The sequence below is a fragment of the Streptomyces sp. NPDC107454 genome (assembly GCF_055582885.1).
Genome location: NZ_JBVJPA010000010.1, coordinates 225,304 through 280,601 on the forward strand (window position 1 = coordinate 225,304; position 55,298 = coordinate 280,601).

At 70.7% G+C, this 55,298-nt stretch carries 55 protein-coding genes and 2 pseudogenes (1 of these 57 running past the window's edge); 27 read left to right on the top strand and 30 right to left on the bottom strand.

Translation table 11 applies throughout. The features are described 5' to 3' along the window. Window positions 1-140: 140 nt before the first annotated feature. Window positions 141-992, bottom strand: coding sequence for an alpha/beta fold hydrolase (locus tag ACZ69M_RS26550; RefSeq protein WP_470053548.1), 852 nt, complete (start codon window positions 990-992; stop codon window positions 141-143). Window positions 993-1,541: 549 nt separating this feature from the next. On the opposite strand from ACZ69M_RS26550, the gene ACZ69M_RS26555 reads away from it, so the two are divergent. From ACZ69M_RS26555 to ACZ69M_RS26585, 7 genes and pseudogenes are all read left to right on the top strand, one after another. Then, window positions 1,542-2,144 carry a TetR/AcrR family transcriptional regulator gene (locus ACZ69M_RS26555; RefSeq protein WP_470053549.1) on the top strand — a complete coding sequence of 201 codons (603 nt, stop codon included), beginning with the start codon at window positions 1,542-1,544 and terminating at the stop codon, window positions 2,142-2,144. A gap of 317 nt (window positions 2,145-2,461) precedes the next feature. Further along, window positions 2,462-2,851 (top strand): alcohol dehydrogenase catalytic domain-containing protein, encoded by a 390-nt coding sequence (locus ACZ69M_RS26560; RefSeq protein WP_470053885.1) that lies wholly within the window; start codon window positions 2,462-2,464, stop codon window positions 2,849-2,851. An 8-nt stretch (window positions 2,852-2,859) separates the two neighbouring features. Next, the gene (locus ACZ69M_RS26565; protein WP_470053551.1) at window positions 2,860-3,006 is read left to right on the top strand and encodes a hypothetical protein; all 147 of its coding nucleotides are present in this window, start codon (window positions 2,860-2,862) and stop codon (window positions 3,004-3,006) included. Between the two features lie 115 nt (window positions 3,007-3,121). Next, window positions 3,122-3,991, top strand: a complete 870-nt coding sequence (locus tag ACZ69M_RS26570) for an alpha/beta fold hydrolase (protein ID WP_470053553.1) — start codon at window positions 3,122-3,124, stop codon at window positions 3,989-3,991. Window positions 3,992-4,336: 345 nt separating this feature from the next. After that, window positions 4,337-5,173 (top strand): ATP-grasp domain-containing protein, encoded by an 837-nt coding sequence (locus ACZ69M_RS26575; protein WP_470053555.1) that lies wholly within the window; start codon window positions 4,337-4,339, stop codon window positions 5,171-5,173. Between the two features lie 299 nt (window positions 5,174-5,472). Further along, window positions 5,473-5,754, top strand: a pseudogene (locus tag ACZ69M_RS26580) (transposase); the annotation flags it as partial. Between the two features lie 281 nt (window positions 5,755-6,035). Next, window positions 6,036-6,482: a transposase gene (locus ACZ69M_RS26585; RefSeq protein WP_470053887.1), complete on the top strand. Its 447-nt coding sequence runs from the start codon at window positions 6,036-6,038 to the stop codon at window positions 6,480-6,482. A 57-nt stretch (window positions 6,483-6,539) separates the two neighbouring features. On the opposite strand, the gene ACZ69M_RS26590 is transcribed toward ACZ69M_RS26585, so the two are convergent. After that, a complete protein-coding gene (locus ACZ69M_RS26590) occupies window positions 6,540-6,701 on the bottom strand; it encodes a hypothetical protein (protein ID WP_470053557.1) in 162 nt (53 codons plus the stop codon). Window positions 6,702-7,275: 574 nt separating this feature from the next. Between ACZ69M_RS26590 and ACZ69M_RS26595 the strand changes: the two genes are divergently transcribed. Continuing rightward, entirely contained in the window at window positions 7,276-9,573 is a 2,298-nt protein-coding gene (locus ACZ69M_RS26595; protein WP_470053559.1) for an FUSC family protein, read from the top strand. A gap of 19 nt (window positions 9,574-9,592) precedes the next feature. On the opposite strand, the gene ACZ69M_RS26600 is transcribed toward ACZ69M_RS26595, so the two are convergent. Together ACZ69M_RS26600 and ACZ69M_RS26605 are read right to left on the bottom strand one after the other, a co-directional pair. Next, window positions 9,593-10,132 carry a thioredoxin domain-containing protein gene (locus tag ACZ69M_RS26600; RefSeq protein WP_470053561.1) on the bottom strand — a complete coding sequence of 180 codons (540 nt, stop codon included), beginning with the start codon at window positions 10,130-10,132 and terminating at the stop codon, window positions 9,593-9,595. A 214-nt stretch (window positions 10,133-10,346) separates the two neighbouring features. Further along, on the bottom strand, window positions 10,347-10,907 hold the full coding sequence (locus tag ACZ69M_RS26605) for a MauE/DoxX family redox-associated membrane protein (protein ID WP_470053563.1): 561 nt from the start codon (window positions 10,905-10,907) through the stop codon (window positions 10,347-10,349). Window positions 10,908-11,124: 217 nt separating this feature from the next. On the opposite strand from ACZ69M_RS26605, the gene ACZ69M_RS26610 reads away from it, so the two are divergent. The 6 genes and pseudogenes from ACZ69M_RS26610 to ACZ69M_RS26635 all read left to right on the top strand — a co-directional run bounded on the left by ACZ69M_RS26610 (window position 11,125) and on the right by ACZ69M_RS26635 (window position 14,375). Next, complete coding sequence (locus tag ACZ69M_RS26610) at window positions 11,125-11,292, top strand: hypothetical protein (protein ID WP_470053565.1); 168 nt, start codon at window positions 11,125-11,127, stop codon at window positions 11,290-11,292. A gap of 52 nt (window positions 11,293-11,344) precedes the next feature. Beyond that, a complete protein-coding gene (locus tag ACZ69M_RS26615) occupies window positions 11,345-11,515 on the top strand; it encodes a hypothetical protein (RefSeq protein ID WP_167552148.1) in 171 nt (56 codons plus the stop codon). Further along, entirely contained in the window at window positions 11,515-13,401 is a 1,887-nt protein-coding gene (locus ACZ69M_RS26620) for an ABC transporter ATP-binding protein (RefSeq protein ID WP_470053567.1), read from the top strand. Before ACZ69M_RS26615 ends, ACZ69M_RS26620 begins: the two co-directional genes overlap by 1 nt. Before the next feature lie 25 nt (window positions 13,402-13,426). Continuing rightward, entirely contained in the window at window positions 13,427-13,882 is a 456-nt protein-coding gene (locus ACZ69M_RS26625) for a S26 family signal peptidase (RefSeq protein WP_470053569.1), read from the top strand. Window positions 13,883-13,918: 36 nt separating this feature from the next. Continuing rightward, window positions 13,919-14,023, top strand: a pseudogene (locus tag ACZ69M_RS26630) (FAD-dependent monooxygenase); the annotation flags it as partial. A 55-nt stretch (window positions 14,024-14,078) separates the two neighbouring features. Then, window positions 14,079-14,375, top strand: a complete 297-nt coding sequence (locus tag ACZ69M_RS26635) for a hypothetical protein (protein WP_470053571.1) — start codon at window positions 14,079-14,081, stop codon at window positions 14,373-14,375. Window positions 14,376-14,399: 24 nt separating this feature from the next. Here ACZ69M_RS26635 and ACZ69M_RS26640 read toward each other — a convergent pair whose 3' ends face one another. Then, on the bottom strand, window positions 14,400-14,744 hold the full coding sequence (locus ACZ69M_RS26640; RefSeq protein WP_054235794.1) for a MerR family transcriptional regulator: 345 nt from the start codon (window positions 14,742-14,744) through the stop codon (window positions 14,400-14,402). Window positions 14,745-15,287: 543 nt separating this feature from the next. Here ACZ69M_RS26640 and ACZ69M_RS26645 point away from each other — a divergent pair. Beyond that, a complete protein-coding gene (locus tag ACZ69M_RS26645) occupies window positions 15,288-15,662 on the top strand; it encodes a hypothetical protein (RefSeq protein WP_054235795.1) in 375 nt (124 codons plus the stop codon). Between the two features lie 125 nt (window positions 15,663-15,787). Here the strand turns inward: ACZ69M_RS26645 and ACZ69M_RS26650 are convergent, their stop codons facing one another. The 5 genes from ACZ69M_RS26650 to ACZ69M_RS26670 all read right to left on the bottom strand — a co-directional run bounded on the left by ACZ69M_RS26650 (window position 15,788) and on the right by ACZ69M_RS26670 (window position 20,497). Beyond that, window positions 15,788-16,117, bottom strand: coding sequence for an SCO5918 family protein (locus tag ACZ69M_RS26650; protein ID WP_470053573.1), 330 nt, complete (start codon window positions 16,115-16,117; stop codon window positions 15,788-15,790). A gap of 65 nt (window positions 16,118-16,182) precedes the next feature. Continuing rightward, complete coding sequence (locus ACZ69M_RS26655) at window positions 16,183-16,407, bottom strand: CBS domain-containing protein (RefSeq protein WP_470053575.1); 225 nt, start codon at window positions 16,405-16,407, stop codon at window positions 16,183-16,185. 143 nt (window positions 16,408-16,550) lie between these two features. Continuing rightward, window positions 16,551-18,077, bottom strand: coding sequence for a DEAD/DEAH box helicase (locus ACZ69M_RS26660; RefSeq protein WP_470053577.1), 1,527 nt, complete (start codon window positions 18,075-18,077; stop codon window positions 16,551-16,553). Window positions 18,078-18,536: 459 nt separating this feature from the next. Next, window positions 18,537-18,740 (bottom strand): cold-shock protein, encoded by a 204-nt coding sequence (locus tag ACZ69M_RS26665; RefSeq protein WP_470053579.1) that lies wholly within the window; start codon window positions 18,738-18,740, stop codon window positions 18,537-18,539. Between the two features lie 320 nt (window positions 18,741-19,060). Then, a complete protein-coding gene (locus ACZ69M_RS26670) occupies window positions 19,061-20,497 on the bottom strand; it encodes an MFS transporter (protein ID WP_470053581.1) in 1,437 nt (478 codons plus the stop codon). Window positions 20,498-20,594: 97 nt separating this feature from the next. On the opposite strand from ACZ69M_RS26670, the gene ACZ69M_RS26675 reads away from it, so the two are divergent. Then, window positions 20,595-21,215 carry a helix-turn-helix domain-containing protein gene (locus ACZ69M_RS26675; RefSeq protein WP_470053583.1) on the top strand — a complete coding sequence of 207 codons (621 nt, stop codon included), beginning with the start codon at window positions 20,595-20,597 and terminating at the stop codon, window positions 21,213-21,215. Window positions 21,216-21,261: 46 nt separating this feature from the next. Here the strand turns inward: ACZ69M_RS26675 and ACZ69M_RS26680 are convergent, their stop codons facing one another. Then, window positions 21,262-22,101 (bottom strand): oxidoreductase, encoded by an 840-nt coding sequence (locus ACZ69M_RS26680; RefSeq protein ID WP_470053585.1) that lies wholly within the window; start codon window positions 22,099-22,101, stop codon window positions 21,262-21,264. A gap of 165 nt (window positions 22,102-22,266) precedes the next feature. On the opposite strand from ACZ69M_RS26680, the gene ACZ69M_RS26685 reads away from it, so the two are divergent. Continuing rightward, window positions 22,267-22,878, top strand: coding sequence for a TetR/AcrR family transcriptional regulator (locus ACZ69M_RS26685; RefSeq protein WP_470053586.1), 612 nt, complete (start codon window positions 22,267-22,269; stop codon window positions 22,876-22,878). A gap of 175 nt (window positions 22,879-23,053) precedes the next feature. Beyond that, window positions 23,054-23,347, top strand: a complete 294-nt coding sequence (locus ACZ69M_RS26690; RefSeq protein ID WP_470053588.1) for an Ada metal-binding domain-containing protein — start codon at window positions 23,054-23,056, stop codon at window positions 23,345-23,347. 567 nt (window positions 23,348-23,914) lie between these two features. Here the strand turns inward: ACZ69M_RS26690 and ACZ69M_RS26695 are convergent. From ACZ69M_RS26695 to ACZ69M_RS26715, 5 genes are all read right to left on the bottom strand, one after another. Next, a complete protein-coding gene (locus ACZ69M_RS26695) occupies window positions 23,915-24,841 on the bottom strand; it encodes a GlxA family transcriptional regulator (protein WP_470053590.1) in 927 nt (308 codons plus the stop codon). Next, window positions 24,838-25,389, bottom strand: coding sequence for a cysteine hydrolase family protein (locus tag ACZ69M_RS26700; protein ID WP_470053592.1), 552 nt, complete (start codon window positions 25,387-25,389; stop codon window positions 24,838-24,840). Before ACZ69M_RS26700 ends, ACZ69M_RS26695 begins: the two co-directional genes overlap by 4 nt. A gap of 144 nt (window positions 25,390-25,533) precedes the next feature. Then, a complete protein-coding gene (locus ACZ69M_RS26705; protein WP_470053594.1) occupies window positions 25,534-25,956 on the bottom strand; it encodes a pyridoxamine 5'-phosphate oxidase family protein in 423 nt (140 codons plus the stop codon). Window positions 25,957-26,077: 121 nt separating this feature from the next. Further along, on the bottom strand, window positions 26,078-26,773 hold the full coding sequence (locus tag ACZ69M_RS26710) for a helix-turn-helix domain-containing protein (RefSeq protein ID WP_470053596.1): 696 nt from the start codon (window positions 26,771-26,773) through the stop codon (window positions 26,078-26,080). A gap of 14 nt (window positions 26,774-26,787) precedes the next feature. Continuing rightward, the gene (locus ACZ69M_RS26715) at window positions 26,788-27,858 is read right to left on the bottom strand and encodes a zinc-dependent alcohol dehydrogenase family protein (protein ID WP_470053597.1); all 1,071 of its coding nucleotides are present in this window, start codon (window positions 27,856-27,858) and stop codon (window positions 26,788-26,790) included. A gap of 310 nt (window positions 27,859-28,168) precedes the next feature. On the opposite strand from ACZ69M_RS26715, the gene ACZ69M_RS26720 reads away from it, so the two are divergent. Beyond that, window positions 28,169-28,753: an Rv1733c family protein gene (locus ACZ69M_RS26720; protein WP_470053599.1), complete on the top strand. Its 585-nt coding sequence runs from the start codon at window positions 28,169-28,171 to the stop codon at window positions 28,751-28,753. A gap of 44 nt (window positions 28,754-28,797) precedes the next feature. Here the strand turns inward: ACZ69M_RS26720 and ACZ69M_RS26725 are convergent, their stop codons facing one another. Then, entirely contained in the window at window positions 28,798-29,706 is a 909-nt protein-coding gene (locus ACZ69M_RS26725; RefSeq protein ID WP_470053601.1) for a universal stress protein, read from the bottom strand. A gap of 199 nt (window positions 29,707-29,905) precedes the next feature. On the opposite strand from ACZ69M_RS26725, the gene ACZ69M_RS26730 reads away from it, so the two are divergent. The 3 genes from ACZ69M_RS26730 to ACZ69M_RS26740 all read left to right on the top strand — a co-directional run bounded on the left by ACZ69M_RS26730 (window position 29,906) and on the right by ACZ69M_RS26740 (window position 31,897). Beyond that, entirely contained in the window at window positions 29,906-30,370 is a 465-nt protein-coding gene (locus ACZ69M_RS26730) for a Crp/Fnr family transcriptional regulator (protein WP_470053603.1), read from the top strand. A 28-nt stretch (window positions 30,371-30,398) separates the two neighbouring features. Then, window positions 30,399-31,061, top strand: a complete 663-nt coding sequence (locus tag ACZ69M_RS26735) for a CBS domain-containing protein (RefSeq protein ID WP_470053605.1) — start codon at window positions 30,399-30,401, stop codon at window positions 31,059-31,061. A 134-nt stretch (window positions 31,062-31,195) separates the two neighbouring features. Then, window positions 31,196-31,897 carry a response regulator gene (locus ACZ69M_RS26740; protein ID WP_470053607.1) on the top strand — a complete coding sequence of 234 codons (702 nt, stop codon included), beginning with the start codon at window positions 31,196-31,198 and terminating at the stop codon, window positions 31,895-31,897. 105 nt (window positions 31,898-32,002) lie between these two features. Here the strand turns inward: ACZ69M_RS26740 and ACZ69M_RS26745 are convergent, their stop codons facing one another. The 4 genes from ACZ69M_RS26745 to ACZ69M_RS26760 form a co-directional block, all read right to left on the bottom strand. Then, window positions 32,003-33,763, bottom strand: coding sequence for a sensor histidine kinase (locus tag ACZ69M_RS26745; RefSeq protein WP_470053609.1), 1,761 nt, complete (start codon window positions 33,761-33,763; stop codon window positions 32,003-32,005). Between the two features lie 90 nt (window positions 33,764-33,853). Then, window positions 33,854-36,232, bottom strand: a complete 2,379-nt coding sequence (locus tag ACZ69M_RS26750; RefSeq protein WP_470053611.1) for a glycoside hydrolase family 65 protein — start codon at window positions 36,230-36,232, stop codon at window positions 33,854-33,856. Window positions 36,233-36,234: 2 nt separating this feature from the next. Then, a complete protein-coding gene (locus tag ACZ69M_RS26755) occupies window positions 36,235-36,978 on the bottom strand; it encodes an HAD family hydrolase (RefSeq protein ID WP_470053613.1) in 744 nt (247 codons plus the stop codon). 97 nt (window positions 36,979-37,075) lie between these two features. After that, window positions 37,076-39,475, bottom strand: coding sequence for a phosphoketolase family protein (locus ACZ69M_RS26760; protein ID WP_470053615.1), 2,400 nt, complete (start codon window positions 39,473-39,475; stop codon window positions 37,076-37,078). 97 nt (window positions 39,476-39,572) lie between these two features. Here ACZ69M_RS26760 and ppk2 point away from each other — a divergent pair, with 97 nt between their 5' ends. Further along, window positions 39,573-40,376, top strand: coding sequence for a polyphosphate kinase 2 (ppk2, locus tag ACZ69M_RS26765; RefSeq protein ID WP_470053617.1), 804 nt, complete (start codon window positions 39,573-39,575; stop codon window positions 40,374-40,376). A 5-nt stretch (window positions 40,377-40,381) separates the two neighbouring features. Here the strand turns inward: ppk2 and ACZ69M_RS26770 are convergent, their stop codons facing one another. From ACZ69M_RS26770 to ACZ69M_RS26780, 3 genes are all read right to left on the bottom strand, one after another. Continuing rightward, window positions 40,382-41,263 (bottom strand): universal stress protein, encoded by an 882-nt coding sequence (locus ACZ69M_RS26770; protein WP_470053619.1) that lies wholly within the window; start codon window positions 41,261-41,263, stop codon window positions 40,382-40,384. Window positions 41,264-41,476: 213 nt separating this feature from the next. Beyond that, entirely contained in the window at window positions 41,477-42,358 is an 882-nt protein-coding gene (locus ACZ69M_RS26775; protein WP_470053621.1) for a universal stress protein, read from the bottom strand. Window positions 42,359-42,508: 150 nt separating this feature from the next. Beyond that, window positions 42,509-44,248: a SulP family inorganic anion transporter gene (locus ACZ69M_RS26780; protein ID WP_470053623.1), complete on the bottom strand. Its 1,740-nt coding sequence runs from the start codon at window positions 44,246-44,248 to the stop codon at window positions 42,509-42,511. Between the two features lie 430 nt (window positions 44,249-44,678). On the opposite strand from ACZ69M_RS26780, the gene ACZ69M_RS26785 reads away from it, so the two are divergent. Beyond that, window positions 44,679-46,850: a SpoIIE family protein phosphatase gene (locus tag ACZ69M_RS26785; RefSeq protein ID WP_470053625.1), complete on the top strand. Its 2,172-nt coding sequence runs from the start codon at window positions 44,679-44,681 to the stop codon at window positions 46,848-46,850. A 68-nt stretch (window positions 46,851-46,918) separates the two neighbouring features. Here the strand turns inward: ACZ69M_RS26785 and ACZ69M_RS26790 are convergent, their stop codons facing one another. The 5 genes from ACZ69M_RS26790 to ACZ69M_RS26810 form a co-directional block, all read right to left on the bottom strand. Then, the gene (locus ACZ69M_RS26790) at window positions 46,919-47,374 is read right to left on the bottom strand and encodes an SHOCT domain-containing protein (protein ID WP_470053627.1); all 456 of its coding nucleotides are present in this window, start codon (window positions 47,372-47,374) and stop codon (window positions 46,919-46,921) included. A 111-nt stretch (window positions 47,375-47,485) separates the two neighbouring features. After that, a complete protein-coding gene (locus ACZ69M_RS26795) occupies window positions 47,486-48,148 on the bottom strand; it encodes an HdeD family acid-resistance protein (RefSeq protein ID WP_470053628.1) in 663 nt (220 codons plus the stop codon). A gap of 165 nt (window positions 48,149-48,313) precedes the next feature. After that, window positions 48,314-48,511, bottom strand: coding sequence for a hypothetical protein (locus ACZ69M_RS26800; protein WP_403697399.1), 198 nt, complete (start codon window positions 48,509-48,511; stop codon window positions 48,314-48,316). Between the two features lie 17 nt (window positions 48,512-48,528). Beyond that, window positions 48,529-49,047 carry a hypothetical protein gene (locus ACZ69M_RS26805; RefSeq protein WP_470053630.1) on the bottom strand — a complete coding sequence of 173 codons (519 nt, stop codon included), beginning with the start codon at window positions 49,045-49,047 and terminating at the stop codon, window positions 48,529-48,531. Between the two features lie 179 nt (window positions 49,048-49,226). Then, window positions 49,227-51,899: a winged helix-turn-helix domain-containing protein gene (locus ACZ69M_RS26810; protein WP_470053632.1), complete on the bottom strand. Its 2,673-nt coding sequence runs from the start codon at window positions 51,897-51,899 to the stop codon at window positions 49,227-49,229. Between the two features lie 296 nt (window positions 51,900-52,195). On the opposite strand from ACZ69M_RS26810, the gene ACZ69M_RS26815 reads away from it, so the two are divergent. Beyond that, entirely contained in the window at window positions 52,196-52,543 is a 348-nt protein-coding gene (locus ACZ69M_RS26815; protein ID WP_470053634.1) for a hypothetical protein, read from the top strand. Between the two features lie 96 nt (window positions 52,544-52,639). Continuing rightward, entirely contained in the window at window positions 52,640-53,038 is a 399-nt protein-coding gene (locus tag ACZ69M_RS26820; protein ID WP_470053636.1) for a TOBE domain-containing protein, read from the top strand. Here ACZ69M_RS26820 and ACZ69M_RS26825 read toward each other — a convergent pair. After that, on the bottom strand, window positions 52,992-54,551 hold the full coding sequence (locus tag ACZ69M_RS26825) for a PucR family transcriptional regulator (RefSeq protein WP_470053638.1): 1,560 nt from the start codon (window positions 54,549-54,551) through the stop codon (window positions 52,992-52,994). The genes ACZ69M_RS26820 and ACZ69M_RS26825 overlap by 47 nt on opposite strands. 213 nt (window positions 54,552-54,764) lie before the next feature. Between ACZ69M_RS26825 and ACZ69M_RS26830 the strand changes: the two genes are divergently transcribed. Then, on the top strand, window positions 54,765-55,298 hold the 5' portion of the coding sequence (locus ACZ69M_RS26830) for an FAD binding domain-containing protein (RefSeq protein ID WP_470053640.1). It continues 294 nt past the right edge of the window; the window shows 534 of its 828 coding nt (coding positions 1-534); the start codon lies at window positions 54,765-54,767; its stop codon lies off the right edge, out of view.

The following is a 55,298-nucleotide window of genomic DNA, read 5'->3' on the forward strand; positions in this document are numbered from 1 at the left end:
ATCGCCCCCGACCAGGCCTCCCGGTGGGGCCGTACGGGCAAACAAAGAGGTGCCGCCTCGCATCACTGCGAGACGGCATCAGCATGGGCAGCCGACCACCGCACCCGCGTCGTTCGCGGCAGACGGCGGAGCGGCGCGGGTCAGGCGGCGAGGAAGTCGGCCACCTGCTTGGCGAAAGCCTTGGCGTACTGGAAGAGGAAGGCGTGACCGGCACCGCTGTAGAGAATGAGGGTCGCGTTCTCGAGGTGCTGGACCGCGACATAGGAGTTGTGGGCGGGGATCATGACGTCCTCCAGGCCGTTGGCGTAGAGGACGGGGTGCCTGATGGCCTCCAGTTCCGCCTTGACCTGCTCGAAGGGCGCCGCCAGAAGAGCCCCCGCCGCAGCGAGCATGCCCTGCGCCGCCGCCTCGGAGGCCGGAGGGCCGCCGGCGGCGAGCCGGGTCGAGACGTGGTCGAAGTGCCGCAGGCCCGAGGCGCGGGCTGCTTCCGTCTCGGGGTAGAAGAGGAACAGCATGTCCTCCAGGTCGGCGTCAGGCTTGGCCATGATGCCCAGGACCTTCTCACTGAAGTCCGGCGCGCCCGGGACCCAGCCGGCCGGGCCGCTGCCGGCCACGATGAGCCTGCGCACCAACTCAGGACGACGCAGGGCCACACGCTGGGCGACGATGCCGCCCAGGGACCAGCCGAGCAGGTCCACGTACGCAAGGCCGAGCGCCTCGATGAACTCGACGGCCCCCTCGGCGAACCCTTCTAGGGAGTCGCGCGGTTCGCCGTCGGTGTAGCCGACGCCGACGTTGTCGAACAGGATCACGTCGTGGTCGGCGGCCAGGTAGTCCAGGAACTCCGGGTCCCACCAGTCGATGGTCCCGCGGAAGCGGTTCAGCAGGACCAGCGGGACGCCGCCCTGCGGACCCATCCGCCGGTAGGTGAAACGCGCGGAGGGGCCCTCGACGGTGAGGTCCTCGGACTTGTCTGCCAGATACGTACTCATACTGCCCTTCTCTTGCAGGCGGGCGCGTGACATTTCACAGGCCATCCCCGTGGACCGCACTCGCGGAACCACTCGCGCAACACGGCTCAGAGGGGCCGGGGGCACGGATCGGAGCCCTCCTCGCCGCGCCCGGCACATGGAGCCTCCGCAGCGCACCAGGTCATGGGTCCACCCGGCAGCACCCGGCCCCCGCTCGGCCGCAGCGTCACCCTTCGCGCCACCGCCTGCGTCGATCTCCGCGAAGACCAGTCGCCACAGAGGGGATGCCCTCAGGTCTTGCGACGCGTCCGGATCACCCGGGAAGCACCTCGCGGATCACGAGGCGGCAGCTTACGGAGTTCCGGGATAGAATTACGTACATAATATTATGCAGGAGGAGCCGGTGCCGCAAGGGGGTTGCCGGCAAGGGTCACGCGAGAGCGCCGGGGCGCGACCGCCACCCGTCGAGCCCCCCTGACACCCGGAGTCATTGAATTACGTTCACAATACAATGTGCTGCGCGACACCTACGGAGGGCGGCCAGCCCCTACGGCAAGCAGAGGAGGATGCGTGCGATACAGGAAAGAGCACAGCCAGGCCACCAAGCAGCGGATCATCGAGGCCGCCGGCCGCCGGTTCAAGCGAGACGGCATCGACAGCTCAGGGATCGCGACACTCATGAAGGACGCGGGACTGACCAACGGCGCGTTCTACACCCACTTCACATCCAAGGACGAGCTGGTGGCCGCCGCGGTCGCCGATCAACTCGAGGCGCAGAACGCCACCATCGTCGCGCACGCGGCACCCGGTCGCGCCGGACTCGAACAGATCGTGCGCTGGTACCTGTCCACCCAGCACCGCGACAGCCCCGAGTGGGGCTGCCCCTCCGCCGCACTGCTCGACGAGATCACGCGCTGCGCCGACCCGACCCGGCAGGCGTACACCGACGGCGTACTCGCCGTCGCGGACGGGATCGCCGCCCGCCTGGCACCCGACGATCCGGCCTCGGCCCGCACCAGGACGCTCAGCGCCTACGCCATGATGGCCGGGACGCTACAGCTCTCCCGAGCCCTCGGCGACACCCAGCTCGCCGACGAACTCCTCGAACAAGGCATCCGCAACGCCCTCACTCTGCTGGACAGCGAGCATGATCACGCCGGAACCGCAGAGTGACCAGCCCACTGGACCCACAGCGGCCGACACCATCGGCGCTCCCGAGACGGCTGGACGGACACCCCCGCTCCGCCCGCGGCACCTGGCGCGCATCAGGTTGCGGTACATCCGTCGAACATTTAGCATTACGAATGTAATTCAATGAGTCGCACCCCTGGGCCGGCGAAATGCATGTCCAGGCCAGGCCCCGGCTCCTCGACAGACCCCCACCTGAACAAAAAAGTCCATACCACCCCGATCGCATCCGTCAGCCGGAGAAGTCGGACGCCGGATGAACGGCACCGCCATCCGTTCGTGGACAAGACATGGAGACGACGATGAGGGCCTTCACGGTGGAGCGCTACTGCGGCAAGGCCGACAGCCGTGTCGGTGACGTCCCGGCCCCGGAGGTAGGTGCGCACGACGTGCTGGTCCTGATCCGGGCCGCGGGCGTCAACCCGCTCGACCACAGGATCCGGGACGGGGAGATGAAGGCGGTTCTGCCGTACCGCGTCCCGTTCGTCCTCGGCAACGACCTGGCCGGGATCGTGGTCGAAGTGGGTGCGGCCGTCACGCGGTTCAGGGAGGGGGCGACGAGGTCTTCGCCCGACAGACCGCGTCGGCACGTTCGCCGAACTCATCGCGGTGCACCGAGACGACCTGACGCGGATGCCGGTCACGCCAACGGGCCCGGCGCCGCGGCGTGTCGCACTCGTTCCTGTTCATGAAGGCCGGCGTGGACCGACTGCGTGAGCTCACCCCTCTCATCGAGGCCGGCAGGATCCCTCCCGTCGTTGACACCGTGTTCGCGTGCGAGCCGACGGGAGAAGAGCTGGAGTACCTCGCGGCACCGCGGGCGAAGGCCTGCAAGGCCGTCGGCTAGATCACGTGAGTCAAGTCCTGCCCGGCAGCCCCGGCCGACAAGAAGCGCCAGCACCGCGACCGCCGTGCGGCAACGAGAAGCGCCCCCGAAACCTCGCCACCAGAAGGGCCTGACCATGGCCACATCGCGGAATTCTCCTTCCCACTCGACGTCGTCGTACGCGAACGCGCCGACCCGTACCGTCTCCGTCCAAGGTGTGGACTTCGCCTACCGGGAACTCGGCCCCGCGGAAGGCGTGCCGCTCGTTCTCCTGGTGCACCTGGCCGGGGTTCTCGACAACTGGGACCCCCGCGTCGTCGACGGACTCGCCGCACACCGTCGGGTCATCGCCTTCGACAACCGTGGGGTGGGCGGGTCAAGCGGGTCGGCACCAGACACGATCGAGGCGATGGCCCACGACGCGGTTCTGTTCGTCCAAGCCCTCGGGTTCGACCAGGTCGATCTGCTCGGCCTGTCGATGGGCGGCTTCGTCGCGCAGGTCATCGCGGAGCGGGAACCGTACCTCGTCCGCAAGGTCATCCTCGCGGGCACGGGCCCCGCCGGAGGCCCCGGCATCGACAAGGTCCCGTCACTCACCCTCCGGGCCACACTCAAGGGCGCCCTGACCCGCCAGGATCCCAAGCTCTTCCTTTTCTTCACCGAGACCGCCGTCGGCCGGCGGGCTGGCCGTGCCTTCCTGCGACGGCTCAAGGAGCGCGCTCACGACCACGACAAGGCCATCTCGGTGCCGACGTTCCGCGCCCAGCTGAAAGCCATCAAACGGTGGGGACGCCAGCAGCCTTCGGACCTGTCGGTCATTCGCCAACCGGTTCTCGTGACGAACGGTGAAAACGACCGAATGGTGCCGAGCCAGAACACACTGGACCTGGCCACACGCCTGCCCAGGAGCGAACTCGTCCCCCTCTACCCGGATGCCGGACATGGCGGGATCTTCCAGTACCACGATGAGTTCGTGGCGATAGTCCTCGGGTTCCTCAGCTCGTGATCCTGAGCGGCTGCACTCAAGGCCTCCGAACAGAGCCGTACCCCTCTCCCATCACGCGCTGTGAGTCGAGACGCCCTAAGGAAGAGGATCACGCGGGACGAGAGCAGCAACCCGCTGTCGCCGCGAGGCATCGCTGCCATCCCGTCGTCGGCGGTCTCACCCTCGCCTGCGAGCAGGTCGGCCTGGTCCACGTCCCGGACCCACAATCCGCGTCACCACCCGGCTGACGACACCCGTGGCGCGTCGCTCAGGGGCGGCTGGGCACGGACGCCGCGCGTGCAGCGCCGAGCCCGGTCACACACCCACGCCCCTGAAGATTCGTTGCACCACCTGAGGAGATACACGATGCCCGACCGCCGCAGCGTTCTGTTCGTGACCGACCTCGCCTACCAAGCCAGGGGGCGGCGCTACTGCGACGAGGACATCTTCCTGACCTCCCGACTGCGCGGCGCCTTCGACATCGCCCTGTGCCACCCGCTGGAGGCCACCGCGCTGATGGACGCCTTCGACGGAGTCGTGGTCCGCAACAGCGGGCCCGTACTGCATTACCAGAAGAACTACGACGCTTTTCGGGAACAGGCGACGGCCCGCGGCACCCGGATCTACAACCCGCTGTCCGGCCGGGGCGACATGGCCGGCAAACAGTACCTGCTGGACCTGACCGCCTCCGGATACCCGGTCATCCCGACCATCGACCGGCCCGAAGACCTGCACCTGCTGCCCAAGGCCGACCAGTACGCGGTCAAGCCGAAGGCGGGCGCGGACTCGATCGGCCTGACCTTCGTGCCCCCGGAACATCTGGGCGGCCTCGCCTACGGCGACATCCTGGTCCAGCCGCGTATCAACTTCCGCTACGAGGTGTCCTTCTACTACGTCGACGACGCCTTCCAGTACGCCCTCCATGCCCCTGACCCCGAGCGGCGCTGGGTCCTCGAACCCTACGAACCCCTCGACGCCGACCTCGCCTTCGCCCGGCGCTTCATCGACTGGAACACCCTCGACCACGGCATCCAGCGCGTGGACGCCTGCCGCACCCCTGAAGGCGAACTACTCCTCGTCGAGTTGGAGGACCTCAATCCCTACCTGTCCCTGGACTTGCTCCCCGAACAGAGCCGTGACTCCTTCGTGGCGGGCATGACGGCATCCCTCCACCGGTTCCTCAACACCCGTTCCCGCCCCTGAGACGGCATCCGGACACCAGTCGGGTCACAGTCCGGCTGCGGGTTCGCCGGTACTTCTGCGACCGGAGAAGCTGTTCCCGCACGACGTTCGTCGAGTAGGTGTTGGGCTTGTCCGCACGGTACCGCCGTTCCAGCACCGGGCTGACGGGCTGGCTGCGGTCGATCGCAATCGAACTCGGCGGACGTCCGGCCGCGCGGTTGTGCCGCCGCCTGCGGCTGGTCGCGGACCGGACCCGGCTGCTCAGGCTGTTGACGGCGCCGACGGTGCCGGACCGCGCGCCGCGGGTGCTGAGGGTGGATGTGTTCGCCTTCCGCAGGGGCTGCACCTACGGCACCGTGCTGGTCGACGTCGAGGCCTGCCAGGTCGTGTACGTGCTGCCGGACCGCACCTCCGAGACGTTCGAGGCCTGGCTCAAGGACCACCCCGGTGCAGAGATCATCTGCAGGTACCGGGCCACCGCCCACACCAAGGCGGTCAAGGAAGCCGCCCCCAGCGCCCTCGAAGTGGCGGACCGCCGGCATTTGCTCCAGAGCCTGTCTGCCGCGATGGAGAAGACCTGCCACCAGCACCGCTACTGCCTGCGCAAACACACCGAGGAGGAGACGGTGGCCGACGTGCCTGAGGTGGCCCCGATGCTGTTACCGCCCGCGGAACTGCCCCGCACTCAGATCATCGAACGCACCCGCCACCGCTACGAGGACATCCACCGCCTGCTGGAGAAACGCTGGACAACCAGCGCCATCGGCCGTCGGCTGAACCTCGACCGCAAGACCGTGCGCCGCTTCCGCGGCACCGGCCCGGAGGAGTTGCTGGCCTCCGCCCGTGAGCGCCGGCCCAACGGCGTCCTGGAACCGTTCAAGGCATACCTCAATGCCCGCAGACCCTCACCGAGAGCCAGGGTGAGCGCCTCTTCCAAGTCCGGCTCGCCTGCCCGGACATCGCCCGGGCCTGCGATCTCGCCCGGACGTTCGCCGACCTGGTCCGCCACCGGCGCGGATTCCTTCTGCTGGAGTGGATCCGGCAGGCCGAACATGACGCACCGAAGCCGATGAAAGGCTTCGCCAGTTTCCTCCGCGAAGACCTCGACGCCGTCACCGCGGGACTCACCCTCCCCTGGAGTTCCGGAATCGTCGAAGGTCACGTGAACCGGGTGAAAACACTCAAGAGAGCGATGTATGGCCGAGGCGCGTTCGGACTCCTCCGCACTCGCATTCTCACTCAGTCGTCGACGCCCCTTCAGCGAGCCTCTAGTCGTGAGGAAGGGGGAGTCGTCCATGCAGGAGAGCTGCGGCCTGGAGGTCATTGGTAACCATCACCTGAGCCAACCTGCCCGCGACTGCGATCACGTTGCACCAGGCTGGAGCATCTAGATAGACCTCGTCCGGGGCGCCACGACCGCGGGATCGTCCGCGTTGCAGAAGTCGTCGAACAGAACGGTGACCACGTAGTCCAGGTCCTCGAACTCCTCCGGCCGCAGCCAGACATCGCGCTGCCACGAGGGACTCGCAAGAGCGAGGACCGCTGGCACAACATGAAGTCGGAAGACCGGGAACTCAATGCCGTGATCTGCCACATCGGGAGCCTACTGACAGGGTGAGGGACCCATCCCACATGCCATCGCCTGTTCACGCGGCTGCGGCCAGAGCCTTGAACTTCCCCAGCCCCTGCTCCGGGTTGACCCTGGACCTATTCAGTGGATCTCCCCACCCAGGGGCCAACCGACCTGCGGACGGGCGACGCAAGGGAGGGGCCGCCCGATAGCCAGCCAGGTCCAGGGGCGGGACGGACTGTCCAGGGTTGCCGAAGGCCAGCGCACAGCGCCGCCGCAGGCGCCCTCAAGTTGATGACTTCCTCGTATCGTCACGGATACGACGGTCTTCGGCGCCCGCGCGAACTGCCACCGCGCCTGACCATGGACTACGCCCACGAGGGTGCTACCTGGACCGCGCTCCGCTCCGTCGCCACGACCTGGTGATCCACCCGGTGCGGGCACGCCCCGCCCGGGTGGATCATGAGCAGGGATCGTGTTCGGGTGACATCGCTCCGGAAGTGACGTCACACTCGGTGGGGCGTAGACCTGTCGACAGGAGGTGGCCGGGCACGTGCGGACATCCAGTCGAATCCGTCCCGGGTCGGTCGTGTCGTGGCTGCGCGACCGTGATCCCGAGCTGGCGGCGACCCGGCGTGCCGGGCGGACGGCGCTCGTCATGCCCACGCTGTTCGCCCTGTGCAGCAAGGTCATCGGGTCACCGACGATGGCGACCTTCGCCGCGTTCGGTGCGTTCTCGATGCTGCTGCTCGTGGATTTCACCGGTCCGATGGTGCAGCGGCTACGCGCCCATCTCGGCCTCGCGGTGGCCTGGGCCGTCCTGATCTGTCTGGGTACGCTCGTGGCCGACACGACCTGGCTCGCGGTCACCGCCATGGTCGTCATCGGTTTCCTGGTGCTGTTCTCCGGGGTCGTCAGCTCCGTCCTCGCGGGCGCCTCGACGGCACTGTTGCTGGCCTTCATCCTCCCGGTGACCTCGCCCGTCCCGTTCGCGGAGCTTCCCGCCCGGCTCGCGGGAGCGGGCCTCGCGGCAGCCGCCGCCATGCTCGCGGTCACCCTGCTGTGGCCTCGTCCCAGCGGAGACCCCCTCAGCGCACCCGCCGCCCGGGTCTGCCGTGCGGCCGCCGGGCAACTGCGCACCGACGCGTCCCTCCTGGCGGGCGGCCCTGCCGCGCCGAGCACTGGTCAGTGCCGTACCAGAGCCGAGGAGGCCGCCGCCGCCGCTGCCGAACTGCGCACCGTCTTCGACGCCACCCCGTACCGCCCCACCGGCCTGTCCACCAGCTCGCGCGCCCTCGTCCGGCTGGTCGACGAACTGACCTGGCTCAGCAGCATCCTGGCCGACAGCGCGCCCCCGCTCGACGATCGACCGGCCTGCGACATCGACGCCCGGTCCGTACGCCGGGCCGCCGCGGCCGTACTCGACGAGGTGGCCGCGCTGCTCGACGCCCCGCGCCACTCACCGGACACGTTGCACGCAGCCTCGGAGACGCTGCGCAAGGCCATGGCCGACATGGAGCGCAACGCCACCACTCGGCTGCCCGTGCGCCGGGGCGGCGCGGGCACGCCCTCGCAGGTGCACCCCGTCATCGGAGCGCTGGACCTTTCGTTCCGCGCGCAGGAGCTGGGTTTCGCGACGCTGCAGATCGCGGACAACGTGGCCCTGGCGGCGGCCGCCGAACGCCGCAGCTGGTTCGAAAGCCTGCTGGGCCGCGAGCCCGACGCCGTGACCCGACCGCTGGCGGCGGCGCGCGAGCGAGCCGCCGCCCACCTTCAGCCGGGGTCCGTCTGGCTGCACAACAGCCTGCGGGGAGCACTCGGCCTCGGCATCGCGGTCGGCCTCGCCAACGTGACCAGCGTCCAGCACTCGTTCTGGGTACTCCTGGGAACCCTGTCCGTGCTGCGCTCGAACGCTCTCAACACGGGGCAGAACGCGGTCCGCGCCCTGGCCGGCACCCTCGCGGGTTCGATCATCGGCACCGGGCTGCTGCAACTGATCGGCCACCACGGCACGGCGCTCTGGTTCCTGCTGCCCCTCGCCGTGTTCCTCGCCGGCATCGCCCCCGCCGCCATCTCCTTTGCCGCCGGTCAGGCGTCCTTCACCATCACCCTCGTCATCCTGTTCAACATCGGTCAGAACCCCGACTGGCACATCGTGCTGCTGCGGATCCAGGACATCGCCCTCGGCTGCGCGGTGAGTGTGCTGGTGGGCCTGTTCTTCTGGCCGCGCGGCGCCGCGGCGGCCGTCGACCGGGCGCTCGCCGAGGCGTACACGGACAGCGCCCGGTATCTGGCGGGCGCCGTGCAGTACGCCATCGGCCACTGCGGCACCGCCCCCGCGCCCGCGTCTGCCGAGGTCGCGCTGCGGGAGGGCGTCGAAGCGGCCGCGGCCGCGCGCAGGCTCGACGACGCGTTCCGCAGCTATCTGGCCGAGCGCGGTGCCAAACCGGTACCCCTGGCCGACATGACCACCCTGGTGACCGGCATCGTGGGGCTGCGCCTCGCGGCGGACGCGGTCCTGGGCCTGTGGCGGCGCCACGGCGAACCGGGCAGCGAGCCGAACCGGGCGGAAGCGGGCCTCGTCCTGCTGAGTGCCGCCGGCCAGATCTCCGGCTGGTACCGGGATCTGGCCGCCGGTCTCGGGCACCACACCTCCGTCCGGGATCCGTTGCCGCGCAACCCCGCGGCCGAGGCACAGCTGGTCGAATCCCTCCGCCGCGACCTCAGCGACGAGCACGGGCAGGCGACGGACACGGCCGTCCGCATCATCTGGACCGCCGACCACCTCGACGCCGCCCGCCGGCTCCAGCCGAGCCTGGTCACCGCGGCGAGGCCCGTCGGTCCGTCCTGACCCGGGGCGGTCCCCGGGGTCAGACCGCGGCTTTAGAGGGCGCCGGCAGGCGACCGGGGTCGAAGGCGGTGGCGCTGAGGGTGCCGTCGACGGTGATCAGGCCGAAGACCGGGTACCCGGTGATGTCGAAGGCCTCTCCGAGCGGCCCGTCGCCCGGCTCGATCACGACGTGGGCGACCTCGGACAGCGCGGCCACCTGCTCGCGGGCCTCCTCGTCGGTGCCGTGCACGACGGCGAGGACGCTGCGACCGGTGGCGCGGGCCGTGGTGCGCGCCTGCTCCACGAAGAGCGGCAGCCGCTCCTTGCAGGCCCGGCAGTCGGGCGAGAAGAAGCCCAGCATGGTCTCGCCGAGGCCCTCGCGGGTGATCCGCTCACCGGCGGTGGTGACGGCGGAGAAGCCGGGCACGGCGGAACCGGCCGGGATGATCAGGCCGTCCGCCACCCGGTCGGCCTTCTCGTCGGCCTGGGCGCGGAGTTTGCGTATGACGCCGAAGGTGAGCAGCAGGTTCAGCAGACAGAGCACGGCGATGAGGACGACGGCGGTGACCAGAAAGGGCATGGGTGACTCCGGGGTCTCGTGTCATCGTGGGGCGGGGTGTCCGCCCATCGGATCGCGGGATGCGACGGCGCGACGCCGCACGAGTGTGCCGCGCGCCGTGGTGCTGCGGCGGCTGCGACGGGTGCGTCGCGGTGGCCGCCTCGGTGGTGCGTGAACATCAACCACCCGGGAGATCGGGAGGGTTGTCGCCTACTGGGTCGCCTGCCCGGATCGCCTACGGGGCTGATCCGCGGACGCGTCCCGAGGTGCGTGGGGCGCCGTCGTCGAACAGCGTGCCCAGCTCGTCCGTGAAGATCACGAGCAGGGCGCCCACCAGCGCGCCGAACGCCGCGATCAGCACGCCCGCCGCCTGGGTCGGCGCCGGCGTCCCCGCGAGGGCGGCGGCCAGGCCGAACACGGCCAGGGCGAGCAGCACGGTGTTCCGCACCACGTGGCGGCGGCCGATCGGCGCGGTGGAAGCGCCGAAGCAGGCGCAGGACGCCTTGGTTCCGCTGCGGAGCGTACGGACGATTCCGGTGGTGAACGCGGCGAGCAACAGCAGGGTCAGGACGAAGCCGGGCGCGCCGCCGGGCCCCGGGGTGAGCAGCACCACCGCGGCGCACTCCCCCACGACCACGGCCACCGCCACGAGGCGGCTCAGGCGGGCCGGAACGCCCATGGAGCGGGTGGATTCCTCAAAGCCGCGGAAGGCCGCGGCGCCTCGTAGTTTTCCGGTCGCGGATGCCGCGAACACGATGCCGACGAGGAGTCTGACGGCAAGCAGGGCATAGGCCACGAGCAGCTCTCACCTCCCGGGACGACTGGACCAGAGGCAATGTAGCCCCAAGTCGACATGAGCAACAGTGGCCACTTTCGCCCAGATCCCCCCAGACGAAACTGGAAGCATTCAGTCAACTTCCGCACTCTTGCGCTCAATTGGCATCGCAACATAACTTCTGCTCCGGCCGGACCTTACCCCTGGTCCGGTCTTCACCCTACGAGGGAGGTCCGTGATGACCCGTGTGATCGGCACGATGGGCGACAAGTTGCTGGGCATGCTGCTGAAGGAGGACCGGGCCGGCGCCTGTGTCCCGGAGCACGGCACTTTCTGCAAGTGCACGAACCACGTCCGGTACGTCTTCAGCTGCAACGGCCCCTGCGTGAAGGACGGCTCCTGCTGACCCAGCCCCCATCCCATCCCGTCACATCACGTCGCGCGACCAGGAGGTAGTCATGAGGCGAATGATCGGCACGATGGGCGACCGGCTGCTGCGGCTCGTACTCGACGAGCAGCGCGCGGGGGCTTGCGTCCCCGAGGTGGGTCAGCTCTGTTACTGCAAGAGCGGACACCAGTACCGCTTCGCCTGTAACGGCGTGTGCACCAAGCGCAGCAACACCTGCTGATGACGCACTCCGACCCACCCGCCGGTTCCCCGGAGGCCGCTTCGCCTCCGGGGAACCGGCTGCGGGCCCGCGCCGCGTGGGCGGCGGTCGCCCTCCAGTTCCGCGCCACACCCGTAGGCGCCTCCCTGCTGTTCGGGGTGACCGTGGGAGTCGGCGTGACGCCGGCCGCCGCCGCCTGGCTCGCCAAGCTGCTCTTCGACGAACTCGGCCGCGGTGCGCACGCCGACGCGCGGCACGCCGTCGCCCTCGGCATCGCCACGGCCGCGCTGGGCGCCCTCTCCGCCGTCCTTCTTCAACTGGCCGCATATCTCGATGAGTTGGTGCGCCGACGCCTCGTCGTCGAAGTCGAACGGACCTTGTTCGCCAAGGTCGACGAGTTCCGGGGACTGCGGCGGTTCGAGGATCCCGCGTTCCACGACCGGCTGCGGCTCGCCCAGCAGGCCTCGGAGGACGCGCCGCACAACGTCACCATGTTCACCCAGGAGGCCGTGCGTTCGGTGGCCGCGCTCAGCGGCTTCACGGGCGCCCTGCTCGCCGTCTGGCCCCCGATGGTGGGCCTTTTGTTCCTGGTCGGCGCCGCCGCACTGCTGGCCCGGCTGTCGCTGGCCCGCCGCCAGGTGGTGGTCTGGGAGCTGACCTCCGCCCGGCTGCGCCGCCATCTCTTCTACCGCTCGCTGCTGACCGACCCCCGCGCCGCCAAGGAGATCCGGCTGTTCGGCCTCGGCGGCTTCCTGCACGGCCGGCTGATCCGCGCGTTGAACGACGCCACCGAGGCCGAACTCGCGGTGGCCCGACGCGGCGCACTCGTGCAGTCGGCTTTCGCCGCGCTCAACGCCCTGGTCGCCGGGCTCGGTACGGTCGTGGTGGTCGCGGGCGCGGCCCACGGCAGATTCACGATCGGTGATGTGACGCTGTTCATCGCCGCCGCCGCGGGAGTGCAGGGGGCGTTCACCGGCATCGTGCTCCAGGCCGGATCGGCCGCGGAGGGCGTGCGGCTCTTCGGCCACTATCTCGACCTGCTCGACACCCCCGACGACCTCCCCCGGGGCGAGGCCCCCGCACCGGCCCTCACCGGACGCATCGAACTGCGCGACGTCTGGTTCCGCTACGACACCTCCGGCCCCTGGGTGCTGCGCGGGGTGAACCTGACCGTCCCGGCGGGCACCGCGATGGGCCTGGTGGGCCGCAACGGCGCCGGCAAGAGCACCCTCATCAAGCTGCTCTGCCGGTTCTACGACCCCGAACGCGGCGCGATCCTCTGGGACGGCACCGACATCCGGACCATGGACGTGGCCGAGCTGCGCCGCCGGATCGGCGTCACGTTCCAGGACTACATGACGTACGACCTCTCGGCGGCCGAGAACATCGGCATCGGCGATCTGCCGTACCGCGAGGACCTGGAGCGCATCCGCGACAGCGCGCGGCTCGCCGGCATCGACGCGACCCTGTGCGGCCTTCCCGACGGGTACGAGACCCAGCTCAGCCGGGTCCACCTCGACGAGGAGGACGGCACCCCCGGGGTCACCCTTTCCGGCGGCCAGTGGCAACGGGTGGCGCTGGCCCGCTCGTTGATGCGCGGCGACGCCGATCTGCTGATCCTGGACGAGCCCAGCTCGGGCCTGGACCCGGAGGCCGAGCACGAGGTGCACCGCACGCTCAGTGGCCACCGCCTGGGACGGACTGCGCTGTTGGTCTCACACCGCCTGGGAGCGCTGCGCGAGGCGGACGCGATCGCGGTGCTGGTGGACGGCCGGATCGCCGAACTCGGCTCCCACGACGAGCTGATGGCCCTGGGCGGCGGGCACTACGCCCGGCTGTTCGGCCTCCAAGCCGCCGGCTACGCCGAGCGCGGCGACCGTGACAGAACCACGGAGGCGGCCACATGAGCCGCCCGGAACGGAAGGCGGCCCCATGACGGGTGCGGGGCGGACGACGGTGGCGTTGGCGGCGGGCGCGGGCATGCTGCTCCTGTCCGTACGCGTACTGCGTTCACGCCTCGCCCTCATCAGGGTCACCGGGTCGAGCATGACCCCGGCCTTCGCGGACGGCGACCGGCTGCTGGTCCGCCGCACCACGCGCGTGCGGCGCGGCGACGCGGTGGTCTTCCGCAACCCCGTCCCGTTCGGCGACGGCGACGACGCACTGGCCTGGCTGGTCAAGCGGGTCTCCGCCCTGCCCGGCGATACCGTGCCGCCCGACGTGCGCGAGATCGTCGGGGCCCCGGACGGCGGTCTGGTGCCGCCCGGTTCCCTGATCGTCCGGGGCGACGCCGCCCGCACCCAGGACTCCCGCCACTTCGGTTACGTCCCCCAGGCGTCCCTGCTGGGCGTGGTACTCACCCGCCCGACTCCCCTCGGCCGCCCCTGAACCCACTGCTCACGGCGGCGTCCGCCCGGCACGACCGGCGGACAGAACCTGAACACGAGCGTCCAGGATGCCCAGAACCTCGGCTGGAAACTCGCCGCAGTGCTCGACGGCGCCCCGGAATCGTTGCTGTCGACCTACGAACTTGTTCACCTGTTCCAGGAGCCCCACTGAATCCTGCTCGGCTACGACGCCGACGATGCCCCGGCACCGGCGCCGCGCCCTGCTCGGCACGGCCGGCCTCGCCTCACTCGCCACCGCCCAACGCGGGCTCCATCAGCTCTCGCGCCAGGACCAGCGCGATCTGTGCGGCCTCCGCCGGCGAGGGGAGACCACCGCGATCGTCGCCCGCTCGAACTTCGCCGAGCTCTCGGTCCAGCGCATCACCCGGTTGGCGGCCAACCTCCGCTGTGACCCCAGCAGCCCAAACGGCCGGAGCGGCCAGCAGTTGCTTGGCCGCCCCGGCGCCGACGAGGCGAATGCCCCATACGGGTGATCCTCCACACGCGGCCGTCCGCGCTCAGCCCGAACTGGAAGTGTCGGACACCTCGTTCGCGGCGCGACGGTACTCGGCGTTGATGCGCTGCGCTTCCTCGAGCTGGTCCTCGAGGATGACGATGCGGCAAGCGGCCTCGACCGGGGTCCCCCTGTCGACGAGCTCGCGGGCACGGGCGGCGATCCGGAGTTGGTACCGGGAGTACCTCCGGTGCCCGCCCTCCGAGCGCAGCGGAGTGATCAGGCGGGCTTCCCCGATGGCCCGGAGGAAGCCGGGAGTCGTCCCGAGCATCTCGGCGGCCCGGCCCATCGTGTACGCGGGGTAGTCGTCGTCGTCCAGGCGACCACTCAGTGGAGTATCTGCTGTCATTTCACCTCTTTGTGCAACGCGTCGAGGGGCCCCGATGCCGTACGGCACCAGGGCCCCGAAGGAAATTGAACACCATCTGTCGGCACCACTGCTCTGCCGACCTCTTGTTTCCGCTACCTGGCCCCTGTGAGGGGGCGGGAATGCGGGGTTCGCGGATGCTTGACCGGGGACCACCTTCCATTCCGGGGTCTTGCGGCACCCGACCTCGTGCATGTCGGCCGGGTGATCCCGATGGCGTCGGCTCCTTCCGTACCTCCGCTGAAATCAACTCACTTGCCAGGTGGCGTGGCGGGCGGTCTCGTCACCGTCCTACGGACAGCTCGGCTTCGAGACTCCTCAGCCACCCCGACCTGCGAACTTCTGCACTACGAGAGAAACACTAACCACGCAACAGCCCAATGTCTACTCTGACAAACATAGATTTTAGGTTGCCCAGGGCATCGGTATTCTCCGCCAAGCGGGCCATATGGGCAGGTGGCAGCAGGGGCTCGGCGGTCGGCCGACTCCAGCGCCCGAATCGCGCACCGAATAGAATCGGCTTTCATGTCGAACCCTGACGAGCTGCTCGTGGACCTCTGCGCCCTGGTGGAGTCCGAGCAGAGCAATCAGATGTCATTGACCGTGGTGGTCGGCGGTGCCGTCATCACCGGGCGGCTGGCTCCCGAAGGCGTATGGAGGGAGCGCGTGTCGGAGGTCCTGAAGGACTCGGACCGTCTGGGTCCCTTCTCCGACGTCTTCTCCGCTGACCGGACAGTGGGCCGGCCCGAACCCGGCGGGGCCCCCACACATCTGCACTTCCACCTCGCCCGGATCCTCCAGGGCAGCGTCGGAATTCCCGAGACGGGCGGAATGTACCGCGTCGCGATCAAGGATGTCAGCGCCTGGACGGTGGGCGACTTCAGCTACTCCGACCAGTGACGCACCGCACCCGGACCGCACCGGTCGGCCGGGAGCCGTCGGCCGGACGGTGACACGCGAGGGGGCCCTGCCGACGCGCGTCGGCAGGGCCCCCTCGCTGTCCCGGTGTCAGCTTCCGCCGGTTCTCACAGTCCCAGCGGCGCGGGGCTGCCGAGCAGCGCCGACGCGGTCTGCAACGGCGTAAGGGCCCGGACAGCGGTCGCGGACTCACGGGTGGGCTCATGGGTGCCGCGGCAGGTGAAGCCGAGGCGCGTCATGGCCCGGGTGACTTCCCCGCTGGTGAAGTCACGGGGGTCCTGCCTGGTGATGACCACGCCCACTTGCTTGGCGGGGTAGTGGCGGCGGCCGATGAGCACGGACTCCCCCGTGATGGGCTCCGGCTTGACGCCCTTCATGGAGGCAAGTACCCCGCTCTTGGTGAGGTCGAAGGGGAACCGGGCGATGACGCAGCGCATGATGCCTCGCAGGGAAGGGAGAAAGGAGAGGGAGGAACGGGGCTGATACCGAACGATGAGCCGGATCAGAGGGAGACGGTGAAGGCGAGGGCACCCGGGCCGCGGCCGTGCGGTCCGCCGACGCCGAGGACGTCCCGTACACGGATCCGGTCCGTGTAGGCGGGGCTGTCACGGACCGCGGCGAGTTGGGCCCGCGTGACCGAGCCGGTGCAGTGTTCGTCCTGGTCGCAAAAGAGCAGGTACTCGACCCGGGCACTGGCCATGAGGAAGAGGGCCACCTCGACGGTCATGTCGTCACCAACCCTCGGTCCGGATGTGTCCAGTGCGTCGCACACGGTCGCGGGAACGGAACCGACCAGGCGTTGCTGCGTCTGAGCCAGCGTCAAAGGGGTCCTCCTGGATGGGTGGGTGGGGGTTTCCGATCACGAAGGTTCTAGGCCGCCGCTGTGCCCGCGGACGACCGCCGCGGCGTACGGCGTGCCGCCTCGCCGGTGGACCGGCCCTCGCCGGTACGGCCGCGCCGGCCCCGGGACGCGGAAGAGGAGCCACGCCGAGGACGTTCCACAACCGGCGCGGTGATGGTGACCGCGATCCCCGAGGGGGCCTGGGCGCCGGTGATGCGACTCAACTCGGCTTCACCCGAGCGCACTTGGGTGGTCTGGGGAGTGATGCCGGCTGCAGTCATCAGTCGGCTCATGTCGCGTCGCTGCTGAGGCGTCACCAGCGTGACGACGCTGCCGGACTCGCCGGCGCGGGCCGTGCGGCCGCCCCGGTGCAGATAGTCCTTGGGGTCGCTGGGCGGGTCCACGTTCACGACCAGGTCGAGGTTGTCGACGTGGATCCCGCGCGCCGCGACATTGGTCGCCACCAGCACCGTCACATGCCCGGTCTTGAACTGGGCCAGGGTCCGTGTGCGCTGCGGCTGGGACTTGCCTCCGTGCAGGGCCGCGGCACGTACGCCGCTGTTCAGCAGGTGCTCGGTCAGCCGGTCCACCGCGTGCTTGGTGTCCAGGAACATGATCACCCGGCCCTCGCGTGCCGCGATCTCGGTGGTCGTCCGCTGCTTGTCCGCGCCGTGCACGTGAAGTACGTGATGCTCCATGGTGGTGACCGCGCCCGCGGACGGGTCGACGGAGTGGACCACCGGGTCGGTCAGGTAGCGGCGGACCAGGAGGTCGACGTTGCGGTCCAAGGTGGCCGAGAACAGCATCCGCTGCCCCTCGGGGCGCACCTGGTCGAGCAGCGCGGTGACCTGGGGCATGAAGCCCATGTCGGCCATCTGGTCGGCCTCGTCGAGGACGGTGATGTCGACCTGGTCCAGACTGCATTCGCCACGGTCGATGAGGTCCTTGAGCCGGCCCGGTGTCGCCACGACGACCTCGGCCCCGCCGCGCAGCGCACTGGCCTGCCTGCCGATCGGCATCCCACCGACCACCGTGGCCAGACGCACTCGCACGGAACGGGCGTACGGAATGAGAGCGTCGGTGACCTGCTGGGCCAGCTCTCGGGTGGGTACGAGGACCAGGGCCAGCGGCAGCCGCGGCTCGGCGCGCCGACCGGCCGTACGGGCCAGCAGGGCGAGACCGAAGGCGAGGGTCTTGCCGGAGCCGGTGCGGCCACGGCCGAGTACGTCACGGCCCGCGACGGAGTTCGGCAGGGTCGCCGCCTGGATCGGGAACGGTACGGTCACGCCTGCGCGGCCGAGCTCGGCCAGCAGCGGCGTCGGCAGGGCGAGATCGGCGAACGCCTCGACGGCGGGCAGCGCGGGGGTGATCGTCGTCGGCAGCGCGAACTCACCTTGAGGCATGGCCTGTTGACGCCCGTAACCCTTCGCACGGTTGGGAGCACCGGAGCGGCTGGAGGACGCGGACCCGAAGCGGCTGCCGCCCCTTTGGGAACCTGAATTTCCGGCGCGGGTTCGGGTGCGGGGGAAACGATCATTTGTACGCGTGCGGTTCATGTGGAACCTTCCTTGATGTGGCGCGTATCAAGGAATTCCCGCAGCGAATGAACAGCGCAGAGAATCGCAAGAACGAGCCGAAAATGTTGCGGAGCCGAATCGGTCGGTCAGATCGGATCGGTCAGATCTGACGGATCAACCGGATCAGTCGGATCAACCGGATCGGCAGGTGATGCTCGCGGAATACGCCGCCGAAGAGACCGGCGCGGCGCGATCTCGACAGTGAGATCGGGCATTCAGTGAGTGAGGCCTTGGCGGATTTACATCCGGAGCGTCGGGGTCGAGCATCCCCAGGGGGAGATTCGGTGGAGCCTTCCCCAGGGGCGGGGCCGCGGCGCCCCTGCATCACGCCGTGGGTGACATCACCACGGCCCTGACGGAGCGGCTGCGCCCCGGAAAGCGGCGAGCTGGAGCCCGCACCCCAAGGTGCGGGCCCCAGCTGCGAAGTACGTGTCAGCGTCAGGCGGGAACGATGTTCTCAGCCGTCGGGCCCTTCTGACCCTGCGCGATGTCGAAGGTCACCTTCTGGCCCTCCGACAGCTCACGGAAGCCCTGGGTGGCGATGTTCGAGTAGTGGGCGAAGACGTCCGCGCCGCCGCCGTCCTGCTCGATGAAGCCGAAGCCCTTTTCCGCGTTGAACCACTTCACGGTACCGGCAGCCATGTCAAATCTCCTTCGGGACGGTGTTCGGAGTCTCGCACTGTGCGCACTCCGCGTCGCCGCGATGATTATCCCGCCGGAAAATTCGCCGGAGCCGAAAAAGAGCGCCACCAGCAGATGAAGCCGGTGAGGGCACTTGCAAGATTTCGGGAACCACAACTGCAACTGAGATCTACAGTAGCACGTTGCGATCGATCGTGTGCGATAAATACCCGGCACGCCTGTCGATACAGCCGATACAGCCGATACAGTCGATGCAGGAAAACTCGCCGCACCTTCCGTCATTTTCTCACTTCACGGGCACAGATATTGGTTCGGTCGGCTCACCGCGATAGCGGGGACGTGGGGCGACTCGTGTCCCTCTTCGGCCGTGCCGCGTGAGCCACGAGGAGCAGGAACAGCCCGCAGGTGGCGACCAGGATCCAGCCCGGGCGGGACGCGCGGGCGAGTCCCGTGGGGTCGGTGCCCGCGACCAGGCCGCCGGCGATGGCTATGCCGAGCGCGGAGCCGAGCTGGCGTGCGGTGGATGTGATCGCTCCGGCCACGCCGGCACGGGCGGAAGGCAGTCCGCTCACCGCGGTGTTGGTGATCGGCGCGTTGGCGAAGCCGAACCCGACGCCGATGAGCAAGTAGGCCGCCAAGAGCAGGAGCACGCTCGTGTGCTGGTCGAGCCCGACCAGGCAGAGTCCGCCCACCGTGATGAAACCGCCGGCCAGGACGAGCGGCAGCCGCGGTCCGGTACGACCGACCAGGCGGCCGGACAGGGGTGCGCAGACGGTCGCTCCGACCGCCATGGGCAAGGTCGCCACCCCGGCGGCCAGTGGTGTCCATCCTCGGGCGTGTTGCAGGTAGAGGGTGTTGAGCAGGAGCGTCACGTTCAGGGCGACGAAGACCGCCACCGCGCCCAGCACGGCACTGCTGAAGACCGGATGCCGGTAGAGCCGTAGATCCATCAGCGGTTCGCTCCTGCGGGATTCGACCGACACGAATCCGACTGCCGCCACGACGGCGATCGCGTACGCGATCAGCGCGGGAACCGACGCCCAACCGATGCGCGGCCCTTCGATCAGGACGCCGACCCAGACGCCGATGACCACGGTCAGCAGGGCCTGCCCCGGGAGGTCGAGCCGCTGTGCTCGCGGCGCCCGGGACTCCGGCACGAACAGCGCGCTGAGCACGAGGGCGGCCACGATGACCGGCGCGTTGATCCAGAACACCGACCGCCAGCCGAAACCCGCGATGAGGGCGCCGCCCGTGACAGGGCCGGCGGCCATGCTGAGTCCGAAGACCGACGCCCAGACGCCGATCGCCTGTGCCCGCTCCCTCGGGTCGGGCATCGCGTTGACCACGATCGCGAGAGCCACGGGGCTGAGCATCGAGGCGCCGATTCCCTGGACGGCGCGGGCCGCGATCAGCACGCCCACCGAAGGGGCGATCGCGCAGACCAGCGAGGCCGCACCGAACACGACCAGGCCGACCTGGAACACCCGTCGGCGTCCGAACCGGTCCGCCAGCGCACCGGAGGAGATCAGGAGACTGGCCAGGACGAGCGTGTACGCGTCCACGGTCCATTCGAGGCTGCGGGTCCCGATGCCCAGGCCGTGCCCGATCGCCGGCAGTGCGACATTGACGATGGTGGTGTCCAGGCCCACCAGGAACATGCTCAGACAGCAGACGGCCAGCACCGTCCAGCGCCTGCGTGCGCTCAGAACGGGCTGAATGGGGTCAAGTGGCTTAATGGGATGGGTGGTCGCGGTCACCTGGTACCTCTCACGTCCGGAAGGGGCTGCCCGGCAAGGCTCAGGCCGGACCGCACCCGCCGCCCATCGAATTTGCGAAGGCTGCAAACTGGACCCCATGGACGCGGAGCTGGAACAGATCATCGACGGCATAGGCCCCCGGCTACGCACACTGCGCCGGGACCGCGGGCTCACGCTGGAGGCGCTCTCGGCGACGACCGGAATGTCGGTGAGCACGCTGTCGCGTCTCGAGTCGGGCAAGCGGCGCCCGACTCTGGACTTGCTCATCCCGCTCGCGCGTACGCACCGCGTCGCACTCGACCAACTGGTGGCCGCGCCGGCCACCGGTGATCCTCGGGTGCATCTCAAGCCCTTGCGCAAGGGTCACGGCAGCGTCCTTGTGCCTCTGACGCAGTACCCGGGTCGGGTGCAGGTGTTCAAGCAGGTACTGGCTCCCCGCGAGCCGGTGTTGGTGACCCATGACGGCTACGAGTGGCTCTACGTCCTCGCGGGCGAACTGCGCCTCATCCTCGGAGAGCGGGACTGCACACTCCGCCCGGGCGAAGTGGCCGAGTTCGACACCAGAGAACCGCACTGGTTCGGTCCGGCGAACGCCAGCGCCGTCGAGATCCTGCACCTGTTCGGACCGCGAGGCGATCAAGCCGTGGTCCGCACGCAGCCCTCCGCATCCGATTCCGGCCGGGCGACCGCCGCCACCCCGCCGTCGACGACGTCATGAGTCACAACTCCCGTCCCGTTGGGCGTACTTCGATCCGTCGTCGCCGTCATTCGCCCGCGGGGAAGTCCGCCGAGCGGCTGATGTCGGCCCACCGCTCGGCTTCGGCGGCACGGGTACGGGAGGCGTCGGCCGCCATCTCGACGGCTCTGGCGCCGAGCAGCAGGCGCAGCGGCGGTTCGTCGAGCCCGACGAGGTCGGTGATGATCTTGGCTGCCCGGACCGGGTCTCCGGGCCAGGTGGCGGCGGTCTGCTCGCGGTAGCGGTTCATCGCGCCAACGGTCTCTTCGTAGGCGGGGCTTACGGGCAGAGCGGTCATGGACGAGCCGCCCCAGTCGGTGCGGAAACCACCGGGCTCGATGATGGTGACCTTGATACCGAGGGGCCCGACCTCGGCGTTGAGGACTTCGGAGAAGCCTTCGACCGCGAACTTCGCGGTCTGATAGGCGCTCAGGCCCGGTGATCCGCCCACGCGTCCGCCGATGGAGGAGAACTGGAGGAAGTGGCCGGAACCCTGGCGGCGGAGTACGGGCAGGGCAGCCTTGGTGACGTTGACGACGCCGAACAGGTTCGTCTCGATCTGGGCCCGGAAGTCCTCGTCCGGCATGTCCTCGATGGCGGCGCTGTCGGCGTACCCGGCGTTGTTCACGACGACGTCCAGTCTGCCGAAGGCGTCCAGGGCCCGTTGTACGGCGGCGCGGGCGGCTGCCGGGTCGGTGACGTCGAGGGCGACGGCGCGGACCTGGTCGCCGTAGCGCTCGACGAGGTCCTTGAGCTGTTCGGGGCGGCGGGCGGTGGCCACGACGCGGTGGCCGTTGTCGAGGACGTGGCGGGCGAGTGCCCTGCCGAAGCCGCGGGAGCTGCCGGTGATGAGCCAGGTCTTGGTCATGAGGTGTCTTCGCTTCCGGGATGGCGCTGGCTGGAGAAGTGGGTGGTGCGCGGGGGCAGCGCTGGGAACCGCAGGGCCGAGCCCTGCTAACTAAACAGTCATTTATATAGTGCGGCCGGTCGTGAGGTGTGTCAAATAAACAGTTAGTTGCACTACTCTGGGGTCATGCCCCAGCACCAACCCCCGGCCCGCCCCCGGGACTCCGAGGCCTCCAAGGCCCGCCTGCTCAAAGCCGCGACGGACGAGTTCGCGGCCCGCGGCATCGCCGGTGCCCGAGTGGATCGCATAGGCGCCGCGGCAGCGGTGAACAAGGCCCTCATCTACACGTACTTCGGCAACAAGGAGCAGTTGTTCGACGCCGTCATGGACGCGCATGTCGCCCGCGTCCTCGACGAGGTCCCCTTCACGCCCGAGGACCTGCCGGGCTACGCGGGCCGCCTGTTCGACTTCCTCCTCGCCAACCCGCACCAGCTCCGGCTGGCCACCTGGCACCGCCTCGAACGCTCGGGCACCGACCACGAGCCGCAAGGGCTGGGAACCTCCATGCGGCAGAAGACCGCCGCGATCACCCAGGCGCAGACCGACGGCCTGCTGACCGCGGCCTTCACCCCCGAAGACCTGCTCGTCTTCACCCTCGCCCTCGCCAACGCATGGATGCCCACCAGCCCCATGGCCACCAACGACCAGGCGGCCGAGCAGACCCGACAGCACCGCGACGCGGTCGTCGAGGCCGTCCGACGCCTCGTCGCGGGAACCCCGACAACCCAGGCCTTTTAGGAAACGCGGAGGCCGAGGGCCCCACCCCTGTCGTGGACGGCGGTCGCCGTCGGCGCCAGGGCACCGCCCTCTTCACAACATGACGTCCGAATCCCGCCGGGCAAGGCGATCCACAAGCCGCAAGGTTGGAGGTGCAACACCACTGGTGACCTTGGACAGGAAGGGATCGAGATCGATGACGCCCGCCGCCGCGGACCGCACGTACACATTGCTCGGCCCGGACGGGCAGCCCTGCCGGAGCGGCACGCCGGGCACACTCGGCGGACACCGGCGCGGGCGCCTCTACGGGCGCCTCGACTGCCCTTGCGCCCTGCGAGCCATCGCCCGCGGCCACTACGCCGAGCAGCGCGTGTTCTTTCCGGACGAGGCCACCGCGATCGCGGCCGGATACCGGCCCTGCGCGGTCTGCCTGCCCGACGAGTACGCCCGCTGGAAAACGACCCAGGAAAGCAGCAGCGCCTCGTCATGAGCATCCGCGCCGAGCGGGAGCGGTCCCGCTCACCCCTGATCGACGCCGCCGAGCTGGCCGGGTCCGGCGACCTGTCCGCGACCACGCCGCACACGGAGGCCGAACTCGCCACCCTCATCGGCCTGTTGACCGATGCGAAGTCACGGATCGACACCGTGACCATCGGCCACAGCCGCGATACGGATTCCCTGGCGGCTGCCGAAGCCTTCGCAGCCGCGTGGGAGGCGCGTGGCGGAAGGGTCCTCGCGTCGGTGGACTGGCCGGAGACCGCCGCATCCTGGCTGCGCCCCGCCAGCAGGCTGACTGCCGAGGCACCCGACGCCTGGGTCATGGCCGCGGCCCCGCTCGGCTTCGCGCAACTCGCCCGCCGTCTGCGCCACTCCACCGACTGGGACCCGGCGCGCACCTTCGCCTTCGCCTCTCTGCGGGACTCCCGCCTCCCCGCGCTCACCGGCCCTGACACCCTGCACGGCCTGCGCGGGGCGACCACCGACGGCGCTACCTGGCACGTCCGCCACGGCTGGGTCATCTCCTGGGTCATGCGAGGCGGTGCCGAGCCGGAACAGCTCACCTCGCCGCCTCGGAAGGCGCCCGGGAACGCAGCCGGCGGAGCATCCGAACGTCCTGGAAGCCCACCTCGCGGGCCGCGGCCTCCACCGTCGTGCCGTGGCCGATCAGGTGCTCCGCGCGTTCCACTCTCAGGGTCTGCTGGTAGCGCAGCGGCGTCAGGCCGCCTGTGGCGCGGTGAAACATACGGGTCAGCGTGCGTTCGCTGACGCCGACGCTGGCGGCCACGTAGGCGAGCGGCAGTGGTTCGGCGAATCGCGCGTCGATGAGGTCCTGAGCGCGATGGACGGCGTCGTCGAGGTGGGACCGGTGCCGGAGCATGGCGCTGGCCTGCGGCTCGTGGCCGTTGCGGCGGGCGTAGACGACCATGTCCCGCGCCACCTGGGCGGCGAGTGCGGGACCGTGGCGGACGGCCAGCAGGTGCAGCGCGAGGTCGATGCCGCTGGCGATGCCGGCCGACGTCACCACCCGGTCGTCGGTGGTGAACAGCACATCCCGCACCACGATCGCCCGGGGGTGGCGGGCGGCCAGCTCGTCCTGGAGGTGGTGGTGCGTGGTGCACCTGCGCCCGTCCAGCAGCCCAGCGCGGCCAAGGGCCTCGGCCCCGGCACACACGCTGGCGACAGCGCCCCCGGCGGTGTGGTGGGCGCGCAGCCGCTCCAGCACGGACGGGCCCAGCTCGGGGCCGCCGCGCAGTGTGGACGCCCTCCACCCCGGCACCACCACCAGGTCGTCGGCGCTCAGCTCCGGCCACTGGGTGTGGGCGGCCAGCGGCAGGCCCTGGGCGCTGCACACCTGTTCCTGGTCGGCGACGTAGCTCAGCCGGTAGGGCTGTCCGAAGTCCCCCGCCATGCTGAAGACCTGGGCCGGTCCGGCGAGGTCGAGCAGGTGGACGCCGGGTACGAGGACGAAGACGACATGGCTCACGCCTGGGATGCTCCCAGCTCCGCCTCCCGTTCGGCCACCGTGGAGATCCGGGCGAACCGGTCGCGCAGGACGGCCTCCGTGCGCTCGATGATCGCGTCGGCGCTCAGGTCACCGATCGGATTGGTGGTCGTGGCGTCGGTGACGAAGACCATCCGGTATCCGAGGTCGCTTCCCACCCGGGTGGTGGTTTCCACGCACTGCTCGGTACGGATGCCGCAGACCGTCAGCTCGCGCACGCCCGCTTCGGTGAGCAGTTGTTGCAGATGGGTGGTGGTGAAGGCGTTGTGGGAGGTCTTGTGCAGGACCGGCTCACCGGGCTGCGGCTGCTCCAGTTCGTCCAGCAGGCGGACGTGCCCCTCGGCCGGGTCGAAGACGCCGCCGCTGCCGGGCTCCGTGTGGAGGACCCACACGACCAGGTCGCCGTTGGCGCGGGCGAGTCGCACCAGCCGGTTGACCGGTTCCGCGATCTTCGGATTGGCGATCTGCTCCCACAGCGCGCGGGCTCGGAAGGATTCCTGGACATCGATCACGATCAGCGCTCGGTTCATGCCTCCCATTCTGACCTGGCCGGATATCGGATCCGCAGGCCTGATCCAGGCCGGTACCGGAACGATCCGGTCAGTGGCGTGAGGGCTCGACGCGAGGGCTCGGTGCGAGAGCTCGCGGTGCCGGAACACACCTCGGCCGACCTCTCAGTACGCGGCGAGCCCTGCGACGAGTTGACGGCCGGTCACCAACTCGGGCTCGATGCGGATGAAGACCTCCTCGGGTGAGGCCACCCATGAGCGCGGGCCGGTCAGGGCCAGCCGTCCGTGCTCCACGGGATCGGTCACCACCGCCGCACGGCCGGTGACCACGACACTCCAGCCGGAGTGCGCCGCCGCATCCACCTCGTCCGCTTCGAAGGCGATCACCACGCCGTCGACCGCGGCGGCCAGTTCCGAGTCGGCGGAAGTACGCATCAGTACCGCGGAGTCGACGTCCAGGCAGAAGTTGACCGGCAGCACCGCGGGCAGGGCGTGGCGCGTGTGCACGACCCGGCCGATCGGTGCCCGCTCCAGCAGACGCAGGCATTCCTCGCGGTCGAGTTCACGGAAGCCGTCGTTGGCGTTCATCGCCGGGTCCCACCTTCACGGGGTACAGCGGTACGCGTTTCAGCGTGTGAGGCGGCGGGCGCCGGGAAGAGGGCCCACCGGCACGGGACGACCGAAGAGCGACGCCCCTCGATGCCGACGGTCAGGGCACCTCGATCCGGCGCCCGGTGATGTCGACCGGATCGACGCACACCCACAGGGACCGCTCGCCGCCCGCCCACGGATCGCTGTACGCGCGTTCCTCCAGCCGGCGCGCCGCGTCCGCGTCCGTCACGGCCCTCGCGCGGCCCCGCACGAGAACGCTCCAGCCCTGGCTGAGCGCTTCGTCGACGCGGTCCACCTCGAAGGCCACGTCGGTTCCCACGGCCTTGGCGGAAGTCGTGCCCGGTGCCGTCCGGAAGGCGATCGCACCGTCGACGACGCTGTAGTTCAGGGGGACGATCTGCGGCCCTTCGGCGGTCTCTGTCGCCAGTCTTCCCACGCCGTGTGTCGACAGCCGCAGCCAGCACTCCTCCGCGCTCAATTCGATCAGCCGCGCGTGGTGGGCGGCTCGGCCGGTCCCGGGTGGCAGGTCCGCCTCGCCACCTCGCAGGGCCGCGACGCTCGTCTCGAGGACGTCGGCGAGCCTGATGAGAACGCCTGGGCCCGGAGTGGCGGTGGACTGTTCCTCCAGGTAGCGGACGTAGCCGGGCGCCGTGCCCGCCCTGTAGGCGGTCTCCTCCCGGGTCAGCCCCAGTTCCTCACGCCGTCGGGCGATACGGCGACCGATGTCGCCCCGCGCGCTGTCCGCGCTGTCCGCGGTGGCCGACACGGCGTTCGGCGATGTCTGTTCACTCATGGCGCTTCCTCCTGTCAGGGCGTCCTGACCGTCAGGGCGTCGTGCTGCGGTGCGCCGAGGACGACCTTGAGCGCGCCTGTGTCGGCGGCCCGAGAGAAGACGTCGTACGCCTTCTCCATCGCGTCCAACGGGAAGGTGTGCGTGACCAGGGACGACGTGGGCAGTTGCCGGGCGGCCGTCATGCGCAGCAGGGTGGGCGTGGAGTACGTGTCGACCAGGCCGGTGGTGATCGTCACGTTCTTGCTCCACAGGTCTTCGAGGTGGAGTGTCACGGGCTTGCCGTGCACGCCGACGTTGGCCACGTGCCCGCCGGGCCGCACCATGCGCGTACACGCCTCGAAGCTCGCGGGCACCCCCACCGCCTCGATGACCACATCGGCCCCCAGGCCCTCGGTGAGGTCGGCGACCAACTGCTCCGCCTCCTCCCCCGCCGCGGCCACCGCGTCGGCGCCGAGGCTCTTGGCGGCGTCCAGCCGGGCCGGGGCCAGGTCCACGGCGATGATCTTCCCGGGGGTGTACAGCCGGGCCGTGGCGATCGCGGCGAGCCCGATCGGCCCCGCTCCGACCACGACGAGGGTGTCCGCGGGCCGTACCCGCCCGTTCAGCACGCCCACCTCGTAGGCGGTGGGGAAGATGTCGGCCAGCAGCACGGCGTCCTTGCTGTCCACCCCGCCCGGCAGCAGATGGGTCGACAGGTCCGCATGCGGTACGCGGACGTACTCGGCCTGCGTGCCGTCGATCAGGTGGCCGAGGATCCATCCCCCGCCACCGCGGCACTGCCCGTACACGCCTTCCCGGCAGTAGCGGCAGCGGCCGCACGCCGTGATGCACGAGACCAGGACACGATCACCTGGGCGGACCGTACGGACATCGCCGCCCGCGTCGACGATCTCCCCGACGGCTTCGTGTCCGAGTACCGTGCCGGGGCGCACCTCCGGTACGTCACCCTTGAGGATGTGCAGGTCGGTCCCGCAGATCGTGACGGCGTCGACGCGGACGATCGCGTCGGTGGCATCCTGGATTCCGGGGTCCGTGACCTTCTCCCACGCGGACTCTCCGGAACCGTGGAACACGAGTGCTTTCATGACGATCCCTTCCTGGCTCTTGCGGATGCCGGTCGCGGGGCACTACGGCGAGCGGGCGCCCCTTGCGGCGCCACCAGCGTTTGCCGTCGAAGTCGTCGACTCCGACGATGGTGGTACGCCGCTCGACGGCCTTGTTCGCGCATGGATCGACCTCGTATGTCCAGCCTGAGCGTGACCGTCGTTGTCCGCTTGGGCCGGTCGGTCCCCATCTCGGGACCGGACGGGACCGCGACGGCGCCCGGTCGGCCTCTGCCGCCGCGCATTCCCCGACGCGACCGTCCGGTCCATGACGACGAGGAGGTGCGGTCGGATGCGCAGGACCGAGCGTATGAGGCAGCTGCTGTGGCGCTGGCGGAACAACCCCCTGCGCCGGCACGACGACGTCGTCGAGGCCTGGATCGTGCTGGCCGTGTGGCTGGTCATCGCGATCGGCGGCACCCTGACCGGGCTGCTGACCGCTCATGCCGCCGACGCGTCGTTCGCGCGGCTTCGGCACGAGCGGCACGCGGTGCAGGCCGTCCTCGTCTCGAGCACGGCCCGGGCGGTGGGGATCGGGGTGGACACGCCCTACGACCGTGTCCGGGCGACGGTCCGCTGGACGGCGGCGGACGGCTCGACCCATACCGGCAGGGCCCTGGTGGACTACGGCCACCGGGTCGGATCGAAGGTCGTCGTCTGGCTGAACAGCAAGGAGCAGCTCACCACCCAGCCACCGACCGCCTCGGCGGCCGACGCCGAGGCAGTCTCGCTCGGCGCCGCGGCCGGGGTCGCCTTCGGCGGCCTGGCCTTCGCCGCCGGGCGCGTCGCACGGTGGCGGCTCGACCAGCGGCGCTACGACCAGTGGGGTCGTGAGTGGGACCAGGCCGGACCGCAGTGGCGACGCAAGACCACGTGAGACACAGCTCGCCTGGTCGTCTCTCACTCGTCCTCCGGGGCTGATCAGGCGTGCGGGACCACGGCGACGGGGCAGGGAACGTGGTGCAGTACGGCGTGCGCGACGGGGCCGAGGTGCGTGCCGAGCCGGGTCTCGCGCACCCGGCGTCCCACCACGAGGAGGGCCGCGCCGGCCGAGGCGTGGATCAGCTCGTCGGCCGCGCGCCCCTCGGTGACGGTCTCGGTCACGGCGACCGCGGGGAACTTCTCGCGCCAGGGGCGAAGCGTCACGACCACGGCACGCTCGTGCTCGGCGCGCAGCCCGGGGTCGTTCTCGGGGGCGAGGCTGTCGATCGCCGCGTAGGGGGACGGACCGCTGAAGACATGGACCACGCGGAGCGGGGCGGCACGGCGTCGGGCGGCGTCGAAGGCGAACTCGATCAGTTCGTCGCAGGGCGGGTCCGTGTCGAGGCCGAGCACGACATCGCGGTACGGGGTCTCGGGTATCTCGTCGGGGGAGATCCCGTCCACCGCCGAGAAGTGCTCGTCGGCGGTGCACTCCCCCGCCCGCACCAGCACCACGGGACGCGGTGACCTCGCGACCACCCGCTGGGACACCGACCCGGTCAGGAAGCCCGCGACGCCGCTGATCCCGTGGGAGCCGAGGACCAGCAGATCTGCCCCTGCGGCCGCCGCGAGCAGGGCTTCGACCGGTGCGTCGGCGACCGAGTGCGTGATGATCTGCAGGCCGCTGTGCGCGGCGCGCATGCTGTCCGACGCCTGTGCCAGCATGTCCTCGGCCCAGGACCGCTGCGACACGTCCGCGGGCACGGTCGGGGCCGGCCGCGGCTGCCACTCCCAGGCGTGCACCAGGCGCAGAGCCGTGCCTCGGCGCAGGGCTTCTCTGGCCGCCCAGCGCGCGGCGGCCAGGCCTTCGGGAGAACCGTCGATCCCCGCGGCGACGTGTCGAAGCATGGTCCGCACCTCCCTGCGCGCATGCCGGTGGATTCCCCTTCTCCCCTCAAGTCTCGTACCGGGCCGCCCCGGGCGCAGGGGCCGGGCAGGCCCTGCCGAGGGGCCCTTCGGCCCATGGTGGAAGCGGGGTCCCGAGAAGGAGATTGGAAGTGGCCTGGTCGCGCTCCTGGAAGAGGAGCTCTAGGAAGAGGAAACGATCATGAACGCTTCCACCGCTTCCAGCACGCTGCGGGCGTTGCCCGCCGAGCACGGTGAACGACTGATGCACACCGCCCGGGAGGTGTCGTTCCCGCTGGGAACCCGCCTGTTCGAGGAGGGACGGCGTGCGGACCGGTTCTGGATCGTCCGTACCGGCACGGTGGCCCTCGACATGCGTGTGCCGGGCCGCCGCGCGGTCGTGATCGAGACCGTCGGGCACAACGAACTCGTCGGCTGGTCCTGGCTGTTCGGACCGCACACCTGGCATCTGGGCGCCGAGGCGACCAGCCCGGTGCGCGCGTACGAGTTCGACGCCGAAGTCGTACGCGCCATGTGCCTGGCCGATCCGGCGCTGGGCATGGCCGTGAGCCAGTGGGTGGGAGACACGGTCGCCCGCCGGCTGCGATCGGCCAGGACCCGGCTGTTGGACATGTACGCGCCCTACGGCAGCGGAAGTCTTCGCTGACCGCGTCGCCATCCAGCGAGGAGTCACCGTGCACGGCAGCCCGCACATCGTCAGCGACGTGATGACCCACACCGTCGCCGCCGTCGGCCGCAAGGCGAACTTCAAGGAGATCGTGCGGTTGATGGAGCAGTGGAAGGTCAGTGCCCTGCCCGTCCTGGAGGGCGAGGGCCGGGTGATCGGCGTGGTCTCCGAGGCCGATCTGCTCCCCAAGGAGGAGTTCCGCGACAGCGATCCGGACCGGTACACGCAGTTGCGGCGGCTCTCCGATCTCGCCAAGGCCGGCGCCGTGACCGCCGAGGACCTGATGACGGCCCCGGCATTCACCGTCCGGGCGAACGCGACTCTCGCGCAGGCCGCACGGACGATGGCGCACGCCAAGGTCAAGCGGTTGCCCGTCGTCGACGACAGGGGCCTGCTCGAAGGAGTCGTCAGCCGCGGCGACCTTCTGAAGGTGTTCCTGCGGGACGACGAGGACATCGCCGAGGAGATACGCCGCGAGGTGGTGTCGTATCTGTTCCGTGCGCCGTCGTCACCGGTGCGGGTACAGGTGCACGACGGGGTCGTCACTCTCGCCGGGCGTGTCCGGGACACCTCGTTGGTGCCCGTGGCCGCGCGCCTGGTGCGAGCCGTCGAAGGGGTGGTGGACGTGGAGTTCGAGCTCACGGGGCCGGCCCTCGGACCTGAGCGGTGACCCGGGGCCGATGCGACGGCCGCGGTCAAGTTGGGCCGGTCGGCCCTAGTGGCTTCGGCCCCGGAGGGTGATGATCGTCGTCACAGCGGGCTCGTGGTCCACAGTCCGGTACTGAAACCGAACAAGGGGTCGTCATGGCCGAGGCGCGCACCTTCACGGAACAGAACCCCATCCGGGTCTTCCTGCTGGACGACCACGAGGTGGTGCGCCGCGGTCTGACCGATCTCCTGGACGCCGAGCCGGACATCTCGGTGGTCGGAGACGCGGGCAGCGTCGAGCAGGCGCTGGTGCGCGGCCCGGCGCTGCGACCGCACGTGGCCGTCCTGGACGTACGCCTGCCGGACGGCGACGGGATCAGCGTCTGCCGGGAGCTGCGCAGCCAGATGCCGGAGCTGGCCTGTCTGATGCTGACGTCGTTCGACGACGAGGAGGCCCTGCTCGACGCGATCATGGCAGGTGCCGCGGGCTATGTGCTCAAGCAGATCAAGGGCTCGGATCTGGTCTCGGCGGTACGCACCGTGGCCTCCGGCCAGTCGATGCTGGACCCCATGACGACCGCCCGGCTGATGCGGTCGTTGCGCGCGGACCCCACCGAGGCCCCGGCACTCGCTCCCGAACTCGCCGGCCTCTCGCCCCGCGAGCGCGACATCCTCGCGCTGATCGGGGACGGGCTCACCAACCGTGAGATCGGCAAGAAGCTGTACCTGTCCGAGAAGACGGTGAAGAACCACATCTCCAGGCTGCTGGCCAAACTCGGCGTCCAGCGCAGGGTGCAGGCGGCGGTCCTGGCCAGCCAGCTGGAGCACCCTGGCACCGCCGACCACCAGAGCCGCTGACCCCAGGGAACACCTGTTCAGCGCCGCGGGGACCGACGCGGCCGGCCCCCAGCACCCGCACCCGCAGAACACCGGCCGCACAGGTCGCACAGGTCGCCGGCAGTCTCAGCGACGCGCCGGACCGCCCCGCGGGTCCGCGCCGGGTGCGCTCACCGGTACCCGCCACACCAGCCGTGTGCCACCGCCCCCGGGCCGTTCGCCGAGCGTCAGTACGCCCTCGAGGGCGGTGGCCCGGTCCTCCATGTTCTTCAGGCCGCTGCGCCGCACGTCGGCCGGCACCCCACAGCCGTCGTCCGTCACGGTGAGCGTCAACTCGCCACCGGCGCACTGGAGCCGGACGTCCACGGCATGCGCCCCGGAGTGCCGGGCCGCGTTGCTGAGCGCCTCGCCGAGCACCGCGACGGCGTGGTCGGCGATGTCGCCGGGGACTTCGGTCTCGACGAGCCCCTCGATCCGCAGCGCGGGCGCGAACCCGAACGACGTGGTCGAGGCCGTGACCGCCTCGGAGACCCGGCCGCGCAGACCGTTGCCGTCCCGGCCCGGCCCGCCGTGCGTCCGCAGGCCGAAGATCGTGGACCGGATGATCTTGATGGTGTCGTCGAGGTCGTCGACGGTCCGTGTCAGTCGCTCCATGCCCTCGGCATGCTCCATGAAGCGCTGGGCGCTCTGCAGTGTCATGCCGGCCGCGAAGAGCCGCTGGATGGCGAGGTCGTGCAGATCCCGGGCGATGCGGTCGCGGTCCTGGAGCAACGCGATCTGTTCCGCGTCCCGCCGTCGCTCCGCCAGCTCCAGCGCCAGTGCGGCCTGGTCGGCGAACCCGAGCAGCGGTCCGGTGTCCGCGTCGCCGAACGGTGTGCCGCCCCGCAACCGCCCCAGCAGCAGCACGCCCCGCGCCGTGCCGCCGGTACCGAGCGGCACCGCGACGACGGGTCCGAGCCCGGCCCACTGTGCTTCACCCTCGCCCACACGGGGATCGTGTTCGATGTCGGCGCTGACCACCGGCTCCGCGGAGCTGAGCGCGGCCCCGACGAAACCGCCTCTGGCCGACATCACCAGACCACCGCGCTCCGCCGCGCCGAGCCCGACGGCCAGCGCCGGCCGTAGCTCCTCCTCGCCCACCACGCGCTCCGCGATCAGCCCCATGTCCGCGGAGACGATCTTTCGCGCCTCGTCGACGATCAGCTCAAGCACCTCCGCGCCCGGCGCGCCGGTCAGCAGGACGCTGGTGACCTTCCCGCTGGCTCGCTGCCATCGTTCGCGGAGCCTGGTCTCCTCGTACAGCCGCGCGTTCTCGATGGCGACGCCGGCGGCCACGGCCAGCGTCGCCAGGACGGACTCGTCCTCCGAATCGAACTCCCGCTCGTCGCGCTTCTCGGTGAGGTACAGGTTCCCGAACACCTCGTCCCGCACCCGGATCGGTACGCCGAGAAAGGAGTGCATCGGCGGATGGTGGGCGGGGAAGCCGTACGACTCGGGGTGCTCGGAGAGCTCCGGCAGCCTCAGGGGCACCGGGTGCCGGATCAGCTCGCCGAGTAGTCCGTGCCCGCTGGGCAGCGCCCCGATCTCGGACCGCCGCTCGTCGTCGATGCCGACGGTGATGAACGCGGACAGCTTCCGGTCGCCACCGATCACGCCCAGCGCCCCGTACTCGGCGTCCACCAGGACAACGGCGGCCTCGACGATGCTGCGCAGTACCTGTGGCAGGTCCAGTTCCCGTCCAACCGACAGGACGGCCTCCAGCAGGCTGTGCAGGCGGTCCCGAGTGCCGCGGACGGCGTCGATGCGCACCTGCAGCTCGCCCAGCAGCTCGTCGAGCCGAAGTTTGGGCAGATGCTGCTCGGATCCCCCGCGTGTGTCCGCGCCCATCGCTTCCTCCGGCCCATTCGGCGGACAAGAGGCCGCACACCAGTCCGCCTGCCCTCACCGTACTGCCTGGCGACCCGCGGGACCCTCCGGTCACTGGTCCGGCAGGGTGAGAGTGCAGGACTCCCCGGGCGCCACGGACACGGTGCGGTCCGCGAGGGCGACGTCGATCGGATCCTGGTCGGAGGCGGGCACTGCCAGCAACAACTGGTCTGCTGTCAAGCGCAGTTGTACGCCACGATGGCCTCGGTAGCGGATGGCGAAGCCGTACTCGGAGAACTCCGGCAGCGGCACCGGATCGAACCGCAGCGCGCCGCCCCTGGTCTCCAGACCGGTCAGGCAGCGCTGGACGAGGTCGAGGGTGCCGGCCATGGCACCGAGGTGGATGCCCTCCCCCGTGGTGCCGCCCTGCAGATCGGCGACGTCCCCGGCCAGGGCCTCGTGTACGAACGTCCACGCCTCCGCGCGCCGCGCCCGGGCCAGCACCCACCCGTGCACCAGGCTGCTCAACGTCGAGCCGTGACTCGTGCGGCGCAGGTAGTGGTCGACGGTGCGCCGCCAGACGGTGTCGTCCACCTCGTGCCCCAGCCTGCGGAAGAGCCCGCCGAGCTCGGCAGGCGAGAAGAGGTAGCCCAGCATCAGGACGTCCGCCTGCTTGGACGCCTGGTAGCGGTTGACGCTGTCGCCCTCGGCCTCCAGGATCCGGTCGAGCCGCCGGATGTCGCCGTAGCGGGTCCGGTAGCCGTCCCAGTCGAGCTCCTCCAGTGCGCCGAAGCCCTCGAACTGGCTGATCACCCCGGCGTGGAAGGGCACATACAGCTTCCGGGAGACCTCCTGCCAGCCGTCGAGTTCGGCCGCGTCGAGGCCGGTGCGCTCACAGAGGTCCCGGCGCGGCAGTTCGGGCAGGTCGTAGAGGACATCGAGGGTGCGGGCGATCACCCAGGCCGCGGTGACGTTGGTGTACGCGTTGTCGTCGAGTCCCGGCCACTCGGCGCCGGGGTAGGCGTCGTGGTACTCGTCGGGGCCGACGACGCCACGGATCCGGTACCGGCCGAGCGTCCCGTCGTACGCCGCGAGGCCGGCCCAGAAGCGGGCGATCTGCACGAGCATCTCGATGCCCTTGGTGTGCAGGAACTCGGTGTCACCGCTCGCCTCGCAGTACTGCCACACGTTGTACGCGATCGCCGAGCCGACGTGGTGCTGGAGCCGCGAGTGGTCGGGCAGCCAGCGCCCCGAGAGCGGGTTGAGGTGCAGCTGCTGGGTCTCCTCCCGGCCGTCGCTGCCGCTCTGCCACGGGTACATCGCGCCGGTGTGCCCGGCGTCGGCCGCGGCCCGGCAGGCCTGCTCGAGGCGGCGGTGGCGGTAGGTGAGCAGGGCGCGCGAGACCTCGGGGAAGTGCAGGTTGAGGTACGGCAGGACGAACAACTCGTCCCAGAAGACGTGTCCGCGGTAGGCCTCGCCGTGCAGACCGCGCGCCGGCACGCCGACGTCCAGCTCCGCGGTGTGCGGGGAGAGCGTCTGGAGCAGGTGGAAGAGGTGCAGCCGCAGCACCGGGCCCGCACTGTTCGGCACGTCCAACTCGGCGTTGCGCCACAGCTGTTGCCAGGCCGTGCGATGGGAGTGCAGCAGGGTCGCGAAGTCCGGGGCGCGGCCGACCCGGTCGAGGGCGGCGTGCTCCGGCTCCTCGACGGCCGGGTCATGGGAGGTGTGCAGGGCGACGGTCTTGTCGACCGTGACCGTCCGGCCGTCGGACAGGGAGAGCCGCAGCAGCCGAGCCGCCCGCGCGTCCTCGTGTGCGTCCACGGCCTGGGCGGGTGCGTCGGTGACTGTGCGGGCCGCCAGGCCGATCCTGATGTCGGAGGTGCTGGTCCGGCACTCCAGCCAGATCCTGTCCGGCGCCGCGGTGCCGGTCCGGACGTCCGTGAGGTGCCGGGAGGCGAGGGAGCGGTAGCGCTCCACTCCGGTGTTGGCGACCCTTCCGTCGAGCGCCGTCTCGACCTCGATCTCCCCGGACCAGCCCTGAGCCGTCAACTCCGTGCGCAGCAGGGCCAGATGGGGGTCGGCCATGTGGACGAGGCGCACCTGCCGTACGGCGAGGCACCGGCCTTGCTCGTCCTCGTAGCGCAGTGTGCGTTCCAGTGTGCCCGCGCGCAGATCCAGGGTCAGGCGGTGGTCGAGGAGCTTGTGGGTGTCGGGCGTGAGCCAGTTCCCGGAGGGGGTGCGCACGCGCAGTGGCAGCCAGTTGGGGAGGTTGACCATGTCCTCGTTCTCGACCCGGTGTCCGGCCACGTCCGAGGTGAGGCGGTTGTAGCAGCCCGCCGCGTACGTGCCCGGGTAGTGGACGGGGTCCGCCGCGCACTCGGGAGCCGCGCCCCGGGTGGCGAAGTAGCCGTTGCCGAGGGTGCACAGCGCCTCGCGCAGCCGCTCCTGCGCGGGCTCGTAGCCTTCGTACGCCCAGGTCCAGTCGGACACCCTCAGTCCTCCTTCTGTGTGAGCAACTCCGCGAGGTCCTCGACCACCAGGTCCGCACCGTGCTCCATCAGGGCGGCCCGGGTGGCCGGGGTGCGGGCGCGGTCGACGCCCATGACGAGCCCGAATCCGCCGCGTCGCCCGGCCTCGACCCCGGCGAGGGCGTCCTCGACGACGGCGGCCTGTTCGGCGGGGACCCCGAGGCGACGGGCCGCTTCCAGGAAGAGAGCGGGGTCGGGCTTGCCGGGCAGACCGAGCCGGGCCGCCTCCCCTCCGTCCACCAGAACGTCGAAGAGACCGCGCACTCCCGCCTGTTCGAGGAGTTCGCCCGCGTGCCGGGAGGCGGAGGCCGCGGCCAGCGGGATCCCGGTGGACCGCAGGGCCCGCAGCAGGCGGACCGTGCCCGGGTAGGCGTCCACGCCCCCGGCGCGCAGTCGCTCGGTGAACAGCCGTTCCTTGTGGGCGGCGACGGCCCGGATCTCCGCGTCGGACGGCCGCAGTCCCCGGGCTTCGAGGAAGGCCGCGGCTCCGTCGAGGCGCGACTTGCCGTCGACGTGGCGCAGATAGTCCTCGTGCGGGTCGAAAGGACGCTCGCCGCGTGGACGGAGGAAGGCGTCGAAGGCCGTCTTCCACGCGGCGGCGTGCAGCCGCGCCGAGTCCGTGATGACGCCGTCGGTGTCGAGGACCACGGCCCGCGTCCCGCGCAGCGCACGGGGTACGCGGGCCATGCCGTTCGGCTCCGCGCTCATCGGCCGTCGGCCGCCCTCATGTCGATGCCGGTGCGTACGGTCATGGCGCTGAACTCCCTTACGGGGTACGGGATGTCGGCCGGTGCGGGGTGAGGGCTCAGCCGCTCCAGGTCCAGTCGGCGACTTCGGGCAGGTCGGTGCCGTGTTCGCGGATCCAGGTGTGGTGGCGGCTGCGGACGTCGGCCATCTGCTGACGGACGGCGGCGGCGCGGACGCCGAGGCCGGGGACGCGGTCGATCACGTCCATGACGAGCCGGTAGCGGTCCATGTCGTTGCGGACGACCATGTCGAACGGGGTCGTGGTGGTGCCCATCTCCTTGTAGCCGCGTACGTGCAGGTTGGCGTGGCCGGCGCGGCGGTAGGCGAGCCGGTGGATCAGCCAGGGGTAGCCGTGGTAGGCGAAGATCACCGGTTTGTCGGTGGTGAACAGCCCGTCGTACTCGAAGTCGCGCATCCCGTGCGGGTGGTCGTCACGTGGCAGCAGCCGGGTCATGTCGACGACGTTGACGACGCGGACGGCCAGCTCGGGCAGATGGCGCCGAAGCAGGTCGGAGGCGGCCAGGATCTCCTGGGTGGGGACGTCACCCGCGCAGGCGAGGACGACGTCCGGTTCGCGGTCCCCGTTCGCCGAGCCCGCCCACTCCCAGATCCCGGCGCCGCGGGCGCAGTGGTCGCGGGCCTGGTCCATGGAGAGCCAGTCGAAGCAGGGCTGCTTGCCCGCGACGACGACGTTGACGTAGTCGCGGCTGCGCAGCACGTGGTCCGCCACCGACAGCAGGGTGTTGGCGTCCGGCGGCAGATAGACCCGTACGACCTCGGGGCTCTTGTTGAGGACGTGGTCGACGAAGCCGGGGTCCTGATGCGAGAAGCCGTTGTGGTCCTGGCGCCAGACGTGCGAGGTGAGCAGGTAGTTGAGGGAGGCGATCGGGGCGCGCCACGCCAGCTCCCTCGATGTCCTGAGCCACTTGATGTGCTGGTTGACCATCGAGTCGACGATGTGCACGAACGCCTCGTAGCAGGAGAACAACCCGTGCCGGCCGGTCAGCGTGTAGCCCTCCAGCCAGCCCTGGCAGAGGTGTTCGGAGAGGATCTCCATCACCCGGCCGTGCCGGTCCAGGTGCTCGTCCACCTGGAGGGTCTGCGCCTGCCAAGCCTTGCCGCTGGCGCCGAAGACGGCTCCCAGCCGGTTGGAGGCGGTCTCGTCGGGGCCCACCAGGCGGAAGTCCCGGCGTTGGGAGGTGTCTTTCATGACCTGTTCGAGGAGGTCGCCGAGAATCCGGGTGGGCTCGTGCAGGGTGACGCCCGGCTTGTCGACGGGAACGGCGTAGCGGTCGAGGGACGGGAGGGGCAGATCACGGACGAGCAGGCCGCCGTTGGCGTGCGGGGTGGCGCCGAGTCGCTTCGAGCCGTCGGGTACGCCGGCGAGGACGTCGGCGACGGGGCGCCCCTCGGCGTCGAAGAGTTCCTCGGGACGGTACGAGCGCAGCCAGGTCTCCAGCTGCCGCAGGTGTTCCGGGTTTTCGCGGACCGCGGCCAGCGGTACCTGGTGGGCGCGCCAGGTGCCCTCGACGGGCACGCCGTCGACCTCCGCCGGTCCCGTCCAGCCCTTCGGGGTGCGCAGCACGATCATGGGCCAGCGCACCCGCTCGGGCACACCGTCCGCGCGGGCCGTGCGCTGCATCAGCGCGATGCTGTCCAGGGCCCGGTCGAAGGCGCCCGCCATCGCGCGGTGGACCTCGTGCGGGTCGTCGCCTGTGACGTGGATCGGGTCGTGGCCGTAGCCGCGCAGCAGCTCCTCGAGTTCGGCCTCCGGGATCCGGGACAGGACGGTCGGGTTGGCGATCTTGTAGCCGTTGAGGTGCAGGATCGGCAGCACGGCGCCGTCGTGGACCGGGTCGAGGAACTTGTTGGAGTGCCAGGACGCGGCCAGCGGCCCCGTCTCCGCCTCGCCGTCACCGATGACGCAGGCGACGAGCAGGTCCGGGTTGTCGAAGGCGGCCCCGTAGGCGTGCGCCAGCGAGTAGCCGAGCTCACCGCCCTCGTGGATCGAGCCCGGGGTCTCGGGCGCGACATGGCTGGGCACACCGCCGGGGAACGAGAACTGCCGGAACAGCCGCTCCATGCCGCCCGCGTCCCGTGAGACGCTCGGATACGTCTCGCTGTAGGTCCCCTCAAGCCAGGAGTTGGCGAGGACCGCGGGCCCGCCGTGTCCGGGCCCCCACACGCACAGCGCGTCCAGACCACGGGCCTTGATCACCCGGTTGAGGTGCGTGTGCACCAGGTTGAGGCCGGGTGAGGTGCCCCAGTGTCCGAGCAGCCGCGGCTTGATGTGCGCGGGGCTCAGGGGTTCGTTCAGCAACGGGTTGGCGAGCAGGTAGATCTGGCCCACGGCAAGGTAGTTGGCGGCTCGCCAGTGGGCGTCCAGGGTGCGCAGTTCGTCGTCGGTCAGTACGGTGCTGTCCTGGTGTTCGACCTTGGGCGGTTCGGCCTTGGGCATGGTGACTCCGTAAGTCATCGAGGTGCGTCACGAGGCGTGTCGCAGGGCGTGTCGCGGGGCGGGGCATCGGTGTGCGTGATCGAGCGGAGGAGGCGGCATGGCCGACGAGAAGAAGGCGAAGGTGCCGGTTGCGGCGTACGAGCGGGAGCTGCTGCGCCTGCAGACGGAGCTGGTGAAGCTTCAGGAGTGGGTGCGCACCGAGGGCGCCCGGCTCGTGGTGGTCTTCGAGGGCCGGGACGCGGCGGGCAAGGGCGGCACGATCAAACGGGTGTCGGAGCTTCTCAACCCGCGCGTCGCACGGACCGTGGCGCTGCCCAAGCCGACCGAGCGCCAGCGCACCCAGTGGTACTTCCAGCGGTATGTCGAGCATCTGCCCGCCGCCGGGGAGATCGTGCTGTTCGACCGGAGCTGGTACAACCGCGCCGGCGTCGAGCAGGTGATGGGATTCTGCACGAAGGAGGAGCACCAGCTCTTTCTTCGCCAGTGCCCGATCTTCGAGCGGATGCTCGTCGAGGAGGGGATCCTGCTGCGCAAGTACTGGTTCTCGGTGAGCGACGCGGAGCAGCAGCAGCGGTTCCGGCGCCGGCTGAAGGATCCGACGCGGCGCTGGAAGCTGTCCCCGATGGACCTGGAGTCGATCACCCGCTGGGAGGCGTACTCCCGGGCCAAGGACGAGATGCTGGTGCACACGGACGTCTCGGAGGCGCCGTGGTACATCGTGGAGAGCGACGACAAGCGCCGGGCCCGCCTGAACATGATCGCCCACCTGCTCGGCTCCGTTCCGTACCACGAGGTGAAGCCACCGGTTCTCAAACTGCCGCCCCGGCCGCCGTCGACGGGTTATGTGCGCCCGCCGCGCGATCTGCAGACGTATGTCCCCGACCACGCGGCGACCCTCTGAGTCGCTCATCCCCGTTGCGGTACGACGGCGACCGGGCAGGTGGAGTGGTGCAGGAGCCTGTGGGCGACCCGGCCGAGCTGGAGTCCGGGGAGTCCGTGGTGGCGCCGGACTCCGACGACCAGCAGGTCGGCGTCGCCCGAGGCGTCCAGCAGGATCCGGCGAGCGCTGCCCTCGGCGGTCCTGCGGTGCAGATCCACCGCGGGATGCTCGTCCGCGGCCTTGCTCAGCGCCGACTCCATGGTCTCCGCGGCCCGCTGCTCGTGCAAACGGGCCGGTTCACCCTCGAGCAGCGGGTCGTCGGCGCTCTCGTACGCCGGGCAGCGCCAGGCCCGTACGGCGTCCAGGGTGGCCTTGCGGACCTCGGCCTCCTCGAAGGCGAACCGGGTGGCCGCCGTGCCGTGCGGTCCCTCGCCGACTCCGAGGACCACGCGCCGGTGCGTCCTGGCCCCTGCCTGGTTGTCCTGGTCGCCGCGCAGCACGATCACCGGGCAGGCGGCGCGGCCGGCGACCGTGAGGCTGACCGAGCCGAGCAGCAGTTCGGCGAGGCCGCTGCGGCCGCGCGACCCGAGGACCAGCGCGGCGGCGGTGTGCGCCTCGTTCAGCAGCACGCTCGCCGCGTCGTCGGGCAGGACGTCGGTGGTGACCGTCACCTCGGGGGCCCGGAGGTGGGCCCGGCGCGCGGCGGCCTCGACGATGTTGTCGGCCATCACCTGCTCCGAGGGCCTGCCGAGTCCCTCGGCGAGCGCGGCGCCCTCGTAGCGCTCCCACAGCGACGCGTACACCAGGCGCAGCGGTGCGCCGCGCAGCGTGGCGTCGTCCGTCGCCCAGTCCACGGCGCGCAGGCTGGGCTCCGAGCCGTCGACGCCCACGACCAGGGGCAGCTCCACCGTCCTCACCGTCCTTCGCCGGAGACGAGGGGCCGGGACTCGCGGATGACCCAAATGGCCCCGAACGCGGGCACCGCCACCATGACAAGTCTCCCTCCACGCTCGTACGACTGCCGCGTTCATGGGCGTCTCCCCTCGGATGGTGAGGCGCGCCTGATGGTGAGTCGTGTCGGTTGATCGGTCGTGTCGTCGGTTGATCGGTCGTGCCGGGCCTCAGTCGTGCGGGACCACGGCGACGGGGGCGGTGGCGTGGTGCAGTACGGCATGGGTGACCGGCCCGATGTGGGCGCCGAGCGCCGAACGGCGGATACGGCGGCCGACGACGACCAGGGAGGCCTCCGCGGAGGCGTCCACGAGGTGGTTGGCCGCCTTCCCGGACAGGGAGTCCTCGACGACGTCCACCGTCGGGAACTTCTGCCGCCACGGCCGCAGCACCTCGCTCACGGCGGCGGCCTCCTCCGCGCCGATCTGGGCGTTCAGTTCCAGGTCCGGGGGCATGCCGTACGCGATGTAGGGCGGCTCGTTCCAGCCGTGGACGACACGCAGGGAGGCGCCGCGCAGGACGGCCGCCTCGAAGGCGAAGCCGATCAGGGTGTCGTCGGGGGCGGTGGTGTCGAGCCCGAGCACGACGGGTCGCGGGGCCGGTACGCCGGAGTCGGTGCCCGAGGTGTCTCCTTCGGCCCGTACGAGGACGACCGGACCCTCGGCGTGGGCCACGACGGCCAGGCCTACGGAGCCGACCACGAAACCGCCCATCCCGCTCAGACCACGGGATCCGAGGACCAGCGGTTCGGCGTCCTTCGCGGCGTCGGTCAGCACCTCGGCCGGCCGTCCGGTGACCTGCTCGACGAGCACTTCGAGCTCCGGGTGGGCCGCCCGCAGTTCCCCGGCCGCTTCGCGCGGTATGCGTTCGCTCCACTGCTGGTGGGTCTCGGGGCCGAGCAGGGGGGCCTGGGCGATGGGGGCCGGAGCGGGCTCCCAGACGTTGACCAGTTTCAACGGCAGCCCGCGCAGCTTCGCCTCCCGGGCCGCCCAGTCGGCGGCGGCACGGCTCTCGGGCGAGCCGTCGAGGCCTGCGGTGACGGTGCGGGGCATGATCTCCACCTCCTGGACCGGGATCGCTCGATCCCTCTTCCAGCGTCGTGTCGTGGGGGTTCGCGGTGCAGGGGCCGCAGGTCCTCGGAAGGGGCCGATCGGCCCTATGGACCCGCGGGGCGATACCCGACGCCTCTTCGAGGAAGCCGACTACGTCTCCCTCTCCGGGGAGCGGCCGCCGCGCCGGAGCCACTCCCGGTAGGCGGCCAGGGCCGTGGGCAGGGTCGGGAAGATCCGGTCGGTGCCGACGGCCTCGGTCAGCCCGAAGGCGTCGAGGTCGTCGCGCAGGTCCTGTTTGACGCGGGCGAGCGCGAAGACGATGTGACGCTGTTCGAGTTCCTGGCGCAGGGCGTCGACCGCGTCGAGCGCGGTGATGTCCACCTCGACGTTGGCCTCGGTGTTGAGGACGAACCAGTCGACAGGACCTGCATGCCGGTCGACCGCCGCCAGCGCCCGCCGCTTGAAGTCCTCGGCGTTGGCGAAGAACAGGGGCGAGTCGTAGCGGTAGACAAGCAGGCCGGGGACCGTGCGGGCCTGTGGATAGTCGTCGACGTCGTGCATGCCTGCCAGTCCCGGCACCAGACCCTCGATCGCGTCGTGCGGGCGGGCCACCCGGGTGAGCAGCTCCGCGACGGAGAGCCCGACCGCCACGATCACGCCGTACAGGATGTCCAGGGCCAGCACTCCGGCCAGACAGCCCAGGGCCAGGAGCAACTCCCTGCGTCGGAAGGCGGCCAGCCGCCGGAACCCGGCCAGATCCATCATGCGGACCCCGGCATAGACGACCAGGGCGCCCAGCACGGTCGACGGCGTGTGCGCGAGGAGCGGGCTGAGGAACAGCAGCACGGCGAGGACCAGCGCGCCGGCGACGAGCGAGTACGCCTGGCTGCGGCCCCCGGCCGAGTGCGCGAGCGCGGTACGGCTGGCGCTGCTGCTCACCGGGAAGCCGTGCAGCACGCCCGCGCCCAGGTTCGCGGCTCCCAGGGCCAACAGTTCCTGGTTGGGGTCGAGTTCGTCGCCGCGAGCCGCGAAGGCGCGCGCGGTCAGGATCACGTCGGTGTAGCCGACCAGGAGCACGCCGAGTGCCGGCAGTACCAGTTGCGGCAGGTCTCCCGGCGTCGGCAGGCCGGGGCTCGGCAGCCCGGCCGGTACCGCGCCGATGACGGCGATGCCGTGGTCCTCGAGTCCGAAGACCGCGACGGCCACCGTGCCGAGCACCAGGGCCAGCAGGGGGCCCGGGACACCGGGGAGGAACCGCGCGACCGCGAAAAGGAACGCGATCGCCGCGACGGAGAAGATCACCGTGGCGGGATGGGCTTCTCCCAGGTTCCTCACGAAGGAGAGCAGCTGGGGAAAGAACTCGGATCCCGAGGTGCGGACACCGGTCAGTTTGGGGAGCTGGTCGACGATGATGATGAGCGCCACGCCGGTCAGGTAGCCGACCAGGATCGGCCGTGACAGAAGGTCGGCGAGGAAGCCCAGCCGCGCCACCCACGCCACCAGGAACATCGCCCCGACCACGACCGCGAGCCCGGCGGCGAGCACGGCGTACCGGTCCGGGGCGCCCGCGGCGAGGGGCCCCACCACGGTGGCGGTCATCAGCGCGGTGGTCGACTCGGGCCCGACGGACAGCAGCCGGGAGGAGCCCAGCAGGGTGTACAGCAGCAGGGCGGGAAGGATCGCCCACAGCCCCGCGACCGGCGGCAGTCCCGCGAGGCCCGCGTAGGCCATGACCTGCGGAACGAGATAGGCCGCGACGGTCACTCCGGCCAGCAGGTCGCCGCGCAGCCACGAACGGTGGTAGCCCGCCAGTACGGCGAGGCCGGGAGCCGCCCGCCGCACGAGACCGCGTCGGCCCGTCCCGGCGGCCGCATCCGAGCGCTCGGACATGGGGCTCCCTTCGTCACCCCCTTCAGCATCGCCCGACGGTCGTCCCGGCGCACGGCCGATCCACCGTCGCCCGGCCGGACCCAGGGGTCGCTGGTCCGACAGGGCCGACTCACGACCGAACATGTAGGCAGACGGACGTAGCCCGCGCTCACCGCGGACACGATCGACCGCGGTGCGGCCAGAATGAGACATACCCCAGTGATCGTGATCCAAGTGCGCTGAGATGGCCCGACCGACCGCATGCGGCGGGTCCGTGAGGGGCGAAGGGGCCGTGGGGGCGAACGTGGGAGAAACGATCAGTTCGGCTTCGGCCGCACCGGGTTCGGTGTCCGGCTGCTCGGCGTCGACGTCGTGTGCCGGGGAGTGCGGTACCCCTTCGGGAGGAGCCGAGGACAGGTTTCGGGGGCTCCTGGAAGCGGCGCCCGACGCCATGATCATCGTGGACGACACCGGAACGATCACACTCGTCAACGCCCAGACCGAAGCGCTCTTCGGCTACGGCCGCGAGGAACTCCTCGGCCGATCGGTGGACTTGCTCGTACCCGACCGCTTCCGAACCCACCACTCACTGCACCGCTCCGGCTACGCCGAAAATCGTCAGGTGCGGCCCATGGGCGCCGGACTCGAGCTGCACGGCCTGCGCAAGGACGGCACCGAGTTCCCCGTCGAGATCAGCCTCAGCCCCCTGGAGACCACCGACGGCCTGCTCGTCTCCGCCGCCGTCCGCGACGTCAGCGACCGCAAGGCGGCCGAGGACCGGTTCCGGGGATTGCTGGAGGCGGCGCCGGACGCCATGGTGATCGTGGACGACACCGGAACGATCAGACTCGTCAACGCCCAAACAGAAGCGCTCTTCGGCTACGGCCGCGAGGAACTCCTCGGCCGAACAGTGGACTTGCTCGTACCCGACCGCTTCCGAACCCACCACACCGCGCACCGGACCGGCTACACCGACAACCGCCAGGTGCGGCCCATGGGCGCCGGACTCGAACTGCACGGCCTGCGCAAGGACGGCACCGAGTTCCCCGTCGAGATCAGCCTCAGCCCCCTGGAGACCACCGACGGCCTGCTCGTCTCCGCCGCCGTCCGCGACGTCAGCGACCGCAAGGCGGCCGAGGAACGCATCAACGAGCTGGCCGCGCTCGTCGAGTCCTCCCAGGACGCGATCCTCGCCAAGACCCTCGACGGGCACATCACCTACTGGAACGCCGCCGCCCAGCGCCTCTACGGGTACACACGCGCCCAGGTCATGGACCGCCACGTGTCCCTGCTGGCCCCGCCCGACCACGGCCACGAGATCGACCTCCTGATGGCCCGGTTGCGCAACGGGGAAAGGATCGAGCACTTCGAGACACTGCGGGTCACCCGTCACGGCGATCTCCTCGACGTCGACATCACCCTGTGGCCGACCCGTTCCCCCGACGGCGAGGTCATCGGCGCCTGTGCCATCGTCCGCGACATCAGCGATCGCAAGCGGGCCGAAGCCGAGCTGACCGTCCTCTACGAACAGCAGCGGCACATCGCGCTGACCCTCCAGCGCAGTCTGATGGGCACTCCGTCCGCCATCCCCGGTCTCACGACCGCCAGCCGCTACCGTCCCGCCACCCAGGGGGCCGGGGTGGGCGGCGACTGGTTCGACCTGGTCCCGCTGGGCGCCGGCCGCGTCGGCGTCCTGATCGGCGACGTGATGGGACGCGGACTGGAAGCCGCCGCCGTCATGGGCCAGTTGCGTTCCGCCGCGCACGCCCTGGCCAAGACCGGTATGCAGCCCCGCCAGCTCATGCAGGCCCTCGACGCGGCCGTCGCCGACCTCGACGTCCCGGACCAACTGGTCACCTGCTGCTACCTGGTGATCGCGGCCGACGCGGGCGCGGTGACGATCTGCTCCGCCGGACATCTGCCGACCCTGGTGGCCACCCCGGGCGAGGGCGCCCGTGCGCTGCCCGCGCCCGTCAACGCGCCCCTCGGCGTGGGCGATGTGCTCTACCAGCAGTGCAGTGCGGTCATCCCGCCCGGCGCCACCCTGGTGCTCTACACCGACGGACTGATCGAAACCCCCGGCAGCGACATCGAGGACCAGCTCTCCCAGCTCACCAGCACGCTGAGCGACCTGTTCACCACTGCCCCCGACCTCGAGGTGGCCGCCGACCACGTCCTGACCACCTTGCTGCCGGACGCCGAGGGCCACAACGACGATGTCACCCTGCTGCTGACCCGGCTGCCCGACGCACCGCTCGACGCCGTCTCCCTCGACCTCCCGGCGGTCCCCGACTCCGTCCCCGAGGGCCGAGCCTTCCTCAGCAAGACCCTCACATCGTGGGGCTGCGCCACCAAGGCCGACGACGCGCGGCTGCTGCTCTCAGAAGTCCTCACCAACGCCGTTCAGCACGCCCAGGGCCCCATCGGACTGCACCTGTGCCGGACCGCCTTGGACCTGACGGTCGAAGTCGGCGACCACAGCCCGCAGTTGCCCCAGCCCCGCTTCGCGGCCGAGGACGACGAATCCGGGCGCGGACTGGTCCTCGTCCGCGCGCTCGCCGACGACTGGGGCGTACGACCCACCGACGACGGCAAGACCACCTGGTTCACCCTCCACCTGTGAGCGGTCCTGCCGTCAACGTGCCGCCTGGTGACATCGTGCTGCCCGGCGTCGCCTCGTCCGGCGGGTGCTCACTGGCCGGAGGTGGTGGTGCCCGAGCCGCTGGACGGACCCTGACCGCTCAGGACGAGTTCCTTCGCCCTGCGGAACTCCTCGTCCGTGATGTCGCCACGGGCTCGGATCTCGGACAGCTTGGCGAGTTCGTCGACGCTGCTGGTGCCGCCGCCCGCCGCCTGCCGGATGTAGGAGTCGAAGGCCTCCTGCTGCGCGCGGGCCTGGTTCACCTCTCGGCGCCCCATGTTCTTGCCGCGGGCGATCACGTAGACGAGGACACCCAGGAAGGGCAGGAGGATGACGAACAGGAGCCAGCCGGCCTTGGCCCAGCCACCCAGTTCGTCGTCGCGGAAGATGTCGATGATGATCCGGAAGAGCAGGATGAACCACATGATCCACAGGAAGAACCAGAGCATGCTCCAGAAGACGCTCAGCAGCGGGTAGTCGTACGCCAGGTACATCTGTGTGCTCATGTCGCTCCTCCATCCCGGGCCTTCGCCCGGCAGTCGTCCCACCTGATTCAGCATGCGCACGGCAAGGTTCGTCCGGCCTCACCCGGGACGGGTGAACGTCTCCGCGGAGTCTCAGGGCGACTGGGCGGAGCCGTCCGGGTCCGCGGCGCGTGCGCGGCGCAGTGCGGCCCGCCAGGCGAAGGCGAGGACGAGTTCGATCAGGCCGAGCAGTACGAGCCACAGGCCGAGCAGCCGGGTCAGGGCGCGGGCGGACTCGGTCGGCAGGGCGAGCACGACGACTCCCGCGACGATGCCGAGCGCCGCGGCGCAGAAGACGACGCCACGGTGCGGGAGTGCCTTCATGGCAATGGCCGTGTAGGCGGTCAGCATGCCGGACACGAGCCAGACGATGCCGACGATCAGCGAGAGCGCGGCGATGGTCTGCAGCGGGTTCCTCAGGCACAGCACCCCGGCCAGGACGAAGAGCACCGAAAGCAGCACCCCGGGGAGTCGCTCGCCGTGCTCATCGCGGCCGAAGACCGCCACGAAGCGGAACACCCCGGTCACGACCAGGTAGAGGCCGATGAGTACCGCCAGGATGTGCAGGGTCTCGTCCGGCCACACCAGTACCAGGATGCCCGGCACCAGCGTCGAGATCGCCGAACCCAGGATCCAGGTCCATGAGCGGCCGAGTCCCGCCAGCAGTTCCTCGGGGTCGACGGACGGCGCGGAGACCGGCCCTTCGGGCCTTGGCCCGGGTTCGGTACGCGGCGCCTGACCACGCGATTCGGTCATGGCTCCTCCTCACGCGGACGAGTCCTGACGCGGCCGAACGGGTCGTCGCCGGACCGCCGACGGGACGGTGTGCGGAGACTTCACCGGGTCAGCGTCCCGCGCGGCGCCCGCTGCCGGGTCACCCCCGGCGGGTGATCGTCCCTGCCCCGGACGGCCTACGCCCGGTCACTCCGGCAGCCGGCGCATCTCTATGACGTGCAGGCCCAGCGACTGGCAGCGGGCCAGCAGCCCGTACAGGTGCGCCTCGTCGACAACGGGGCCGAACAGGACGGTCTGACCGGACATCACCACGTGATCCATCTCCGGAAACGCCTTGGTCAGCGTCTCCGTCATGTGCCCCTCGATACGGATCTCGTAGCGCATGGGCTCCGAACGACCTTTCAATGCGTCAGGACGAGCTTGAACGAGATGATCAGCAGGCCGAGCAGCAGATTGATCGAGGCAGTGAGGGCCGTGAGGCGCCAGGAGGCGCCCGCACGGCGTGCCGCTGCCGCCGACCAGCCCACCTGCCCGGCCACGGCGACGGCGAGCGCCAGCCAGAAGGTGCCTTGGAGGCCGAGGCCCAGGAGCGGGCTGACGGCCACGGCCACGGTCGGCGGGACGGCGGCCTTGACGATCGGCCACTCCGCCCGGCACACCTCGACGACGGTCCGCCGGTCCAGGGCCTGCCGGGCCAGACGCGCCCCGAACAGCTGGGCGTGCACGTGCGCGATCCAGAACGCCACGCCGGTGCCCAAGAGCAACACCGCCAGCTCCACGTGCGGGAAGGAGCCCAGCGTACCGGTGCCGATCACCACCGATGCGGCGAGCATGGACCCGTAGACACCACCGGTGTAGTCGGCTTGCTCCCGGTGGCCGGCGTCGGCCGCTGAGGGTACGGCGGGTTCGGTCCGGGACATCAAGACCTTCTCTCCGATTCGGCGCACCGGAACGAGGGGCATCGGCCGCATCGCCGGATTCGGGATGCTCCGGGCGCCCCGCCCGGTCGGGAGGTGCGTGGTGCCACTCCTCCCATCGCATCCGAACGGCTCGTCCCGCGCCTCACCCGTGACGGGCGAGGGTGGTCACCGGCACGGGTTCACAGCAGTCGCAGCTCGCGCGCCCGGCGGACCGCTTCGTTGCGCCGGTTCACCGCCAGCTTCCGGTAGACGCTCTTGAGGTGGGTCTTGACCGTGTTCACCGACACGCAGAGGTCGGCCGCGATCTCTTCCGTCGACATCATCTGGGCCAGTCGCCGGAGAACGTCGCGTTCGCGTTCGCTCAGCTCCTGCACGACGAGCGGTGCGGGCGTTTCGAGCCGGGGCGCCTCGCCCGGCGTCAACCAGCCCGCAGCCAGTGGCTGCAGCGGCGCCGTGCCCAGGAGACGTCGGATCCACGGTCCGGCCTCGAGGAAAGGCCGCCGCAGCCGCTCGCGCCGAGCCTCCAGGAGCGCCTGGCCCACGAGCTTGCGCGCGGCGGCGGAGTCACCCGCCTCCAGTGCGGCATGCGCCCGGGTCAGCGTGGCCCGCACGGTCACCGCCGGACCGGCCGGACCCTCGGCACGCAGTCGGTCGAGCAGGCCGAGTGCGGCGGCGGGGCGGCCCGCCGCCAGCTGGGCCCGCGCGGCCTCCACCACACAGGCCGGCTGGTCGTCCGGCGCCTGTCGCAGTACCTCGGCGGCCGCGTCCGGCCGGCCCTCGGCCAGGTGGGCGGCGGAGGCGATCAGGGCGGCATGAGCCTGCGCCCAGGGTGATGCCACGTCCGTGGAGACCGCCGGGTCCATCGCCGCCAGGGCGGCTCGGGTCTTGCCTCGGGCCAGCAGCAGACGTGCCGTCACGAGGGACCGGCCCGTGGCCGGCACCGGGTCCCGCGTCGCCGGGCGCGAACCGACCGCCTCGTCGAGGAGGGCTTGGGCGTGATCCAGTTCGTTCCGGTCGACGGCCACCGCGGCCAGGACCATCCGCCCGATGTCCGAGCCGGACGCCCCGCACAGACCGAAGCGCTCCGAGTCGGTCGTCGCCGCCAGTGCCTTGCGCTCCGCCCGGCCGAGCCAGCCGTTCAGGTAGTCGATCAGCGCCAGGTGGCCCAGCGACTCCTCCCGTGGAAGCGCCGTCGAGGCCCCGCCGGGGCAGCTCGCCGCCGCGGACAGCGCGGTGCGGGCGTCCTCGAAACGCCCGGCCCACAGGCGCGTCGAGCCCAAGTGGGTCAGCAGCAGAGCGATGAGTTCGGGATGCTGCCCCAAGAGGTGGGCGGGAACCGCCTGTCTCAGTTCCTCGGCCGCCTCCGCGGCCCTCTCCGCCTGGAGCGGGGACCCGGCCAGACGGGCCGCCAGAGCCTCCAGCAGCGCGCAGCTCAGCCGTGCCGCCGCCGGGCCTGGCACGTCGGTGGCCGCGTCGGGCACGGCCGTGGCCAGGCTCGCCTCGGCATGGTGCAGACGGGCCAGACCGCGGTCGAGGTCGCACTGGGACAGGTGCCGGGCCGCTCGGACGACATCCGTCGCGGGACTCGTGGCCTCGGGTCCCATCCGGGAGAACAGCTCGGTCAACTCGTCACGGCGCAGACCGGTGAAGAGCTGTCCGATCGCCAGGCCGTCGACGAAGGCGCCGGCGGTGAACTCCCAGTCACCCGCGGCGGCGCCATGGGCGATCGTCTCGGGGAGGAATCCGGAGCGCAGCAGCCACCGGGCGGCCCGCCGGTGGAGTTCGGACTCCAGTCCGGGACAGCGCTCCCGCAGATGCGCCCGGAGGATCTCCCCGAACAGCGGGTGGAGCCTGTACCACGAGTATCCGAGGTCCTCGACGAACGCGTTCTCGCGGTGCAGCTCGGCCAGAATGGGCTCGGCGTCGGTGCGCTGCGTCATCGCGTTGGCCAGATCGGGGCAGAGGCGCTCCAGGATGCTGACCCTCAGCAGGAGGGCCTGGGTCTCGGCCGTGCGCCGCTTGAGCACCTCGGCCAGGAGGTAGTCGGCGACCGTACTGCGCCCGGCCTCGAATTCCTTCAGGTATCTCTCCGGATCCGGGCTCTCCCGCGCGGCCAGGGCGCACAGTCGCAGGCCGGCCGCCCATCCGCCAGTGCGGTCCACGAGCGCCCCCACCGCGTGCGGGGGCAGGCGCAGGCCGTGCAGTTCCAGGAGTACGGCCGCCTCCTCGGGGGTGAAGGCCAGTTCCGCGTTCCGGATCTCCGTCAGGTCACCGGCCGCCCGGTAACGGTGCACCGGCAGCAGCGGCTCGGTGCGGGTGACGAGGACGAGGCACATTCCCGGTCCGGCATGGTGCAGGACGAATTCCAGCTGCTCCGCGATCTCCGGAGCGGTGACGCGATCGTATTCGTCGAGCACGACGATCGCCGGCCGGTCGCGTCCGCTCAGCTCGGCGGCGAGCCGGGCCAGCAGTGTGCGGTCCACCCGGCTCGCGTCGGCGGGACAGCGGATGTCGCCGGGGATCGGCACGCCCGAGGACCGCAGGGCCTGGAGCACGTACGCCCAGAACATCCCGGGCTGCTGATCCGCCGTGTCCGCGGTGAACCAGGCGAAGGGCTGCGCCAGCCCAGTGACCCACTCGGCGACCAGCAGGGTCTTCCCCGCCCCGGCCGCTCCGTTGACGACCGTCAGCGGGGTCAGCAGCGCCTTGTCCAAGTGTTCGACCAGCCGCTCCCGCCGCAGGAAGGTGACGGGCCTCGCCGGCGGGGCGAACCGCGTGCGCAGAAACGGGTCACCCATGGGATCGACCCAGTCGACGGTCGACCCCTGGCCGCTCTCCTCGATCCCAGCCATGGTGCTCGCCATTATCCCGTCAGATCACGGGCGGCGCTCTTCTGACTCCTGTCCCGGGCGGCGCGACCGCACCCGGGGCCGTCGGCCGCGTCCTCTGAACGACCGGGGTCACGGCTGGGCCGCCCCGGTTCCCTTCGCCCCTCAACCGCTGCCCAGCCGCCGGAACTCGCCCCTGTGGACATCACGTTGACACCGCCGGTTGCCCGGCGTTGACTGACAGCGCGGTGCGGAGCGCGGCCCCGCCCAGGGCGACGAAACCGACGCGGCCGGTACGACGTACAGGAAAGTGGCACTCGATGATGTACGACCAGTCACGCGCCCAGCAGCCCCCGGACAAGCAGCCCGGTTCGACCGGGCGTCGCACGCCGGGCCCCGAGCCGCTGATCCCGTCGGACGAACGGGACAAGCTCACCCATCGCCTCCAACACGCCCTCAACACCTTCGCCGACAGCCCACGCGAGGCGTTGGAAGAGGCCGAGACCGCCTTCGACGCGGTCACCGCCCAGCTCATGAGCACCCTCGCGGAACGGCGGCGCGCTCTCCACGCCACCTGGCAGGACCAGGACCCCGGGACACAGCCGGAAGAACTCCGGCACGCGCTGAGGCAGTACCGGGAGATCACACAGCGGATGCTGCGCATGTAGGCACTCACCGCACCCTCGGGCCGACGTTCGGCCGGGGCGTCGGCGAGGATCCGAGGAGCGCGGGGGCGCGGGCAGTGACACGGTTAGGGTGCCGGTGTGCCGTCGTACAGCATTGGCCAGGCCGCGCGCCTGCTGAGGGTGAGTCCGGAGACCGTGCGCCGTTGGGCGGACGGGGGCCGGCTTCCCATGGGGCGGGACGGTTCGGGCAACCGGGTGATCGACGGCGTCGGGCTGGCCCGGTTCGCGCGGGAGCGTGCGGTCGAGGACGAACGCGGCACCGGCGGCGGCCCGCCCACGTCGGTGCGCAACGCGTTCACGGGCATCGTCACGGCGCTGACGGTCGACGACGTCGTGGCGCGGGTGGAGGTCCAGGCAGGGCCGCACCGGGTGGTGTCGCTCGTGACCCGGGAGGCCGTCGACGAGCTGGACCTCGCGGTCGGCGTCACGGTCACCGCGCGGGTGAAGTCGACGAGCGTGCACGTGGATCGCTCGTAACCGAAGGCGTACGGCACAGCAGAGCGGCCCAGAGATCGAGGCGGTCGTAGAGGCGGGACAGGTCGCGGCCGGTGAAGTGCTCGATGCGCTGGATCCGGTAGTGGACGGTGTTGACGTGCAGGTGCAGGACCTCCGCCGTGCGGGCCCATGAGCCGTCGTGGGCGAGGAAGGTCTCCAGGGTCTTCAGCAGGGCGGCGGCCGAGGCGTTCCGGGTGTCCAGGAGGGGACCCAGGACGGTGCGGCTGTAGGCGGTGCGAACCTCGGCGGGTATGCCGCTCAGCAGGGTGTCGAGTCCGGTGAGGGACGAGGAGTCGACGACTGACGAGGAGTCGGGGGCGGTGGTGCGGGCCGAGGCCAGGGCGTAACGGGCCTCGGCCAGCGCCCCGTTGAGGTCCTGCGGCCCGGCGGCAGGCGAGCCGATACCGCCATGCAGTGGGACGGACGGCTCGCAGGCGGCGACAAGCGGCCAGAACTCCGCGCATCCCCCTGCGTCGCCTGCCGTCTCCGGTACGACCGCGAACGCCGTGCCGTCCGGCAGCCGCCCCACGGACGCGCGTCCCGGCCCCGCGTGGGCGACCGTCTCCGTCAGCGCCCCCTCTGCCAGTCCCGCCCGTTGCGATCCCGTCTCGGCGACGATCACCCGGTAGGGGCCCTGGGCCGGGAGCCCGCAGGTCCGCAGCGCTGCTTCCACGGCGGTGGCCTCGGCGCCGGGTGCGCAGAGCAGGGTGCCGAGATCGTCCGCAGCCTGGTGTTCGGCGGCCCGGCGCCGGGCTCGTGACTCCTGGCAGCGGGCCAGGATCGCGGCGATCTCGTGCAGCATGCGCGGCGGGGTACCGCCGGGCTCGGGCAGATACAGGTGCCAGCGCTCGTACGGCGAGACGGCATCGGAGTCGACGGACACCGTGATCCCCGCGCCGTTGGCCAGCAGCGCGACGGCCTCCCGCGCCGGAACCGGCCGCGCGCCCGCGGTGGCCGCGACGGTCCGCCCGGCGGGTGTGAAGACATACGCGGTGGCCCGGTCGACGTGGGCGAAGGCGGACGCGACGATCGCGTCGGGGCCCGCGTCCTGGGCGACGAGTCGGCTCAGCCGGACGCGTACGTTCTCGGGCAGCGCGTGGCGGCGGTTCAGCTCGCCCCACTGCTGGAAGTACACGGTGTCGGTGATCGCGCGGAACATGATGTGGGCCGGGACCGCAGCCAGCGGGACGCCGTGCCGCGCGCACGCCTCGATGAGATCGTCGGGCACCGAGCCGTGGGTCTCCTCGCCCGCCAGCAGTACGGCGGCGCCCGCCGTCCGCAGCGCGGCCACGAACCGCTCCGCCTTGTCCCGCCCGCCCTCGGCCGTCCACCACACCAGTCCGCTGAGCACGACCTCGCCGGGTCGCACGAAGCGGGCGGGGTCCTCCAGGTCGGTGGCGGTCACCCCGCTGATCTCCCTCGTCAGCTGTGGTTCCTCGGCCCACAGCAGGCGCAGGCCCAGGGACTCGTCCTTGAGGAGGTGGTCGACGTGCATGTGCTCTGGCTCCTTGTGCGGCAGCCGGGCACGAGGGTGCGTGCCCGGCATCTCACATTCACCAGGTGCATGCGAGTGATCGCATCGTAAGTGCAAGGTGAGTCGAGCGGTATGCCTCTTGGTCGATCCTCCAGGACACCCGCCGGAAAACTCGGCGTTTCCGTGTCGTGAACCAGTCGTCCGGAGCCCGTTCGCGTTGCTTCACTGGCGCTCATGGACCTGAACACCGTGGTGGAGATACGGGACGCACGGCATCCCGCGCCCTGGCGGCCGGGCGACGCCTGGCTCGGCGGCGGGACGTACCTGTTCTCCGAGCCGCAGCCGCACCTGCGGCGGCTGGTGGACCTGAGCCGGACCGGTTGGACACCCATACAGCCGCACCCGGACGGCTCCCTGGAGATCGCCGCTACCTGCACGATCGCCCAGCTGTCCCGGTTCGCGAGGGAGCTCCGGGCCGAGGCGGCACCCCTGTTCGAGCAGTGCTGCCGCGCGTTCCTCGCCTCCTTCAAGATCTGGAACATGGCCACGGTCGGCGGGAACCTCTGCAACTCCCTCCCGGCCGGCCCGATGATCTCCCTCACCGCCGCCCTCGACGGAGAGTGCCTGCTGCACGCCCAGGACGGTGTACGCCGCCGGGTCCGCGTCGTGGACTTCGTGACCGGCGCGGGCCGCAAGGTCCTGGCCGAGGGCGAGCTGCTGCGGTCCGTCACCGTGCCCGCCCGCGCCCTCGCCTGCCGTACGGCGTTC

Bases quoted from the DNA above. Each gene is read 5' to 3' on its own strand.
- ACZ69M_RS26575 (WP_470053555.1), top strand. From the start codon at position 4,337: ATGCCCGACCGCCGCAGCGTTCTGTTCGTGACCGACCTCGCCTACCAA.
- ACZ69M_RS26570 (WP_470053553.1), top strand. From the start codon at position 3,122: ATGGCCACATCGCGGAATTCTCCTTCCCACTCGACGTCGTCGTACGCG.
- ACZ69M_RS26600 (WP_470053561.1), bottom strand. From the start codon at position 10,132: ATGCCCTTTCTGGTCACCGCCGTCGTCCTCATCGCCGTGCTCTGTCTG.
- ACZ69M_RS26775 (WP_470053621.1), bottom strand. From the start codon at position 42,358: ATGCCCCGCACCGTCACCGCAGGCCTCGACGGCTCGCCCGAGAGCCGT.
- ACZ69M_RS26610 (WP_470053565.1), top strand. From the start codon at position 11,125: ATGACCCGTGTGATCGGCACGATGGGCGACAAGTTGCTGGGCATGCTG.
- ACZ69M_RS26710 (WP_470053596.1), bottom strand. From the start codon at position 26,773: ATGAGTGAACAGACATCGCCGAACGCCGTGTCGGCCACCGCGGACAGC.
- ACZ69M_RS26685 (WP_470053586.1), top strand. From the start codon at position 22,267: ATGCCCCAGCACCAACCCCCGGCCCGCCCCCGGGACTCCGAGGCCTCC.
- ACZ69M_RS26760 (WP_470053615.1), bottom strand. From the start codon at position 39,475: ATGCCCAAGGCCGAACCGCCCAAGGTCGAACACCAGGACAGCACCGTA.
- ACZ69M_RS26640 (WP_054235794.1), bottom strand. From the start codon at position 14,744: ATGACAGCAGATACTCCACTGAGTGGTCGCCTGGACGACGACGACTAC.
- ACZ69M_RS26795 (WP_470053628.1), bottom strand. From the start codon at position 48,148: ATGACCGAATCGCGTGGTCAGGCGCCGCGTACCGAACCCGGGCCAAGG.
- ACZ69M_RS26665 (WP_470053579.1), bottom strand. From the start codon at position 18,740: ATGGCTGCCGGTACCGTGAAGTGGTTCAACGCGGAAAAGGGCTTCGGC.
- ACZ69M_RS26825 (WP_470053638.1), bottom strand. From the start codon at position 54,551: ATGCACGTCGACCACCTCCTCAAGGACGAGTCCCTGGGCCTGCGCCTG.
- ACZ69M_RS26805 (WP_470053630.1), bottom strand. From the start codon at position 49,047: ATGTCCCGGACCGAACCCGCCGTACCCTCAGCGGCCGACGCCGGCCAC.
- ACZ69M_RS26780 (WP_470053623.1), bottom strand. From the start codon at position 44,248: ATGTCCGAGCGCTCGGATGCGGCCGCCGGGACGGGCCGACGCGGTCTC.
- ppk2 (WP_470053617.1), top strand. From the start codon at position 39,573: ATGGCCGACGAGAAGAAGGCGAAGGTGCCGGTTGCGGCGTACGAGCGG.
- ACZ69M_RS26740 (WP_470053607.1), top strand. From the start codon at position 31,196: ATGGCCGAGGCGCGCACCTTCACGGAACAGAACCCCATCCGGGTCTTC.
- ACZ69M_RS26560 (WP_470053885.1), top strand. From the start codon at position 2,462: ATGAGGGCCTTCACGGTGGAGCGCTACTGCGGCAAGGCCGACAGCCGT.
- ACZ69M_RS26815 (WP_470053634.1), top strand. From the start codon at position 52,196: ATGATGTACGACCAGTCACGCGCCCAGCAGCCCCCGGACAAGCAGCCC.
- ACZ69M_RS26650 (WP_470053573.1), bottom strand. From the start codon at position 16,117: ATGCGCTGCGTCATCGCCCGGTTCCCCTTCGACCTCACCAAGAGCGGG.
- ACZ69M_RS26725 (WP_470053601.1), bottom strand. From the start codon at position 29,706: ATGCTTCGACACGTCGCCGCGGGGATCGACGGTTCTCCCGAAGGCCTG.
- ACZ69M_RS26700 (WP_470053592.1), bottom strand. From the start codon at position 25,389: ATGAACCGAGCGCTGATCGTGATCGATGTCCAGGAATCCTTCCGAGCC.
- ACZ69M_RS26755 (WP_470053613.1), bottom strand. From the start codon at position 36,978: ATGAGCGCGGAGCCGAACGGCATGGCCCGCGTACCCCGTGCGCTGCGC.
- ACZ69M_RS26690 (WP_470053588.1), top strand. From the start codon at position 23,054: ATGACGCCCGCCGCCGCGGACCGCACGTACACATTGCTCGGCCCGGAC.
- ACZ69M_RS26705 (WP_470053594.1), bottom strand. From the start codon at position 25,956: ATGAACGCCAACGACGGCTTCCGTGAACTCGACCGCGAGGAATGCCTG.
- ACZ69M_RS26790 (WP_470053627.1), bottom strand. From the start codon at position 47,374: ATGAGCACACAGATGTACCTGGCGTACGACTACCCGCTGCTGAGCGTC.
- ACZ69M_RS26625 (WP_470053569.1), top strand. From the start codon at position 13,427: ATGACGGGTGCGGGGCGGACGACGGTGGCGTTGGCGGCGGGCGCGGGC.
- ACZ69M_RS26635 (WP_470053571.1), top strand. From the start codon at position 14,079: ATGCCCCGGCACCGGCGCCGCGCCCTGCTCGGCACGGCCGGCCTCGCC.
- ACZ69M_RS26620 (WP_470053567.1), top strand. From the start codon at position 11,515: ATGACGCACTCCGACCCACCCGCCGGTTCCCCGGAGGCCGCTTCGCCT.
- ACZ69M_RS26675 (WP_470053583.1), top strand. From the start codon at position 20,595: ATGGACGCGGAGCTGGAACAGATCATCGACGGCATAGGCCCCCGGCTA.
- ACZ69M_RS26720 (WP_470053599.1), top strand. From the start codon at position 28,169: ATGCGCAGGACCGAGCGTATGAGGCAGCTGCTGTGGCGCTGGCGGAAC.
- ACZ69M_RS26730 (WP_470053603.1), top strand. From the start codon at position 29,906: ATGAACGCTTCCACCGCTTCCAGCACGCTGCGGGCGTTGCCCGCCGAG.
- ACZ69M_RS26800 (WP_403697399.1), bottom strand. From the start codon at position 48,511: ATGCGCTACGAGATCCGTATCGAGGGGCACATGACGGAGACGCTGACC.
- ACZ69M_RS26550 (WP_470053548.1), bottom strand. From the start codon at position 992: ATGAGTACGTATCTGGCAGACAAGTCCGAGGACCTCACCGTCGAGGGC.
- ACZ69M_RS26715 (WP_470053597.1), bottom strand. From the start codon at position 27,858: ATGAAAGCACTCGTGTTCCACGGTTCCGGAGAGTCCGCGTGGGAGAAG.
- ACZ69M_RS26680 (WP_470053585.1), bottom strand. From the start codon at position 22,101: ATGACCAAGACCTGGCTCATCACCGGCAGCTCCCGCGGCTTCGGCAGG.
- ACZ69M_RS26615 (WP_167552148.1), top strand. From the start codon at position 11,345: ATGAGGCGAATGATCGGCACGATGGGCGACCGGCTGCTGCGGCTCGTA.
- ACZ69M_RS26655 (WP_470053575.1), bottom strand. From the start codon at position 16,407: ATGACCGTCGAGGTGGCCCTCTTCCTCATGGCCAGTGCCCGGGTCGAG.
- ACZ69M_RS26645 (WP_054235795.1), top strand. From the start codon at position 15,288: ATGTCGAACCCTGACGAGCTGCTCGTGGACCTCTGCGCCCTGGTGGAG.
- ACZ69M_RS26745 (WP_470053609.1), bottom strand. From the start codon at position 33,763: ATGGGCGCGGACACACGCGGGGGATCCGAGCAGCATCTGCCCAAACTT.
- ACZ69M_RS26785 (WP_470053625.1), top strand. From the start codon at position 44,679: ATGATCATCGTGGACGACACCGGAACGATCACACTCGTCAACGCCCAG.
- ACZ69M_RS26660 (WP_470053577.1), bottom strand. From the start codon at position 18,077: ATGAACCGCACGCGTACAAATGATCGTTTCCCCCGCACCCGAACCCGC.
- ACZ69M_RS26810 (WP_470053632.1), bottom strand. From the start codon at position 51,899: ATGGCTGGGATCGAGGAGAGCGGCCAGGGGTCGACCGTCGACTGGGTC.